57 protein-coding genes and 2 pseudogenes (1 of these 59 running past the window's edge) are annotated in these 54,776 nt (G+C 71.7%); 37 read left to right on the top strand and 22 right to left on the bottom strand.

Annotated elements, in window-relative coordinates; translation table 11 throughout:
* Positions 1-348: arsenic resistance protein (locus ABFX46_RS38820; RefSeq protein WP_428831362.1), on the top strand; the 348-nt coding region annotated here is incomplete at its 5' end.
* Between the two features lie 71 nt (positions 349-419).
* The gene (locus ABFX46_RS38825; protein WP_346048999.1) at positions 420-842 is read left to right on the top strand and encodes an arsenate reductase ArsC; all 423 of its coding nucleotides are present in this window, start codon (positions 420-422) and stop codon (positions 840-842) included.
* A gap of 157 nt (positions 843-999) precedes the next feature.
* Here the strand turns inward: ABFX46_RS38825 and ABFX46_RS38830 are convergent.
* Together ABFX46_RS38830 and ABFX46_RS38835 are read right to left on the bottom strand one after the other, a co-directional pair.
* Positions 1,000-1,122: pseudogene (locus ABFX46_RS38830) on the bottom strand (ArsR/SmtB family transcription factor); the annotation flags it as partial.
* Between the two features lie 57 nt (positions 1,123-1,179).
* Positions 1,180-1,674, bottom strand: a complete 495-nt coding sequence (locus ABFX46_RS38835) for an ArsI/CadI family heavy metal resistance metalloenzyme (RefSeq protein ID WP_346049000.1) — start codon at positions 1,672-1,674, stop codon at positions 1,180-1,182.
* A 302-nt stretch (positions 1,675-1,976) separates the two neighbouring features.
* Here ABFX46_RS38835 and ABFX46_RS38840 point away from each other — a divergent pair, with 302 nt between their 5' ends.
* Positions 1,977-2,333 carry a hypothetical protein gene (locus ABFX46_RS38840; protein WP_346049001.1) on the top strand — a complete coding sequence of 119 codons (357 nt, stop codon included), beginning with the start codon at positions 1,977-1,979 and terminating at the stop codon, positions 2,331-2,333.
* A 108-nt stretch (positions 2,334-2,441) separates the two neighbouring features.
* On the opposite strand, the gene ABFX46_RS38845 is transcribed toward ABFX46_RS38840, so the two are convergent.
* The gene (locus tag ABFX46_RS38845; RefSeq protein ID WP_346049002.1) at positions 2,442-3,524 is read right to left on the bottom strand and encodes a hypothetical protein; all 1,083 of its coding nucleotides are present in this window, start codon (positions 3,522-3,524) and stop codon (positions 2,442-2,444) included.
* Positions 3,525-3,688: 164 nt separating this feature from the next.
* On the bottom strand, positions 3,689-4,762 hold the full coding sequence (locus tag ABFX46_RS38850; protein ID WP_346049003.1) for a GNAT family N-acetyltransferase: 1,074 nt from the start codon (positions 4,760-4,762) through the stop codon (positions 3,689-3,691).
* Positions 4,763-4,792: 30 nt separating this feature from the next.
* Between ABFX46_RS38850 and ABFX46_RS38855 the strand changes: the two genes are divergently transcribed.
* Positions 4,793-5,281 (top strand): MarR family winged helix-turn-helix transcriptional regulator, encoded by a 489-nt coding sequence (locus tag ABFX46_RS38855; RefSeq protein ID WP_346049004.1) that lies wholly within the window; start codon positions 4,793-4,795, stop codon positions 5,279-5,281.
* A gap of 295 nt (positions 5,282-5,576) precedes the next feature.
* On the top strand, positions 5,577-8,075 hold the full coding sequence (locus ABFX46_RS38860; RefSeq protein WP_346049005.1) for a collagenase: 2,499 nt from the start codon (positions 5,577-5,579) through the stop codon (positions 8,073-8,075).
* Positions 8,076-8,136: 61 nt separating this feature from the next.
* Here the strand turns inward: ABFX46_RS38860 and ABFX46_RS38865 are convergent, their stop codons facing one another.
* The 5 genes from ABFX46_RS38865 to ABFX46_RS38885 are packed head-to-tail and all read right to left on the bottom strand — an operon-like array spanning position 8,137 to position 13,634.
* Complete coding sequence (locus tag ABFX46_RS38865) at positions 8,137-9,081, bottom strand: ABC transporter ATP-binding protein (RefSeq protein WP_346049006.1); 945 nt, start codon at positions 9,079-9,081, stop codon at positions 8,137-8,139.
* On the bottom strand, positions 9,078-10,043 hold the full coding sequence (locus tag ABFX46_RS38870) for an ABC transporter ATP-binding protein (protein WP_346049007.1): 966 nt from the start codon (positions 10,041-10,043) through the stop codon (positions 9,078-9,080). The genes ABFX46_RS38865 and ABFX46_RS38870 overlap by 4 nt, the downstream gene beginning before the upstream one ends.
* Positions 10,040-11,029, bottom strand: a complete 990-nt coding sequence (locus ABFX46_RS38875) for an ABC transporter permease (RefSeq protein ID WP_346049008.1) — start codon at positions 11,027-11,029, stop codon at positions 10,040-10,042. The genes ABFX46_RS38870 and ABFX46_RS38875 overlap by 4 nt, the downstream gene beginning before the upstream one ends.
* Positions 11,026-11,973, bottom strand: coding sequence for an ABC transporter permease (locus ABFX46_RS38880; RefSeq protein ID WP_346049009.1), 948 nt, complete (start codon positions 11,971-11,973; stop codon positions 11,026-11,028). The genes ABFX46_RS38875 and ABFX46_RS38880 overlap by 4 nt, the downstream gene beginning before the upstream one ends.
* Positions 11,970-13,634: an ABC transporter substrate-binding protein gene (locus ABFX46_RS38885; RefSeq protein WP_346049010.1), complete on the bottom strand. Its 1,665-nt coding sequence runs from the start codon at positions 13,632-13,634 to the stop codon at positions 11,970-11,972. The genes ABFX46_RS38880 and ABFX46_RS38885 overlap by 4 nt, the downstream gene beginning before the upstream one ends.
* A gap of 100 nt (positions 13,635-13,734) precedes the next feature.
* On the opposite strand from ABFX46_RS38885, the gene ABFX46_RS38890 reads away from it, so the two are divergent.
* Positions 13,735-15,165, top strand: a complete 1,431-nt coding sequence (locus ABFX46_RS38890; protein ID WP_346049011.1) for an aminopeptidase P family protein — start codon at positions 13,735-13,737, stop codon at positions 15,163-15,165.
* Positions 15,166-15,227: 62 nt separating this feature from the next.
* Here the strand turns inward: ABFX46_RS38890 and ABFX46_RS38895 are convergent, their stop codons facing one another.
* Together ABFX46_RS38895 and ABFX46_RS38900 are read right to left on the bottom strand one after the other, a co-directional pair.
* The gene (locus ABFX46_RS38895) at positions 15,228-15,896 is read right to left on the bottom strand and encodes a GntR family transcriptional regulator (protein WP_346049012.1); all 669 of its coding nucleotides are present in this window, start codon (positions 15,894-15,896) and stop codon (positions 15,228-15,230) included.
* Positions 15,897-15,984: 88 nt separating this feature from the next.
* The gene (locus ABFX46_RS38900; RefSeq protein ID WP_346049013.1) at positions 15,985-16,941 is read right to left on the bottom strand and encodes a LysR family transcriptional regulator; all 957 of its coding nucleotides are present in this window, start codon (positions 16,939-16,941) and stop codon (positions 15,985-15,987) included.
* Between the two features lie 165 nt (positions 16,942-17,106).
* On the opposite strand from ABFX46_RS38900, the gene ABFX46_RS38905 reads away from it, so the two are divergent.
* Both ABFX46_RS38905 and ABFX46_RS38910 read left to right on the top strand, forming a co-directional pair.
* Positions 17,107-17,325, top strand: a complete 219-nt coding sequence (locus tag ABFX46_RS38905; protein ID WP_346049014.1) for a hypothetical protein — start codon at positions 17,107-17,109, stop codon at positions 17,323-17,325.
* Between the two features lie 246 nt (positions 17,326-17,571).
* Positions 17,572-17,730, top strand: coding sequence for a hypothetical protein (locus tag ABFX46_RS38910; RefSeq protein WP_346049015.1), 159 nt, complete (start codon positions 17,572-17,574; stop codon positions 17,728-17,730).
* A gap of 34 nt (positions 17,731-17,764) precedes the next feature.
* Here ABFX46_RS38910 and ABFX46_RS38915 read toward each other — a convergent pair whose 3' ends face one another.
* The gene (locus ABFX46_RS38915) at positions 17,765-18,430 is read right to left on the bottom strand and encodes a GntR family transcriptional regulator (RefSeq protein WP_346049016.1); all 666 of its coding nucleotides are present in this window, start codon (positions 18,428-18,430) and stop codon (positions 17,765-17,767) included.
* Positions 18,431-18,596: 166 nt separating this feature from the next.
* Between ABFX46_RS38915 and ABFX46_RS38920 the strand changes: the two genes are divergently transcribed.
* From ABFX46_RS38920 to ABFX46_RS38945, 6 genes are all read left to right on the top strand, one after another.
* Positions 18,597-19,208: a helix-turn-helix domain-containing protein gene (locus tag ABFX46_RS38920; protein WP_346049017.1), complete on the top strand. Its 612-nt coding sequence runs from the start codon at positions 18,597-18,599 to the stop codon at positions 19,206-19,208.
* A gap of 90 nt (positions 19,209-19,298) precedes the next feature.
* Positions 19,299-20,459 (top strand): NAD(P)/FAD-dependent oxidoreductase, encoded by a 1,161-nt coding sequence (locus tag ABFX46_RS38925; protein WP_346049018.1) that lies wholly within the window; start codon positions 19,299-19,301, stop codon positions 20,457-20,459.
* On the top strand, positions 20,456-20,770 hold the full coding sequence (locus ABFX46_RS38930; RefSeq protein WP_346049019.1) for a (2Fe-2S)-binding protein: 315 nt from the start codon (positions 20,456-20,458) through the stop codon (positions 20,768-20,770). Before ABFX46_RS38925 ends, ABFX46_RS38930 begins: the two co-directional genes overlap by 4 nt.
* Complete coding sequence (locus ABFX46_RS38935; protein WP_346049020.1) at positions 20,767-22,179, top strand: FAD/NAD(P)-dependent oxidoreductase; 1,413 nt, start codon at positions 20,767-20,769, stop codon at positions 22,177-22,179. Before ABFX46_RS38930 ends, ABFX46_RS38935 begins: the two co-directional genes overlap by 4 nt.
* Positions 22,176-23,102 (top strand): dihydrodipicolinate synthase family protein, encoded by a 927-nt coding sequence (locus ABFX46_RS38940; RefSeq protein WP_346049021.1) that lies wholly within the window; start codon positions 22,176-22,178, stop codon positions 23,100-23,102. The genes ABFX46_RS38935 and ABFX46_RS38940 overlap by 4 nt, the downstream gene beginning before the upstream one ends.
* Complete coding sequence (locus ABFX46_RS38945; RefSeq protein WP_346049022.1) at positions 23,102-24,103, top strand: proline racemase family protein; 1,002 nt, start codon at positions 23,102-23,104, stop codon at positions 24,101-24,103. The genes ABFX46_RS38940 and ABFX46_RS38945 overlap by 1 nt, the downstream gene beginning before the upstream one ends.
* 31 nt (positions 24,104-24,134) lie before the next feature.
* On the opposite strand, the gene ABFX46_RS38950 is transcribed toward ABFX46_RS38945, so the two are convergent.
* The gene (locus ABFX46_RS38950) at positions 24,135-26,465 is read right to left on the bottom strand and encodes a transketolase-like TK C-terminal-containing protein (protein ID WP_346049023.1); all 2,331 of its coding nucleotides are present in this window, start codon (positions 26,463-26,465) and stop codon (positions 24,135-24,137) included.
* A 129-nt stretch (positions 26,466-26,594) separates the two neighbouring features.
* Here ABFX46_RS38950 and ABFX46_RS38955 point away from each other — a divergent pair, with 129 nt between their 5' ends.
* A complete protein-coding gene (locus ABFX46_RS38955) occupies positions 26,595-27,110 on the top strand; it encodes an Lrp/AsnC family transcriptional regulator (RefSeq protein WP_346049024.1) in 516 nt (171 codons plus the stop codon).
* Between the two features lie 20 nt (positions 27,111-27,130).
* Here the strand turns inward: ABFX46_RS38955 and ABFX46_RS43660 are convergent.
* A pseudogene (locus ABFX46_RS43660) lies at positions 27,131-27,250 on the bottom strand (hypothetical protein); the annotation flags it as partial.
* Between the two features lie 168 nt (positions 27,251-27,418).
* On the opposite strand from ABFX46_RS43660, the gene ABFX46_RS38960 reads away from it, so the two are divergent.
* From ABFX46_RS38960 to ABFX46_RS38990, 7 genes are all read left to right on the top strand, one after another.
* Positions 27,419-28,630, top strand: coding sequence for an FAD-dependent monooxygenase (locus ABFX46_RS38960; protein WP_346049025.1), 1,212 nt, complete (start codon positions 27,419-27,421; stop codon positions 28,628-28,630).
* Between the two features lie 102 nt (positions 28,631-28,732).
* The gene (locus tag ABFX46_RS38965) at positions 28,733-29,311 is read left to right on the top strand and encodes a dehydroquinate synthase/iron-containing alcohol dehydrogenase family protein (RefSeq protein WP_346049026.1); all 579 of its coding nucleotides are present in this window, start codon (positions 28,733-28,735) and stop codon (positions 29,309-29,311) included.
* Positions 29,308-30,273 carry a dioxygenase gene (locus ABFX46_RS38970; protein WP_346049027.1) on the top strand — a complete coding sequence of 322 codons (966 nt, stop codon included), beginning with the start codon at positions 29,308-29,310 and terminating at the stop codon, positions 30,271-30,273. Before ABFX46_RS38965 ends, ABFX46_RS38970 begins: the two co-directional genes overlap by 4 nt.
* 195 nt (positions 30,274-30,468) lie before the next feature.
* The gene (locus ABFX46_RS38975; protein WP_346049028.1) at positions 30,469-30,822 is read left to right on the top strand and encodes a hypothetical protein; all 354 of its coding nucleotides are present in this window, start codon (positions 30,469-30,471) and stop codon (positions 30,820-30,822) included.
* A 168-nt stretch (positions 30,823-30,990) separates the two neighbouring features.
* Positions 30,991-31,374: a nitroreductase family deazaflavin-dependent oxidoreductase gene (locus tag ABFX46_RS38980; protein WP_346049029.1), complete on the top strand. Its 384-nt coding sequence runs from the start codon at positions 30,991-30,993 to the stop codon at positions 31,372-31,374.
* 196 nt (positions 31,375-31,570) lie between these two features.
* Entirely contained in the window at positions 31,571-33,160 is a 1,590-nt protein-coding gene (locus tag ABFX46_RS38985; RefSeq protein ID WP_346049030.1) for a serine/threonine-protein kinase, read from the top strand.
* Between the two features lie 71 nt (positions 33,161-33,231).
* Positions 33,232-33,687, top strand: a complete 456-nt coding sequence (locus ABFX46_RS38990; protein WP_346049031.1) for a hypothetical protein — start codon at positions 33,232-33,234, stop codon at positions 33,685-33,687.
* A 187-nt stretch (positions 33,688-33,874) separates the two neighbouring features.
* Here ABFX46_RS38990 and ABFX46_RS38995 read toward each other — a convergent pair whose 3' ends face one another.
* Both ABFX46_RS38995 and ABFX46_RS39000 read right to left on the bottom strand, forming a co-directional pair.
* Positions 33,875-34,201, bottom strand: coding sequence for a hypothetical protein (locus ABFX46_RS38995; protein ID WP_346049032.1), 327 nt, complete (start codon positions 34,199-34,201; stop codon positions 33,875-33,877).
* Positions 34,202-34,223: 22 nt separating this feature from the next.
* Positions 34,224-34,667: a VOC family protein gene (locus ABFX46_RS39000; protein ID WP_346049033.1), complete on the bottom strand. Its 444-nt coding sequence runs from the start codon at positions 34,665-34,667 to the stop codon at positions 34,224-34,226.
* Positions 34,668-35,136: 469 nt separating this feature from the next.
* On the opposite strand from ABFX46_RS39000, the gene ABFX46_RS39005 reads away from it, so the two are divergent.
* A complete protein-coding gene (locus ABFX46_RS39005; RefSeq protein WP_346049034.1) occupies positions 35,137-36,276 on the top strand; it encodes an L-type lectin family protein in 1,140 nt (379 codons plus the stop codon).
* A 58-nt stretch (positions 36,277-36,334) separates the two neighbouring features.
* Here ABFX46_RS39005 and ABFX46_RS39010 read toward each other — a convergent pair whose 3' ends face one another.
* Positions 36,335-36,769: a MarR family winged helix-turn-helix transcriptional regulator gene (locus ABFX46_RS39010; protein WP_346049035.1), complete on the bottom strand. Its 435-nt coding sequence runs from the start codon at positions 36,767-36,769 to the stop codon at positions 36,335-36,337.
* Between the two features lie 54 nt (positions 36,770-36,823).
* On the opposite strand from ABFX46_RS39010, the gene ABFX46_RS39015 reads away from it, so the two are divergent.
* From ABFX46_RS39015 to ABFX46_RS39025, 3 genes are all read left to right on the top strand, one after another.
* Positions 36,824-37,690 (top strand): alpha/beta fold hydrolase, encoded by an 867-nt coding sequence (locus ABFX46_RS39015; RefSeq protein WP_346049036.1) that lies wholly within the window; start codon positions 36,824-36,826, stop codon positions 37,688-37,690.
* Positions 37,691-38,161: 471 nt separating this feature from the next.
* On the top strand, positions 38,162-38,569 hold the full coding sequence (locus ABFX46_RS39020; RefSeq protein WP_346049037.1) for a hypothetical protein: 408 nt from the start codon (positions 38,162-38,164) through the stop codon (positions 38,567-38,569).
* 14 nt (positions 38,570-38,583) lie between these two features.
* Entirely contained in the window at positions 38,584-39,441 is an 858-nt protein-coding gene (locus ABFX46_RS39025; protein ID WP_346049038.1) for an alpha/beta fold hydrolase, read from the top strand.
* 393 nt (positions 39,442-39,834) lie between these two features.
* Here ABFX46_RS39025 and ABFX46_RS39030 read toward each other — a convergent pair whose 3' ends face one another.
* On the bottom strand, positions 39,835-41,589 hold the full coding sequence (locus ABFX46_RS39030) for a DUF3556 domain-containing protein (protein WP_346049039.1): 1,755 nt from the start codon (positions 41,587-41,589) through the stop codon (positions 39,835-39,837).
* Positions 41,590-42,279: 690 nt separating this feature from the next.
* Here ABFX46_RS39030 and ABFX46_RS39035 point away from each other — a divergent pair.
* From ABFX46_RS39035 to ABFX46_RS39060, 6 genes are all read left to right on the top strand, one after another.
* On the top strand, positions 42,280-43,038 hold the full coding sequence (locus tag ABFX46_RS39035; protein ID WP_346049040.1) for a DUF4386 domain-containing protein: 759 nt from the start codon (positions 42,280-42,282) through the stop codon (positions 43,036-43,038).
* A 104-nt stretch (positions 43,039-43,142) separates the two neighbouring features.
* Positions 43,143-43,706, top strand: a complete 564-nt coding sequence (locus tag ABFX46_RS39040) for a helix-turn-helix domain-containing protein (RefSeq protein WP_346049041.1) — start codon at positions 43,143-43,145, stop codon at positions 43,704-43,706.
* Between the two features lie 30 nt (positions 43,707-43,736).
* A complete protein-coding gene (locus ABFX46_RS39045) occupies positions 43,737-44,108 on the top strand; it encodes a hypothetical protein (protein ID WP_346049042.1) in 372 nt (123 codons plus the stop codon).
* Complete coding sequence (locus ABFX46_RS39050; RefSeq protein ID WP_346049043.1) at positions 44,105-45,013, top strand: ABC transporter ATP-binding protein; 909 nt, start codon at positions 44,105-44,107, stop codon at positions 45,011-45,013. Before ABFX46_RS39045 ends, ABFX46_RS39050 begins: the two co-directional genes overlap by 4 nt.
* The gene (locus ABFX46_RS39055) at positions 45,013-45,810 is read left to right on the top strand and encodes an ABC transporter permease (RefSeq protein ID WP_346049044.1); all 798 of its coding nucleotides are present in this window, start codon (positions 45,013-45,015) and stop codon (positions 45,808-45,810) included. The genes ABFX46_RS39050 and ABFX46_RS39055 overlap by 1 nt, the downstream gene beginning before the upstream one ends.
* Before the next feature lie 139 nt (positions 45,811-45,949).
* A complete protein-coding gene (locus ABFX46_RS39060; protein ID WP_346049045.1) occupies positions 45,950-46,783 on the top strand; it encodes a tyrosine-protein phosphatase in 834 nt (277 codons plus the stop codon).
* A 25-nt stretch (positions 46,784-46,808) separates the two neighbouring features.
* Here ABFX46_RS39060 and ABFX46_RS39065 read toward each other — a convergent pair whose 3' ends face one another.
* From ABFX46_RS39065 to ABFX46_RS39075, 3 genes are read right to left on the bottom strand one after another with little or no spacing between them, the layout of a single operon-like run.
* Positions 46,809-47,102: an STAS domain-containing protein gene (locus tag ABFX46_RS39065; protein ID WP_346049046.1), complete on the bottom strand. Its 294-nt coding sequence runs from the start codon at positions 47,100-47,102 to the stop codon at positions 46,809-46,811.
* A gap of 41 nt (positions 47,103-47,143) precedes the next feature.
* Positions 47,144-47,374 carry a hypothetical protein gene (locus tag ABFX46_RS39070; protein ID WP_346049047.1) on the bottom strand — a complete coding sequence of 77 codons (231 nt, stop codon included), beginning with the start codon at positions 47,372-47,374 and terminating at the stop codon, positions 47,144-47,146.
* A 49-nt stretch (positions 47,375-47,423) separates the two neighbouring features.
* A complete protein-coding gene (locus tag ABFX46_RS39075) occupies positions 47,424-47,966 on the bottom strand; it encodes a GAF domain-containing protein (RefSeq protein WP_346049048.1) in 543 nt (180 codons plus the stop codon).
* Positions 47,967-48,516: 550 nt separating this feature from the next.
* On the opposite strand from ABFX46_RS39075, the gene ABFX46_RS39080 reads away from it, so the two are divergent.
* Both ABFX46_RS39080 and ABFX46_RS39085 read left to right on the top strand, forming a co-directional pair.
* Positions 48,517-50,196, top strand: a complete 1,680-nt coding sequence (locus tag ABFX46_RS39080) for a SpoIIE family protein phosphatase (protein WP_346049049.1) — start codon at positions 48,517-48,519, stop codon at positions 50,194-50,196.
* Entirely contained in the window at positions 50,193-51,344 is a 1,152-nt protein-coding gene (locus ABFX46_RS39085) for a cobalamin B12-binding domain-containing protein (protein ID WP_346049050.1), read from the top strand. The genes ABFX46_RS39080 and ABFX46_RS39085 overlap by 4 nt, the downstream gene beginning before the upstream one ends.
* A 37-nt stretch (positions 51,345-51,381) precedes the next feature.
* Here the strand turns inward: ABFX46_RS39085 and ABFX46_RS39090 are convergent, their stop codons facing one another.
* Entirely contained in the window at positions 51,382-52,944 is a 1,563-nt protein-coding gene (locus tag ABFX46_RS39090; RefSeq protein WP_346049051.1) for an SDR family oxidoreductase, read from the bottom strand.
* 180 nt (positions 52,945-53,124) lie between these two features.
* Here ABFX46_RS39090 and ABFX46_RS39095 point away from each other — a divergent pair, with 180 nt between their 5' ends.
* The 3 genes from ABFX46_RS39095 to ABFX46_RS39105 form a co-directional block, all read left to right on the top strand.
* Entirely contained in the window at positions 53,125-53,361 is a 237-nt protein-coding gene (locus ABFX46_RS39095; protein ID WP_346049052.1) for a hypervirulence associated TUDOR domain-containing protein, read from the top strand.
* Positions 53,362-53,373: 12 nt separating this feature from the next.
* Positions 53,374-53,508, top strand: a complete 135-nt coding sequence (locus tag ABFX46_RS39100) for a DUF3140 domain-containing protein (protein WP_346049070.1) — start codon at positions 53,374-53,376, stop codon at positions 53,506-53,508.
* Positions 53,509-53,783: 275 nt separating this feature from the next.
* Positions 53,784-54,776, top strand: the 5' portion of a protein-coding gene (locus ABFX46_RS39105) for a zinc-dependent alcohol dehydrogenase family protein (RefSeq protein ID WP_346049053.1). It continues 48 nt past the right edge of the window; the window shows 993 of its 1,041 coding nt (coding positions 1-993); its start codon is at positions 53,784-53,786; its stop codon lies off the right edge, out of view.

The raw sequence follows: 54,776 nt of genomic DNA on the forward strand, positions 1-54,776 counted from the left end.
ACCATCGTCATCCTGTTCGCCCTCCAAGGCGACACCATCACCGGCCGGCCCACCGACGTCGCCCGCATCGCCCTGCCACTGCTGGCCTACTTCGCGCTCATGTGGGGCGGGTCCTTCGCTGTTGGACATGCCGTCCGGCTGCCCTACCCGCGCACCGCGACGCTCGCCTTCACCGCTGCGGGGAACAACTTCGAACTGGCCATCGCCGTCGCCATCGGCACCTTCGGCGTCACCTCCGGGCAGGCCCTGTCGGGCGTGGTCGGGCCGCTGATCGAGGTCCCGGTCCTGGTCGGGCTGGTGTACGTGTCGCTGTGGCTGCGTCGCCGATTCCAACCCGCCGGGCGGTGACCCGACGATGACCGTCACCGGCCTGCTCACCGCCGCCGACCGGCCCGGCCTCGAACAGCGAAGGAACGCCGATGCCTGATGAGGCTCGCTCTGCCAAGCCCAGTGTCCTGTTCGTCTGCGTGCACAATGCCGGACGCTCCCAGATGGCCGCCGCCTACCTCACCCACCTGGCAGGTGACCGGATCGACGTGCGCTCCGCCGGGTCCGCGCCCGCCGAGCAGGTCAACCCGGCGGTGGTCGAGGCGATGGCGGAGGAGGGCATCGACATCTCCGCCGAGACCCCCAAGATCCTCACCATCGACGCCGTCCAAGCCTCCGACGTGGTCATCACCATGGGATGCGGCGACACCTGCCCGGTCTTCCCCGGCAAGCGCTACCTGGACTGGACCCTCGACGACCCCGCCGGACAGGGCGTCGGCGCCGTCCGCCCGATCCGCGACGAAATCCGCAAGCGCATCGAAAACCTGGTCGGCGAGCTTCTAGCGGAGAAGTGAAGGGAAGGCGCACAGCCGGGCGCCGAGGAGCGGTGACGTCCCCGCAACGTGTCCTCTGCCCGGTCTGGCTGTCGCAGAGCGGGTCGTCACAACCCCGGCGGAGGCCGGGACGAGAGGCGGCAAGGCGAAGAGACCCGGGAGGTGGGTCAACCCTCCCTTCCGACACCAACCGGCAGTACACCCACGTGCCGCGCCGTTCACCCTCGATCAACCCGGCTTGGCGCAGCACGTTCAGGTGATGGGAGACGGTCGGCGCGGTGAGATCGAACGCGCCGGTCAGATGGTGCGCAGCAGGCGGGGCGGGTCACGTCTGCAAGCCGCCGCAGGGCTGGGTGGGCTAGCAGCAGGTGCTGTCCGTTGTGCCCTTCTCAGGGGCTTCGACGCCGATCGTGACCGGGACGGCGCTGGTGGTCGAGGCGGTTTGAGGAGTGCAGCAGGCCGATGCCTCGGCCTTCTCCAGGGTGTCGGCGTCGGCCTTGACCACGTAGACCTCCCACGGCTCGTTGCCGGGGCCGGTGACCCAGACCTTGTCCTGGAGCGCGTAGCAACAGGAGGTGTCGTTCTCCTCAAAGGTGGCCAGTCCTGCGGCCGCCAGGCGCTCGGCCGCGTCGGTGACCAGGGCGGAGTCCTCCACCTCCACTCCCAGGTGGTCCATGCGAGTGGCCTCCTCGTCCTTGCCCTCGGTCAGGACGAGCTTGAGCGGGGGCTCGGCGACGGCGAAGTTGGCGTAGCCGGGACGACGCTTGGCCGGCTCGGTGCCGAACAGCTTGGAGTAGAAGGCGATCGAGCCCTCCAGATCGGGGACGCGGAGCGCGAGCTGGACACGGGACATGAGCTTCCTCCTGGAGACTGAGCGGCTTCAGGGCCGGTCAGAAGCGAGGTACTCCGCCGCCGCGAGCGCAGCGGCGAGGTGACACCCCATCACGATCTCTTGATTAGATGCCTGTCTAATCACTCACCCTCAGCATGCCCCTGAACATAGATAGGTGTCAACTTAGAGAGTCATCTAATCAGGATTCCTGGCGAGAGCCACGGGAACTGCCCTCAGTCCTTAAAAGTGCTGTCAGAGGTCCGGTTCGTCCTGGGACGCCCCGCGCCGTCCGCCCCGACCTGCCCGCCCGAAGGAGACACCTGATGCCCGACTCCAGCACCGGCGATCCCGTCGAGGCCATCGTCGCGCGGTACTGCGGCCTGGCCCGGCTCCCCCTGGCGGGCGGCGTCTCACATGACGGTGCTACCTGCGGCGATGCCGACGGGTACCCGAGCGAGGACGGCATGCCCGAGGCCGCCCTGCGCGCCAGCCTGGGACTCTCGCCGTCGCCCGCGCCAACGCCGCCCAGGCCGGAGCCGCCAACGCGCACTTCCTCCACGGCCGCATCGAAGACATCCCGCTCCCTGATGCCAGCGTCCGACGTGGTCATCTCCAACTGCGTCATCAACCTTGCCGCGGACAAGCCCCGCGTCCTCGCCGAGCCTTCCGCGTCCTGCTGAACGCGGCCATCGTCCACGCCATCAACCCCGCCGACTAGGTCAGCCCAGGTTCAGCCCGAGCACGGGGAGAGGCTCGGCGGCGTTGAGCGCCGGGCCTGGGTTGTTGGGTCATGCCCGGTGTGGGAGGTCCCACAGGTGGAGGGTGGTCTGATCTTTGGAGACCGTGCACCAGGCGTCTTTTCCTGCTGACAGGGGAGGCCCCGAGACAGGGAAGGGGTAGACGACTGATCCTCGCAGGGCCATTGTGCGGGGGTTGATGAGCCAGTGGCGGGGGGCCTCGGCGTGGTGCTCGGTGCCGGCCACGGCGGTGTCGTCGTAGGGGAATGCCGCTTCGAAGTCCCAGCGGGCACGGTCGTCGCCCGGTGGAGGGGGTACGGCGTCCTGGGCGTTGAGTCGCCGTAGTTCCGTGCCGTCTTCGGCTTGGTGGAGGTAGAGGGCCCACTGGCCCGTGTCCGTCGTCAGGAAGTGCTCCCCGGACGGGCTCACCGCGAGGAAGACCTCCTCGACGAATCGCTGGACGGTGAGCTGCGTACCGTCCCAGCGTCCCCACAGCACGGGCGAAGTCTCCTCGCCCTCCGCGATGGACAGCCCCATGTACGCCGGATCGGGGTGAGGGAAGTGGAAGGAGCCCGACCCCACGGTCATCGTCGCGGCCCGGGCCAGCAGCGAGCCGTCGGCGGCGTCGAGGATCAGCCATTCCTCCTCGGTGTCGTGCCCGGTGTGGCTGCGGACGTGGGCCCACAGGACCTTGCCGTCGGCGGAGAAGGCCGCCGAGCCGCTGTCGGCGTGGCCGTGGTGGTAGTCGTCGGCGTACTCGGAGAACGAGGCATGGGCCGCCGTGCATACGGCGGCGGACCAGCAGCCGTGGCGGATCTCCCACAGCACGGCGCCGGTCGCATCCACGGCACGCAAGGCGTGCACGCCGGTGAACACGGCGACATCACCGGCGGGAGAGACCGCCACTGAGCCGTACCGGCGGGGCCACGGCGCGGGGAAGCGGGTCTCCGTCCCCGCCTCGTCCAGGTCGCGGACGGCCAGTTCGGTGTCCCCGCGCTGCACCAGCAGCCTGCGCCCCGGCCAGTGCAGGACCCGTGGGCCGTCCGCCGAGGCGGGGTCGAGCGGAGCGGCGGCGGTGGCCAGGAGACGGGCGCTGAACTGGGCGGCTCCCTCACGGGTGGCATCGGGCGTCACAGCCGCATGCTTTCACACCTGCCGGACGGTGCCTCCGGCCGGAACCCGCCCGCTGGCCGGTACGGATGTCGAGGTTCTGGTCGACTGTCGTCCGCGCCCCGAAGACCGGCCTGGCGTGGAGTCGGGGCGGGTCGGTATCGGCGGGCAAGCCCTCGGCCCGCGGCTCAGCCAATGGCGAGGGGTGTCTTGGTGAGGCGGATGGTGCCGTCGTCGCCGGGGCGGGGGGCCGGGCGGTATCCCTCGCTTTGGTAGAGCGCGATGTTGTTGCGGCTGCCTGCTCCCGTGGACAGCACGATGTGGCGGCAGGCCGGGTCGGCGGCGGCCTCGGCCTCGTGGAGCAGCCAGCGTCCCAGGCCGCGTCCTCGCAGGTCGGGGACGACGCCGAGGCGTCCCACGTGCCATTCGGTGTCGTCGCGGCGGGTCCGCACCATGCCGAGGAGGCGGCCGTCGCGCCAGAGACCGATCGCGTGCCAGTCCGCGAGCCATTCACGTACCTGCTCTACGGACTCGTGCAGTGCGGGGACGGTCAGGGGGTCGTTGGCGAGGGCCTCGTCGACCCAGCAGCACCGCTGCAGGACGGTCACTTCGGGAGCGTCGTCCGGCGTCAGCCGCCGCAGGTAGGAGCCGGGTTCGGGGCCGGCCTGCGAGGTGGGCCGCGCCCGTTCTCGCATCGGCCTCAGCGCGTGCGCGACCCGGACCAGTTCGTCCAGGACGCCGATCGCGGCCTGCCCGGCAGCGGCGGCGGGGCGCACGTGCCCGTCGCGCACGACGTCGGCGATGCGGAGCGCGACCGTGGCTCCCAGCGGTACCAGGCGCAGTGTGGTCACCACTTGCTTGGCGTGCTGCACCGCCCGCGTGCCCGCCGAGGTGTTGCCGTAGCTGATGAAACCGACCGGTTTCCACGCCCACTCGCTGGAGAGGTAGTCCAGCGCGTTCTTCAGCGACGCCGGCATCCCGTAGTTGTACTCCGGTGTCACGACGATGAGGCCGTCGACGGCGTCCACGATCGCGCTCCACCTGCGCGTGTGCTCGTGGCGGTACACGCCCGCGGACGGATGCTCCTCCTCGTCCAGGAACGGCAGGTCGAGGTCGGCCAGGGACAGCGGTACCAGTTCGGCGCCGAGTTCGGCGGCGCGGGGGGTGATCGTCTGGGTCAGCCATGTTCCCACCGCGGGGCCGAGGGCGCCGGGGCGGGTGCTGCACACCAGCACGAGGATGCGAACCTGTTTCGTTGACATGTAAATGAATCTAGGCGATAGGTTGTTTACATGTCAATGAACTCGTCGCAGGAATCCGTGCGCTGGCTGACCCCGGACGAGGAGCGGGCGTGGCGGGCCTTCCGCCGCATGATGATCGCCGTCCAGACCGGCACCGCGCGCGACCTGGCCCGGGTCGGTCTCTCCGAGCCCGACTACGAGGTCCTCAGCACGCTGTCGGAACGGCCGGACCACGCCGGCACCCTGCACGGCCAGGCCGCGAAGATGGGCTGGTCGCGCAGCCGCCTGTCCCGGCACGCCTCCCGCATGGAGACGCGCGGCCTCATCCGCCGCGTCCCCGACCCGGCCGACGGAAGAGGCTGCCTCCTCGTCCTCACCGAACACGGCCTGGACACCCTCACCGACGCCGCCCCCGCACACGTCGAATCAGTGCGCCACCACTTCATCGACCTTCTGACACCCGACGACCTCGCCGCCCTGGAACACATCGCCGCCAAGGTGAAGGCCCTGGACGAACTGCACCAGCCACCCCAGTCCTGACGCTGTCTGCTCGACCGTTCCGAAATCGGAACGGTGGGCACGGCGGCGGTCGGAACGGCTCCGTCCGCGGTGATCGCCGCACGCCGGCGTCTCCGTGCTCGGACGGTCCATAACCGAGATCGATGGAGCCGTGTATGACCACGGCGCGGATCCGGATCGCACACTGCGGGCGCAAGTTTCCCCTCGACCTCCGGGCCTGGGACCCCGGAGCCCCCGAATCCATCCGCTCCGAACGCGGATGTCTCCGAAGGAAACCCCCGTGAGAAACAGACGCAGATCTGTCAGATGCCTGCGGGTGCCGGCCGCCCTCCTCCTCGGTATCGGCCTCCTGGCCTCGCCCGCGAGCCCCGCGAACGCCGCCCCGAAACCGCCCCCCGCCAGTACTCGCGCCGATCAGGCGCCGCACGTACGGAAGTCCCCGCTCCCGGCCAAGGACCGTCCGCCGCTGTCGGCGGAGAAGGACGCGCTGAAGAGCAACTCGGAACAGCCGAAGAAGCCGCCCGAGCACGAGCGGCCGTCCATGAAGAGCGCGCCGAAGGCCAAGGCGGCGGCCGCCGCATGCAGCCCCGGTGATTTCACGAGCCGTTCCGGAAGCGCGCTGGTCCAGCAGGTCACGTCCTCGACGACCGACTGCATCAACACGCTGTTCAGCCTGACCGGCGGGGACGCCTACTACGCGTTCCGCGAGTCGCAGATGGTGACGATCGCCTACGCGCTCCGCGACAACGCGGTCTACTATCCGGGCGACAACAGCACGGGCACGGCCCAACTCGTGCTTTATCTGCGCGCCGGGTACTACGTCCAGTGGTACAACCCGTCGACCGTGGGGGCCTACGGGCAGTCGCTGAAGACGGCGATCCAATCCGGCCTGGACGCCTACTTCGGCAACTCGAAGTCCTCGGTGGTCAGCGACGCCAACGGCGAGGTCCTCGCCGAGGCGGTCACGCTGATCGACAGCGCCCAGGAGAACGCACGCTACCTCTATGTCGTCAAGCGGCTGCTGAACGGCTACACCAGTTCCTACGACGCCTACTGGTGGATGCTCAACGCGGTCAACAACGTCTACACGGTATTGTTCCGCGGCCACCAGGTGCCGGCGTTCGTCTCCGCGGTCCAGGCGGACCCGAGCGTCCTCGACACGCTCAACTCGTTCGCCGCGAACCACCTCGGCCTGCTCGGCACCGACCGCAGCTACCTGGCGTCCAACGCCGGACGCGAAATGGCCCGGTTCCTCCAGCACGCCCCACTCCAGGCCAAGGTCCGGCCCATGGCCAAGGGGCTGCTCGGCCAGAGCAGCATGACCGGCAAGACCGCGCCGCTGTGGGTCGGCATCGCCGAGATGACCGACTCCTACGACAAGGCCAACTGCTCGTACTACAACACGTGCGATCTGCAGCAGCGGCTGGCGCAGAACGTGCTGACCGTCAACCACACGTGCAGTTCCAGCATCAAGATCCGTGCGCAGGACATGACCGCGGGCCAGCTGTCGGACACCTGCGCCAGCCTGATGAACCAGGACGCCTACTTCCACGGCCTGGTGAAGGACGGCGGCAAGCCCGTCGCCAACGACAACAACACGACGATCGAGGTCTGCGTCTTCGATTCCAGCACCGACTACCAGACCTATGCCGGCGCCATGTTCGGAATCGACACCAACAACGGCGGCATGTACCTGGAGGGCGACCCGGCCGCTGCGGGGAACCAGCCGCGGTTCATCGCCTACGAGGCCGAATGGGTCCGCCCCGCGTTCCAGATCTGGAACCTCAACCACGAGTACACGCACTACCTCGACGGCCGGTTCGACATGTACGGCGACTTCAATTCCAACGTCGCCACGCCGACCATCTGGTGGATCGAGGGATTCGCCGAGTACGTCTCCTACTCCTACCGGAAGGTGACCAATGACTCGGCGATAGCCGAGGCCGCGAAGAACACCTACGCGCTCAGCACCCTGTGGGACACCACCTACAGCAACGACACGACCCGCATCTACTACTGGGGCTACCTGGCGGTGCGGTACATGTTCGAGAAACACCCCGGCGACATCGCCACTGTTCTCGGCTACTACCGGGCCGGCGACTGGAACGCCGCACGCACGTTCCTGACCGGCACGATCGGCGGCCGTTACGACGCCGACTGGTGGACGTGGCTCGCCGCGTGCGCGTCCGGCGCCTGCGCAGGGGGCGGTGGCGGCGGCAACCAGGCACCGACTGCGAAGTTCTCGGCAGCGGCGAACGGCCTGGCGGTGACCTTCACCGACCAGTCCACCGACGCCGACGGCACCATCGCGTCCCGCAGGTGGGACTTCGGCGACGGCACCGCCTCGACGTCGGCCGACCCGTCGCACACCTACGGCGCCGACGGCACCTACACCGTCTCGCTCACCGTCACCGACGACGCCGGCGCGACCGGCACCACGTCCCAGCGGATCGCCGTGTCCGCCGGGGGAGGCGGCGGGACGGCACCGGAATGCACCGGTTCCGACACGCGGCAGCTCGGCCGGAACTGCCAGCGCGGCAACCTGTCGGCGGCCAAGGGCGATCTCGCCTACCTGTACATCTACATCCCGTCCGGCACCCGGTCGATCACCATCACCTCGTCCGGCGGAACCGGTGACGCCGACCTCTACTACAACGCGAGCACGTGGGCCACATCGACGTCCTACACCCGGCGTTCCGCCAATGCCGGAAACGGTGAATCCCTGACCGTCTCCAACCCGCCGGCCGGCTACAACTACATCAGCCTCTACGGGAAGGAGGCGTTCAACGGCGCGGCCGTGAAGGTCGAGTACTGATCCGCCACCGCACCACAAAAGAGCCGGGGCCGGACCGCGTGGTCCGGCCCCGGCTCCGTTCCTAAGGCAATTCCGGGAAATGGCAGGCGACCTGGCGGCCGTTCACCTGGGCGAGCCGCGGCCGCTCGGTGCGGCACCGGTCCGCGGCCTTGAAGCACCGCGGGTGGAAGGGGCACCCGGCGGGCGGGTCGGCGGGGCTCGGCGGATCCCCGTGCAGGACGATCCGCTCCCGGGACCGCTCCGCCGCCGGGTCGGGGAGCGGGATCGCCGACAGCAGCGCCCTCGTGTAGGGATGCGCGGGCGAACCGTAGATCACGTCGCGCGCCCCGATCTCGACGATCCGGCCGAGGTACATCACCGCGACCCGGCGGCACACGTGCCGCACCACCGCCAGGTCGTGCGCGATGAACACGTACGCCACGTCGAGCTGCCGCTGCAGCCGGGCGAGCAGGTTGACGATCTGCGCCTGGATCGACACGTCGAGCGCCGACACCGGCTCGTCGGCGACGACGAGCCGGGGCCGGGTGATCAGCGCCCGCGCGATCCCGACCCGCTGCGCCTGGCCGCCGGAGAACTCGTGCGGGTACCGGTCGATGTGCTCGGCGCCGAGCCCGACGAGCTCCAGCATCTCCCGGACGCGGGGCCGCGGGTCCTCCGCTCCCCGCGCCCGCAGCGGCGCGGCCACGATCGAGCCGACCGTGTGCCGCGGGTTCAGCGAGGAGAACGGGTCCTGGAAGATGATCTGCAGGTCGCCGCGCAGCGGGCGCATCCGCCGCTGCGACAGCCCGGTGATGTCGCGCCCGTCGAACGTGATCCGCCCGGCGGTGGGGTCGAGCAGCCGGACGAGCATCCGCCCGGTGGTCGACTTCCCGCAGCCGGACTCGCCGACCAGGCCGAGCGTCTCCCCGGCCCGCACCTCCAGGTCGAGGCCGTCCACGGCCCGGACGGCGCCGCGCCGGGTGTGGAACGTCTTCGTCAGCCCGTCCAGGGTCAGCAGGGGCGTCACGAGGTCACCTTCTTCGTCGCCGTGAGGTGGCAGGCCGCCTGGTGGGACGTGCCCTCCAGGTCCGGGCGGACGGTCGCGCACACCGCGATCCGGTCGGGGCAGCGCGGCTGGAACGGGCACCCCGCCGCCGGAGTCAGCGGAGACGGCGGGGTGCCCGCGATCGGGGTCAGCTCACCGGCCGGGCCGGTGAGCCGGGGCAGCGAGCCGAGGAGCCCGCGCGTGTACGGATGCCGCGGCTCGGCGAACAGCGTGTCGGCGTCCGCCCGCTCCACGGCCCGTCCCGCGTACATGACCAGGACGTCGTCGGCGACCCGCGCGACCACCCCCAGATCATGGGTGATCATCAGCACGGCCAGGCCGCGCTCGCGCTGGACGCCGGCGATCAGCTCCAGGATCTGGGCCTGGACGGTCACGTCCAGCGCGGTGGTCGGCTCGTCGGCGATCAGCAGGTCCGGCTCGCACGCCAGCGCCATGGCGATCATGACGCGCTGCCGCATGCCGCCGGAGAACTGGTGCGGGTAGTCCCCGGCGCGCTCGCCCGGATCGGGGATCCCGACGTCGGCGAGCAGCCGCACGGCGTGCTCGTGCGCCGCCCGCCGGGACGCGCCGAAGTGCAGCCGCCGCGCCTCGGCGATCTGCTCGCCCACCCGGTAATGGGGGTGCAGCGACGACAGCGGGTCCTGGAAGACCATCGCGACGCGCCGGCCGCGCAGCGCGCGGATCTCCTCGCGGCGGGCGCCGACGACCTCGGTGCCGGCGACGTCGATCGACCCGGTCACCCGCGCCCCGTCGTGCAGCCCCATGATCGCGAGGCTGGTCACGGACTTGCCGGAGCCCGACTCGCCGACGATGCCGAGGGTGCGGCCCTCCTCCACGGTGAACGACAGCCCGTCCACCGCGCGCGCCGGCCCCCTCCGGGTGGTGAACTCGACGGTCAGGTCCTGGACGGTCAGCACGCTCATAGGTATCTCACCTGCGGGTCGAGCACGGCGTAGAGGAGGTCGACGAGGAGATTGGCGAACGTGATGAAGAACGCGGCCAGCAGCGCGACGCCCATCACGACCGGCTGGTCGGACTTCTCGATCGAGTCGATCGTGAGGCGGCCGAGCCCGGGCAGCCCGAACACGCTCTCGGTGATGACGGCGCCGCCGAGCAGCGCGCCGAGGTCCATGCCGAAGACGGTCAGGACGGGGGTGAGCCCTGCCCGGAGCCCGTGCTTGGTGACGACCGTCCGCTCGGGCAGGCCCTTGGCGCGGGCCGTCCGGATGTACGGCTCGGCCATGGTCTCCACCATCGACGCCCGCGACAGGCGTGCGTACATCGCTGCATAGAGCAGAGCGAGGGCGACCCAGGGCAGGATGAGGTTCTTCACCCAGCCGATGGGGTCCTCGCCGATCGGCACGTAGCTGGAGTAAGGCAGCAGGCCGCCGATCTGGACGACGAGGACCGTCAGCGCCATGGCCGTGAAGTAGATCGGCAAGGACGCGGACGTGAGCGTGCCGACCATCATCGCCCGGTCGAGGAGCGAGTCCTTGCGCAGTGCCGAGACGACCCCGACCGTGACTCCGCCCACGAGCCACAGGACGGCCGCGCCGATCCCGATCGACACGGTGGTGGGGAGCCGCTGCATCATCAGATCCCAGACCGGGATGTTGTTCTGGTACGAGAACCCGAGGCACGGGAAGTGGCACTGGACGGCCAGTCCCCCCGACCCGTAGGTGCGCCCGGCGAAGATGCCGGCCAGGTACTCGGTGAACTGCCGCCAGAGCGGCCGGTCCAGCCCCATCTGGTGGTGGAGCATGGCGAGCCGTTCCGGGGTGCACGACTTCCCGCACGCCTGGAGCGCCGGATCGGCCGGGAACACGTAGAAGATCACGAACGTGACCGCGCAGATGACGAGCAGGACGCCGGCGACCCCGGCGAGGCGCAGCGCGATGTACCGGATCACCGGCCGCCTCCGCGCGGGTCGAGGGCGTCGCGGAACGCGTCGCCGAGCAGCGTGAACGCCAGCACGGTCAGCAGCAGGCAGACGCCGGGCACCACGAAGAACGTCGGGTCGACCTGGTACCAGTCGATCGCCTTGGCCATCATCTGCCCCCAGGACGAATCGGGCGGACGGACGCCGATGCCGAGGAACGACAGCGCCGCCTCCGTGCCGATGTTGACCGGGACGGTGAGCGTCGCGAAGACCAGCACCGGGGCGAGCAGGTTGGGCAGCACCTCGCGGAACACGATCCGGCCGCGCGGCATCCCGGCCGCCCGCGCGGCCTCCACGAACTCCCGGTTGCGCAGCGACAGCGTCTGCCCGCGCACGATCCGGCCTATGTAGGGCCAGCCGAAGAACCCCATGACGGACACCAGTTCGAGCTTCCGGTTGGCGTCCGGCAGCACCGACACCAGCGCGATCATGAAGATGAGGTGCGGGAAGGACAGGACGAGGTCCATGACGCGGCTGATGAGCGCGTCCACCCTGCCGCCGGCGAAGCCCGCGGTGAGCCCGAGCACGGTGCCGACCGCGGTGGACACCAGGGTCGCCGCGACCGAGATCAGCAGCGAGACGCGGGCGCCGTAGACCATGCGGCTGAACACGTCCCGTCCGGTGCCGGGCTCGGCGCCCAGCCAGAAGTCGCCGTCGATGCCGCCGAACGCGCCCTTGGGCGCACCCGCGAGCGCCGTGTCGATCTTCTCGGGGTGGAACTCGTTCGGGCCGTGCCCGCTGAGCGCGGTGAGCAGCGGGGCGGCGAGCGCCATCAGCACGAACAGCGCGATGATCGCCAGCCCGGCGAGGGCAGCCGGGTCGCGGCGCAGGCGCCCGCCGGCCGGCCGCCACGGCGGCCGGCCGGCGGGTGCCGGGACGCTGCCCGCCGCCTCGGTGAGGGGCGGGGCGCTCACCCCTTGACCCCGATGGCGGCGAAGTCGAACTCGCCCTCCCAGATGGGGTGGCCGAACGCGCCGGTGACCTTCGAGCCGTGCAGCAGCGGCAGCTTGTCGTGGATCAGCGGGACCATCGGCGACAGCTGCATCAGCTCCCGGTCGAGGGCCTGCCACCGCGCCGGGTCGTTCGCCTTCACCGCCGCGCGGATCTTCTCGTTGATCCCCTTGTCGTCCATCTGGGAGACGACGGTGTTGCCCTTCGGCGCGATGTTGCCCCCGTCGAAGAGCGGCGGGATGAACGAGGCGGCGGACGGGTAGTCGGCGCACCACCCGTAGAAGACCATCTCGTCCTCCTTCTGGATGTCGCCGATCGTGTCGTAGTAGACGCTCTTGGCGACCGAGTTGATCTTCGCCTTCACGCCGACCCGGGCCAGCGCCTGCTGCACCGCCTCGGCCTCGGCCTTGCCCTGCTCGGTGCTGGTGGTGGTCAGGTCGATCGAGAAGCCGCCGCCCTTGCCCGCGGCCGCGAGCAGCTGCCTCGCCTTGGCCGGGTCGCCGTTCGGCGGCACCTGGAGGACGTCCTGCGGCCGCCCGCCGGTCATCGCCGGCGGGAGGTAGGAGCCGGCCGGCTCGCCGACGCCGCTGCCGCCGTGCGCGGTGCGGTACGCCTCCTTGTCGATCGCGTACTGCATCGCCCGGCGGACCTCCGGGTCGTCGAACGGCGGCTTGGCCGTGTTCAGCCCGAGGAACCGCGTGCACAGGCTGGTCGCGCCGACGAACCGCTTCCTGACGTCCGGCCGGGTGAGGATGCGCGGCATGCTCGCCGGCGCGACGCCGTAGAGGGTGACGGCCCGCTGGTCCTTGCCCTGGTCGGCGATCAGGCGCTGGTCGATGCTCGTCTGCGCCAGCCCCTCCTCGACGACGATCTCGTCCGGTCTCGCCTGGCGCACGCCGTCGGTGGCCTTGCTCCAGTGGGGGTTCCTGACCAGCGACAGCCTCTTGCCGCGGTCATAGGACTCCACCTTGTAGGGACCGGACGAGAAGGGCCGGTTGTCGTAGTTGACGCCCGTGTCCTCGGCTTTCGGGACGGGCGCGAACGTCGGCAGCGTCGTGATCTTAGGCCAGTCCATGGACGGTTCCCTGAGGTGGAACACGATGGTCCGGTCGTCCGGCGTGTCGATGGAGTCGAGACCGTCCTCGTCCTTGTAGGGGCCCTTGTACTCGTCTCCGCCCATCAGCATCGTCCGGGCGTATCCGGGGCCTTCCGGCAGATCCGGGGCGAAGGAGCGCTCCACGCCGTACTTGACGTCGGCGCTGGTCACGGGGGAGCCGTCCTCGAACTTCAGGCCCGGCTTGAGGTGGAAAGTCCATGTCCTGCCGTTGTCGGATGTGCTCCCGGTGTCCGTCGCCATGTCCGGGACGACCTCGGTGCCCGCCTGGCCGGGCGCGGCGGCGTACGTCGTCAGCGTCCGGTAGAGCAGCCGGGTGCCGAAGTCCATCGCGAACATCACGTAGTTGCGCTGCGGGTCCAGGTGGGCGAAGTCCTGCGTGTAGAGGACGGTGAGGGTGCCCCCGGACGTGCCGGCGGGCGCGTCGTCCCCCGATCCGCAGGCGGACGGCCCGCCCGCGGCGGCGAGCGACAGGGCGAGGGCGAAGAAGGTCCGTACCGGACGTCTCATGGCATCTCCGTGCATTGTCAGGCGGAGTGCAATATAAAATAGTACTGTGCAATTGCACTGCAACCGCCGTTACCGAATCTCCACATCCGGGAACTCGCACATGGACGACCGCTTCACCACGGGCAGCCACGACCTGCCCGTGTCCGAGACCCTCGCCGCCTTCATGACCCGGGACTGGGCCGCCTCCGGCACGCCGCCCCCCGCCCGCGCGACCGTGGCGCCGTACGCGCGCAAGCGCCGCGCCGCCCTGTCCGCGCTCTTCCCCGGCGTGCGTCTGGTCCTGCCCGCCGGGCCGCCCAAAGTCCGCAGCAACGACTGCGACCACCGGTACCGCCCGCACACCGCCTACGCCCACCTCACCGGGGACACCGCCGCCGACACCGGGACCGGCGCCGTCCTCGTGATGGAGCCGACCGCCGGCGGGCACGACGCCGTCCTCTACCACCGCCCCCGGTCCTCGCGCGATGACGGCGGCTTCTACCGCGACCGCCGGAACGGGGAGTTCTGGGTCGGCCCCCGGGCCTCCCTCCGCGAGACGGAGGAGAGGCTGGAGATCACCTGCGCGCCCCTCGACGACCTCGGCGAGGCGCTGCGCGGGCACGGCCCGACCCGCGCGATCCGCGCCGTGGACCCGGAGGTGGACCGGGCCGTTCCGGTGACGGACCCGCGGCTCGACCAGGAGCTCGCCGCCTGCGCCGCGGAGCTGCGCCTGGTCAAGGACGACTGGGAGGTCGCCCAGATCCAGGCCGCCGTCGACCACACCGTGGCCGCGTTCACGCAGGTCGCCGCGGGACTGCCGCAGGTCACCGGGGTGCCGCGCGGGGAGCGCTGGGTGGAGGGCACGTTCGAGCGGGTCGCGCGGATCGAGGGCAACGGCGTCGGCTACGAGACCATCGCCGCGTCCGGCGCGCATGCCTGCGTGCTGCACTGGACGCGCAACGACGGCACGCTGCGCCTCGGCGAGCTGCTCCTGCTCGACGCCGGGGTGGAGACCGACACGCTCTACACCGCCGACATCACCCGCACCCTTCCGATCAGCGGCTGGTTCACGCCGCGCCAGCGCCAGGTGTACGACCTCGTCTACCACGCGCAGGAGGCCGGCCTGGCCGCCGTCCGCCCCGGTGCCCGCTTCCGCGACTTCCACATGGCCGCGATGCGCGTCATCGCGGAGGGCCTGGCGGAGTGGGGCGTGCTGCGGAGCGCGGACGAGGCGCTCGACCCCGCGTCGGGCGTCTACCGGCGCTACACCCTCTGCAGTAGCGGGCACATGCTCGGCATGGACGTCCACGACTGCGCGGCCGCGCGCGCGTCGCAGTACCTCGACGGGGTGCTGCGGCCCGGCCACGTCCTCACCGTCGAACCGGGCCTCTACCTCCAGCCGGACGACCTGACGCTCCCGCCGGAGCTGCGGGGCATCGGCGTCCGGCTGGAGGACGACGTGCTCGTGACCGGGGAGGGGGCGCGCCTGATGTCGGCGGGCCTCCCGCGCCACCCGGAGGAGCTCGAGTTCTGGATGCGGTCGCTCGGCTAGGAGCGCCGCCCACGGGAGCGGCACTCAGCGCCCTTGTTGGGGCCGGGGCAGCAGGGTAGGGCTCAGTCCCGGGAGCGTCTCATGTGCTCCAGGTGCCGCGTCATGATCTCCTGTGCGCGGTCGGCGTCCCCGGCGACCAGGGCGTCCAGGAGGAATGCGTGCTCCTCGGCCGACGCCGCCAGGTCGCCGGCCGCGGCGGGCGCGGCCAGCCCGTACATGCGGGACCGGGCGCGCAGATCCAGGACCGTGCGGACGAGCATCCGGTTGCCGGTCAGTTCGAGCAGCGCGGTATGGAACCGGCGGTCGGCGTCCAGGAACCGGATCAGGTCGCCGTCGGCGGCGGCCGCGGCGGCCTCCTCGATCAGGGTCCGCAGCGACGGCCGGACCGCCTCCGGCACGTTCCCGGCCAGCCGCGTGATCGCGGGAACCTCGACCAGTTCCCTGATCTCGGTCAGCTCGGCGAGATCCCGGTCCGACAGCGGTACGACCCGGAAACCGCGATTGCGGACGGCCTCGAAGAGCCCGTCCCGGACGAGGTCGATCATCGCCTCGCGGACGGGGGTGGGGGAGATCCCGAACTCGTCCGCCAGCGCGGGGGCCGAGTAGACCACCCCCGGCGTCAGCTTGCCGCCGGCCAGCGCGCCGCGCAGCGCATCGGCGACCTGCCCGCGCAGACTGCTGTGACCGCCCAGGTCCGGCAGCCCGACCACGGCATCGGCCACCGCATCCATACACCCTCCTCAACCACGATCAGGATACCGGTCCGCGTCACGGGCCCGGCCGGGTGTGCGGAGCGGCGGGGGCGGCTTCACCCCCGGGTCACAGCAGCGGGTGCACGTGGGGGTGGGCGTGCCACCACGTCCCGAAGGCCGGGTGGCTGTCGGCGTGCTCCACGAAGGCGGCCGCGAGCCCGCGGTAGAGGGCCGCCGCGTCGTCGTCGCCCAGGCGGTCCCGGCGCCAGGCCACGACCAGCCTCGCGACCTGCGGCTCTCCCGTGAGCGGCCGGACGACCGTGCCGGGCTGCGGCGGCCAGGACGGGTCCACCAAGCGTATCCCGTGCCCGGCCGCGACCAGCGGGCAGGCCGCTCCGCTCGGCGCCTCGTAGCGCACGATCGGCTCGAAGCCGGCGGCGCGGCAGGACGCCCGCAGCGAGGCGAGGGAGCCGTCGTCGGCACCGGGCGGCGCCACCCAGGACTCCTCCTTCAGGTCGACCAGGTCGATCTCCTCCCGCCCGGCGAGCGGATGGTCCGCCGAGAGGGCGACGAAGATCGGGAACCTGGGCACCAGCGTTCGGCTGACCACCGGGGCGCGCAGCGGGACGTCGAAGCCCTCCATGATCCCGAGCAGGGCGGCGTCCAGCTGCCCCCTGGCAAGGGCGTCGCCGAGCAGCGCCGAGGACGGCTCGATGCGCAGCGAGACCTCGCGGCCGGGGAGCGCGTCGCCCACCCGGGCGACGATGCTCCCCACGCAGGCGAGATGGACGGAGCCGAGCGCGAGGGCCGCGTCCTCGGCCGCGGACGGCCGCAGATCGCCGAACAGGGTGTCGAGTTCCGCCAGGACCGTCCGCGCCCGGCTGATGACCTGCCGGCCCAGCGGCGTCGGTTCCAGGCCGGACCGGCTGCGCGTGAACAGATCACCGCCGACGATGCCCTCGACCCTGCGGAGCTGGTTGGACATCGCGGGCTGCGACATTCCCATCCGGGCCGCGGCCCGGGTCACACTTCCCGTTTCGGCCATCGCGCACACCATGCGCAGATGACTGATATCGAGGTCCATAGCCGGAAATTATGCATCAGCTGATGACGCCCGGCGGAGGTTCGCGGCCATACTTCCGGTACTCCTTCGACGAAGCGAGCGACGCCGCCGGGAGAGGTCCTCCTCACCGCCCCTCTCCCGGCGGCCGAGGGTGCGCGTCCGGTGATTCCCCTGGGAGCGATCGATATGGACCGACCGCGGACGGCCGCGAAGGAGTGCTCCCCGCCGGACGGCCGCTTGCGCGAGGGCGCCTTCCCCGCCTGGCCGCTACCGCCCGGCCCGAGGGCCGCGGGCACGGCGCGGGCGATCGTCCGCTCGGTCTTCGCCGAGCTGGGCGTGGCTCCGGCCGCGATCGGCAGCCCGACGCATGCGGAGGGCGCGGCCTCCTCATCGTGGACACGCTGACGGCGGAGGCCGGCGGACGCTGGGGCGTCCACCCGAGCAGGTCCAGGCTCGGGCCCGAGCCGGTGCCCGGCAAGGCCGTCTACGTCACCGTCCCGATTCCGGGGACGAGCACGGCGCCGCCGGATCCGCCGCCGCGGCCCGTGCACGAGCGCGTCCGCGCGCTCGCGTGCGCGCGGGCTGCGGCCCTGCGTCTCACTCGGTACCGAGGCGACGGTCGTCCACTTCCCCGCCGGCCTCTGGGTCTGGGTGAAGGGCGAGTCGCTGCTGTACGAGCGGCCGGGACACGGCGTCGTCCGGCACCCGGTGTCGGACGTGGTCGAGGTGGTCGAGCAGATCGTCCGGCACACCGAGGAACTCGCCCCGCGGGCGTCGCCGCATCCCGCACCGTCGTGGGACCTGCACTGAACGCGCGCTCGCGCGGGGGCCGCGGCGCGAGCGCCTAGCGGTGTTCGGGGCGGTCGGCCCAGATGCCGCGGATATGGCGCAGGTGGTGGTGCATGAGGGCCTCGGTGCCCGCCGCGTCGCCGTCGGCCATGGCGTCCAGCAGCTGCTCGTGCTCCCGGGCGGACGGCTCGAGTTCGCCGCGCTCCGCCAGCCGCGGCACCCCGTAGAGCCGGGACCTGTAGCGCAGCTCGCTCACCAGCCGGACCATGTGGGCGTTGCCGCTCAGTTCGAGGATCGCGAGATGGAAACGGTGGTCGGCGTCGATGTAGGCGAGGACGTCCCGCCGCCCGGCCGCCGCCACGATCGCCTCGGCGAGGGGCCGCAGCGCGTCGACGTCCTCGCTGCGGCAGGTCTCCGCGACCCGCACGACGGTGGGGATCTCGATGAGGGCCCGCACCTCGGTGATCTCGTCCAGGTCCCGGTCGGACAGCTCGGTGACGCGGAACCCCTTGTTGCGGACGGCCTCGACCAGCCCTTCCCGGGCCAGATCGATCATCGCCTCCCGGACCGGGGTGGCCGACACCCCGAACCGCTCGGCGAGCGCGGGGGCGGAGTACACCACGCCCGGCCTCATCTCGCCGCTCACGATCGCCGCCCGGAGCGCGTGGGCGACCTGGACCCGCACGCTCCTCCGCGGGCCGGGGGACGGCAGGTTCAGCATCGGTCCCGTGGCTCCCTCCGTGAGGAGAATCCCCGTCGGCGAGACGGCCGATTCACCGGTGCCATGTAGTATTGCATCGATCGAGGCCACGCGGTCGACCTCTTCCGCCCGGCCGCCGGTACACTGTGCGTTCGAGTTATCGAACGGCTGGCGCAGGGGCGGGATCGTGGAGGCATCAGCGGAGTCGGTGCGGGACGTCCTGGCCGGCAATCTGCGCCGCGCGCGTGCGGAACTCGGCCTGTCGCTCTCGGAGCTGTCCCGCCGGTCGCGGATCGGCAAGGCCACGCTGTCCCACCTGGAGGCCGGGACCGGCAACCCCACGATCGAGACGGTGTTCAGCCTGTCGCGCGCGCTGCGCGTCCCGATCTCCGACCTGCTCGACCGGCCCCCCGCCGCCGGGTTCACCGTGGTCCGGGCGGCCGAGGTCGAGGTGCTGCGCGGCGCGGGCGTCGACCTGCGGCCGCTGCGCGGCATCGCCTCCGGCGGCGCCATGTTCGAGGTCTACGACCAGCAGGTCAGGGCCGGCTCCCGGCAGGACTCGCTGGGCCATGTCGGAACCGAGCACACGATCGTCCAGGCCGGGCGGCTCGGCGTCCGGGTGGACGGCCGGGACGTGGAACTCGGTCCGGGCGACTACGTCTCCTTCGACGCCGGGCTGCCGCACCGCTACACGGCGTTGGAGGGGACGGTGCGGTCGGTCCTGCTCCTGCAGTACGACGCCGGCCAGCGGCTCCACTCCGCGGCGGCCGAGCCGCCGCATCGCGACGGCGGACCCTGAGCCGAGCCCGCCGGACGTGCGCGTTGACACCTGGCATACGGCGGATTTACGCTCCGAAGCGTTCGGTTTATCGAACGTTTGGGGCTGCCGATGACGCGGGTCGTGGTGCTGGGCGCCGGCATGGTCGGCGCCGCCTGCGCCCGGGAGCTGGCTCTCGCCGGGTTCGAGGTGGCGGTCGTGGACCGGGGCGGCCCCGCCGCCGCGACCACCGCGCACGGCGAGGGCAACGTCCTGGTCTCCGACAAGCCGCCCGGCCCCGAACTGGAGCTGGCGCTGCTGTCGCGGCGGCTCTGGCCGCGGATCCTGGCGGCGCTCCCGGACGCCCGCGCGGCGGAGTGGGAGCCCAAGGGCGGCATCGTCGTCGCGACCACCGGTGAGTCCGCGGACGCCCTGCGCGCGTTCGCCGCGTCCCAGCGCGCCGCCGGGGTCGCCGCCGAGGACCTGGACGCCGCCGCCCTCGCCGCCGCGGAGCCGCACCTCACCCGCGACTGCGCCGCCGCCGTCCACTACCCCGGGGACGCACAGGTGCAGCCCGCCGGAGCGGCCACCGCCCTGCTCGCCGACGCGGTCCGCGCCGGGGCCGTCCTGCACTGCGGCAGGGAGGTCACCGGCGCCGTCGCGCGCGGCGGCCGCCTCACCGGCGTCCGCACGGCGGAGGGGGTCGTCGGGGGCGACGCCTTCGTCAACGCCGCCGGGCCGTGGTCCGGCGAGGTCGCGGGGCGGCTCGGCGTCCGGCTGGCCGTCCGTCCCCGGCGCGGTGAGGTGCTCGTGACCGCGCCGCTGCCGCCGACCGTGTTCCACAAGGTCTACGACGCCGACTACGTCGGCGCCGTCGGCGCCGACGCGGGGGACCTGCGGGCGTCCGCGGTGGTCGAGTCGACCCGCGCCGGCACGCTGCTGCTCGGCTCCTCGCGGCGCCGCGTCGGATTCGACGCGCGGATCCGCCCCGAGGTCCTGTCGGTCATCGCGGGCCGGGCGCTCCGCCTGTTCCCGTCGCTGGCCGGCGTGCCGGTGATGCGCGCCTACGGCGGATTCCGCCCCTACGTCGCCGACCACCTGCCCGTGATCGGCGCGGACCCGCGGCTGGACGGCCTCTGGCACGCCACCGGCCACGAGGGCGCGGGCATCGGTCTCTCGGCCGGGACGGCGGCGGTACTGCGCGACCTGATGCTCGGACGCGAACCGGACATCGACGCGGCGCCGTTCCGTGTCGACCGGCCCGCCGTCCGCTCCGGAGGGGAGACCGGATGAGCCCGAGACTCGTGCGCGCGGCCGACGACGCGGTCGGCCGGCGGGACGCGCCGCTGCGGATCACCCTGGACGGCGAGCCGCTCGCCGGCATCGCGGGGCAGACGATCGCCGGGGTCCTGCTGGCGTCCGGGCGGACGGCCTGGCGCGAGGGCCCGTCCGGTGCCCCGCGCGGCGTGTTCTGCGGCATCGGCGCGTGCTTCGACTGCCTCGTCACCGTCAACGGCGTCCGCGACGTGCGGGCCTGCCGCCGCCGCGCCCGCGACGGGGACGCCGTGACCACCCAGTCGCGGACGCGGGAGGACGTCCGATGACCCGGCACGTGGTGGTCGTCGGCGCGGGCCCGGCGGGCCTCGGCGCGGCGGCGGGCGCGCTGCGCGCCGGCGCGCGGGTGACGCTGGTCGACGCCGCCGAGAACCCCGGCGGCCAGTACCACCGCATGCTGCCGGACGCCTACGCCGCCGCGCGGCCCGGCCGGCTGCACCACGGCCGGCGCGGCTTCGAGCGGCTCCGCGGACGGGTGCTCGGGCATCCGCGCTGCGACTGGTGGCCGGAGAGCACCGTCTGGGCGATCGACCGCCCGGACCGGGGCGCGCCGCACGTGCACGTGCTGCGCGGGGAGGCCGACGCGCCGGAACGCGAACGGCGCGTCCTGCGGCCCGACGCGCTCGTCCTCGCGCCCGGCGCCCATGACCGCGCCCTGCCGTTCCCCGGCTGGGAACTGCCCGGTGTCTGCACGGCCGGAGCGGCGCAGGCGCTGGCCAAGGGAGAACGCCTCGTCATCGGCGACCGCGTGGTGATCGCCGGTTCCGGACCGTTCCTGCTGCCGGTCACCGCCACGCTGCTGGAGGCGGGCTCGGCCGTCCGGGAGGTGCTGGAGGCCGGCACTGCCGCGACCCTGGCGCGGGGCTGGACCCGGCGTCCCTGGGAACTGGCGGCGCAGGCCGGCAAGGGCGCCGAGCTCGCCGGGTACGCGGGGCTGCTCGCCCGGCACGGCGTCCCCTACCGGACGGGCCGCGCCGTGATCGAGGCCCGGGGCGAGGGGCGGGTGGAGGAGGCGGTCACCGCGCGGCTCCGCCCCGACTGGTCGGTGGTCCCCGGCACCGAACGGACCGTCGCGGTGGACGCCCTGTGCGTCACCCACGGCTTCAGCCCGCAGCTCGAACTGCCCGTCGCCGCCGGCTGCGAACTGCGGGACGGCGCGTTCGTCACCGTGGACGGCGACCAGCGCACCACCGTCCCCGCCGTCTACGCCGCGGGCGAGGCCACCGGGATCGCCGGCGCCCAGGCCGCCCGGACCGAGGGCCTGCTCGCCGGCTGGATCGCCGGCGGCGGCTCCGCCGAGGCCGGCGCGCTGCGCTCCCTGCGGCGCCGCCGCGACCGGGGCCGCGCGTTCGCCGCGCGCCTCGCCGCCGCGCACCCGGTCGGCGCCGCCTGGCCCGGCTGGCTGCGGGACGGGACGATCGTCTGCCGCTGCGAGGAGACCGCCTACGGCGACCTCCGCCGCGCGGCCGGCGATCCCGCGCGGAACTCGCCCGCCGCGGTCAGGCTCGCGACCCGCGCGGGGCTCGGCCCCTGCCAGGCCCGCATCTGCGGCCCCGCGGTCGCGGAACTGCTGGGCGGCCCCGCTCCGCACCACCGGCCCATCGCCCAGCCCATCCGGCTCGGCGATCTGGCACGTCCCCCCATCGAAGACACCGCGTCCAAGGAGAGTGCCCGATGAGCGGTCCCGATTCCCCGAGCCTCGGCGGCCTCGTGGTGGCCACCGCCCTGCCCTACCGCGAGGACGCCGCCGCCCCCGCCGGGCTCGCCGTCGACTACGACGCCTTCGCCGAGCACTGCCGCTGGCTGGTCGGCAGCGGCTGCCGCGGCGTCGGCCCCAACGGCTCGCTCGGCGAGTACTCGGCCCTGACCGATGACGAGCGCCGCCGCGTCGCGCGCACCGCCGTGGAGGCCGTCGGCGGGGACGGCGTCGTCATCGCCGGCGTGCACGGCCCCGGCTCCCACCAGGCGGTGCGGTGGACGGAGGCCGCCGCCGAGGACGGCGCCGACGGCGTGCTGTGCCTGCCGCCGACCCTGTACCGGGCCGCCCCGGGCGAGGTCATCGCGCACTACGAGGCCGTCGCGTCGGTCGGGCTGCCCGTCATGGTCTACAACAACCCGCTCGACACCAGGGTGGACCTGACACCGGACCTGCTCGCCGAGATCGCGCGGATCGACGGCGTGGTCGCGGTCAAGGAGTTCTCCGGCGACGTCCGCCGAGTCTTGGAGATCCGGGACAAGGCGCCCGGCCTGGAGGTCGTCATCGGCGCCGACGACCTCGCCCTCGAAGCCCTGCTGATGGGCGCGACCGGGTGGTTCGCCGGGTTCCCGAACGTGTTCCCCGCCGAGTCGGCGCGGCTGTACGAGCTGGCCCTCGCCGGGAGGCTGGAGGAGGCCCGAGCCCTGTACGAGCCGCTGATCGCGGCGTTCCGGTGGGACTCGCGGACCGAGTTCGTCCAGGCCGTCAAGCTCGGCATGGACCAGGCCGGGCGGTACGGCGGCCCGTGCCGCCCGCCGCGCGGCCCGCTCGACCCAGGCCTGCGCGCCGCCGTCGCCGCCGACATGGCCCGCGCCATCGCGAGCCTCGAAGGGCGGCGGGTCTGATGCGGTCCGTTCGCTCGATCAGCGCCGTCGACTCCCACACCGAGGGGATGCCGACCCGTGTCGTCACGGGCGGCGTCCCGCCCATCCCGGGCGCGACGATGGCCGAGCGCCGCCGCCACGCGGTCCGGCACCTGGACGGCCTGCGCCGCTTCCTGGTGGACGAGCCCCGCGGCCATCCGGCGATGAGCGGTGCCCTGCTGCAGCCCCCGGCCCGCCCGGACGCCGACTGGGGCGTCGTCTACATCGAGGCCAGCGGCTTCCTGCCGATGTGCGGGCATGGCACCATCGGGGTGGCGACGGTGCTGGTCGAGACCGGCATGGTCGAGGTGACCGAACCGGAGACGACCGTCCGGCTGGACACCCCGGCCGGGCTCGTCGAGGCCCGCGTCGCCGTCCGCGACGGCGTCGCGGAGGACGTCACGCTGCGCAACGTCGCCTCGTTCGCCCTCCGGCGGGACGCCGTCGTGGCCGTGCCCGGCTTCGGCGACGTCCGCTACGACCTGGCCTACGGCGGCAACTTCTACGCCATCACCGACCTCGCCCCGCTCGGGCTGCCCTTCGACCGGAGTCGCAAGGACGACCTCCTCGGCGCCGGCCTCGCGATCATGGCGGCGATCGACGACACCGACCCGCCCGTCCACCCGGCCGATCCGCTGATCGCCGGCTGCAAGCACGTCCAGCTCCTCGCGCCCGGCTCGGACGCGGCGCACTCGCGCAACGCCATGGTGATCCATCCCGGCTGGTTCGACCGGTCACCCTGCGGCACCGGCACGTCCGCCCGGATGGCCCAGCTGCACGCGCGCGGCGAGCTGCCGCTGCGCACCGAGTTCGTGAACGAGTCGCTCCTCGGCACCCGCTTCACCGGCCGGCTCGTCGCCGGCGCCGACGTCGCGGGGCTGCCCGCGGTGATCCCCGAGTTCACCGGACGCGCCTGGATCACCGGGACCGCGACCTACCTGCTGGACCCCGCCGACCCCTTCCCCGAGGGGTTCGCCTTCTGACCCACGCCGGCCCGGCCGCACCGGCCCGGCGTCAGCTCTCGGCCAGGTCGAGCGCGGCGCGGACGATGGCGTCGGCGTCGAGGCCGTGATGGCGGTACACGTCCTCGATGGACCCGGACTGGCCGAACCGGGTCACGCCGAGCGAGGTGGTCGGCACCCGGTTGATCGTCGCCAGGAAGGCGAGCGTGTGGGGATGGCCGTCCAGCACGGTGACCAGCGGGGCGGCGCGGTGGGCGGGGAAGAGGCGGTCGAGGATCCAGCTCGGGGCGTCCTCGTGGCCCTGGCGGGCGCGCACCGCGCTCATGAGCAGGCCGGGGCTGGTCACGCACACCACGTCGGCGTCGACGCCCTGTCCGGCCAGCCGGTCCGCCGCGCTCAGGGCCTCGGGGACCACCGCGCCCATCGCCGCGATGGTGACCGCGGGGGACTCGGTGCGCCTCAGGAGGTAGCCGCCCGCGACCGCCTGCGCGCGGCGCCGCTCGCGGGCCGCCGGATCCCGGGGGACGCCGGCGAGCGACTGGTCCACCGGCCGGGTGGACAGGCGCAGGTAGGCCGAGCAGCCGTCCGGCCGCCCCAGCCGGGCCATGGACGCCAGCAGCGTCCATTCGACGTCGATGGCGAACGCCGGCTCGTAGGAGACGCAGCCGGGCTGCTCGATGCCCAGCGAGGGGGTCGTGATCGACTGGTGCGCGCCGCCCTCCGGTGCCAGGCTCACCCCGGACGGCGTCCCCACGAGGATGGACTGGCCGCCCGCGTAGATGCCGAACGACCACGGCTCCGCCGCCCGCAGCACGAACGGGTCGTACAGCACGCCGATCGGCAGCAGCGGCTCGCCCCACCGGCTCCAGGTGGTGCCGAGCTCCCCGAGCAGCCCGACCAGGTTGGTCTCCGCGATGCCCAGCTCGATGTGCTGGCCGGTGGGCCGCTCGCGCCAGTGCAGGATCGTCTCGGAGTCGTCGGCGAACCAGTTGGGACGTTCCCGCGCCGACCAGACGCCCACCTTGTTGACCCAGCCGCCCAGGTTGGTGCTGGAGCTGACGTCCGGGCTCACCGTCACCACCCGGCGGGCGATCCCGGGTGCCGAGCGGGTGAGGTCCATCAGCACGCGGCCCAGTGCCGCCTGGGTCGTCGCCGTCCCGGTCGGGGTGCGGCCGAAGTCGCGGGGGAGGTCCGGAACCTCGGGTGCCCGGACGGCGGGGCGGCGCAGCCGGCGCGCGGTCTCGGCGCACAGCAGCCCCGCCGCGCTGCCGGGGCCGAACCGCGCCCAGGGACGGGCCGGGTCGGCGCCGACCTCGGCCGCCAGCTCTTCCATCTGGGCGGTGGTCAGCAGCGAGGAATGGTTCTGCGGGTGGCCGTGGGTGGGCAGCCCGTACCCCTTCACGGTGTACGCGAAGATGACCGTGGGACGGTCGTCCTCGATGGCGGAGTAGGCGCGGTCCAGGGCCGCGAGGTCGTGCCCGCCCAGGTCGGCGATGGCGGCCGCGAGGGTGGCGTCGTCCAGCGCGGTGATCAGCGAGGCGATCCGCTCGCGTCCGGGACCGGTTCCCGGGAGGCGCTCGCGCAGCTCGCCGGGCGCGCAGCGCAGCAGCCGCTGGTACTCCGGGTTGGGCATCCGGTCGATGCGCTCGCGCAGCGCGTCCCCGCCGGGCCGGGCGAACAGGCCCTCCAGCAGGTCGCCGTACTTCACCGTCAGCACCTGCCATCCGGCGGCGGCGAACATCCCGCGCAACCGGTCGGCGGCGATGTCGGGGATCACCCGGTCCAGCGACTGGCGGTTCAGGTCGACGATCCAGACGACCTCCCCGAGCTCGCGCACGCCGGGTTCCAGGATCGCCTCCCAGACCGCGCCCTCGTCCAGCTCCGCGTCGCCCACCAGCGAGTACTGCCGGCCGGTCCCGGTGCCGCCGAACGCGTGCTCGACATAGCGGCGGGCGAGCGCGCCCCAGATCGGGGCGGTGGCGCCGATCCCGACCGAGCCGGTCGAGTAGTCCACCGGATCGGGGTCCTTGGTGCGGCTCGGGTAGCTCTGCAGCCCGCCGAACGCCCGCAGCGTCGGCAGGTGGGACTCGTCCAGCTCGCCGAGCAGGTAGTTGATGGCGTGCAGCACGGGGGAGGCGTGCGGCTTCACCGACACCCGGTCCCGCGGCCCCAGGTGGCCGAACCACAGCGCGGTCATGATCGACACGATGGACGCCGACGAGGCCTGGTGGCCGCCGACCTTGAGGCCGGACGGGTTCGGGCGCACCCGGTTGGCCTCGTGGACCATCGAGCTCGCCAGCCACAGCACCCGGCGTTCGATCTCCCGCAGCGCGTCCCCGGCGGGCCGCCGCGCGGCGACCGGCGCGCTCGTCATCTGTTCCATCGAGGTTCTCCTGACCGTGCACACGACTGCCAAGAGCAGAGCATGAAGGCCAGTGGTGCACAATATGCGGCGAGAATCTTGAGCAGAATGCACGCTGTCACGGCATTCTCCGTGCAGAAAGTGAGCATCATGCGAAGCGACGACCGCATCGACCAGACCGACGCGCGGTTGCTCATGGCCCTGAACGACGCGCCGCGCGCCACCATGATCGCGCTGGCGGAGCGGACCGGGCTGTCGCGCAACACGGTGCAGGCCAGGCTCGCGCGCCTGGAGGAGGGCGCGGCGCTGCGGCCGTTCGAGCACCGGATCTCCGCGGCGGCCCTCGGCTACCCGCTGACCGCGTTCATCACGGTCCAGGTCGCCCAGCGCAGGCTGGACGAGGTGGCCTCCTCGCTGGCCGACATCCCGGAGATCCTCCAGGTGCAGGGCGTCAGCGGCTCCACCGACCTGTTCGTCCAGAGCGTCGCGGTCGACGCCGACGACCTCTACCGGATCGCCGGGGAGATCCTCGCGGTCCCGGGCGTCGAGCGCACCAACACCTCGCTGGTCATGCGCGAACTGGTGGAGTACCGCATCACCCCGTTGCTCCGCCGAGCGATGGAGGAGGCGGGCCCCGCGGGCGGCACCACGGCGGAACTCCCGTGACCGTCGCCGTCGGCGGCGCGTTGGCCGGCCCGCAGGGCGCCCTCGATATGCCCGGCGTACCGGTCGGCGGTCTCGGCCGAGGCCCAGTGCAGTCGGCCGTCCAGGGCGGGCTTATGGCGTTGTGACTCCGGCTCCTTTATCGGCCGCCATCTGGATTCGCGCGTCCCGGGCCAGTGCGCCGGAGCTCGGCACTTTCATGTTCGTTCAATGACAGATGATGCCCATCGCGCCTGCGACCGGGGCACCATGGGGCCGCCGGACGCCACCACCGGACGCCACCGCCGGACCAGGATGCGAGGAGTTCGAGGATGACCGCACGTACGACCGCCGCGCCGAGGATCGGGATCCTGGGCGGAGGCATCGGGGGTCTGGCCGCCGCGGCCTTCCTGCGGCGCGAGGGACTGGGCGTCACCGTCTACGAGCAGGCGTCCGAGATCTCCGAGGTCGGGGCCGGCCTGGTCGTGGCGCCGAACGCGGCGCGTCTGCTGCGCAGGCTGGGCGTGCTGGACGAGTTCCGTGAGCGCGCCGTCGTGCTTGAGACCGGCTGGGAGTTCCGGCGCTGGGAGGACGGCGCCGTCCTGTCCGCCGAGGACCTCGCCTCCTCCTGCGAACGGCTCTACGGGGAAAAGACCTACACGGCCCACCGTGCCGACCTGCTCGCCGCCCTGCACACCCAGGTGCCGGCCGAGAGCGTCGAGCTCGGCCGCAAGTGTGTCGACGTGACCAGGAGCGGTGACGTGTTTCAGCTCCGATTCGCCGACGGGCGGTCGGCCGAGGCCGACGTGGTCATCGGCGCCGACGGAGTGCACTCGGTCGTCCGCAACACCCTGTTCGGCGTCTCGCCCGCCACGTACTCGGGCATCTGCGCCTTCCGTGCGCTCGTTCCTGAGGCTCGCGCACCCGAATTCGCCCGTCGGCCCGTCCAGTCGCTCTGGATCGGACCCGGGCACCACCTGGTGCACTATCCCGTGTCGGGTGGCGAGTACATCAACCTGGTGGCCTTCGCGCCCGCCGGCGACTACACCGTGGAGTCGTGGACGGCGACGGCGACCGTGGAGGAGTTCCTGGCGGAGTTCGAGGGCTGGGATCCGCGCCTGACCGACCTGATCCGCGCGGCCGGGACCCCCGGACGCTGGGCGCTGCTGGACCGGGCGCCGCTCACCCGCTGGAGCGACGGCGGAGCGACCCTGCTCGGCGACGCGGCCCACCCGATGTTCCCCTTCTTCGCCCAAGGCGCCGCCCAGGCGATCGAGGACGCCGCGGTCCTGGCCCGCTGCCTGGCGGAGGGGGCGGACGACCAGGCGGCCGCGCTGCGTCGGTACGAGGGGATCAGGATCCCGCGCACCACGCGCCTGCAGAATGTCAGCCACGGCCGGGCCCACATCAACCACCTCCCGGACGGCCCCGAGCAGCAGGCCCGAGACGAGCTCTACGCCCGGGAAGACCCCCTTGTGGTCAACGGCTGGATCTACGGTTACGACACCGATGCCGTCCTCCAGGAGGCGGTGGCCGCCCAGTGAGGTTCGTCCACGGGACCCTCCCGCAGCGTGTCGTCTTCTCCGCCGGCGAGGCCGCCGCGGCGGTCGAGGCCGTGGTCGGGGTGCTCGGCGCCTTCGAGGGCCATGGTGATCGCCTCCGACCGGGCTCGCGCGGCGGCTGGGGCGCAGGAGGACGGCGTCCTGGTCGGTATCGGTGGCGGCTCCACGACCGGCCCGGCCAAGGCGGTCGCGATGACCACGGGGCTGCCGATCGATGCGGTGCCCACGACCTACGCCGGATCCGAGGGCATCGAGCAGACGCTGTACGGCGCCTACCTGGCCGCCGTCGCCTTCGCCTCGGTCGGCTCCGGGATGCACCACAAGATCTGCCACGTCCTCGGCGGGATGGTCGGCCTTCCCCACGCCCAGACCCACGCCGTCGTGCTGCCGCACGTGCCAGCCTTCAACGCGCCGAACTCCCCGGAGGTCGAACGGCGCATCGCCGCCGCGTTCGGCTCGGCGACCGCCACCGGGGGCCTGCGCGCGCTGCGGGACGAACTGGACGCCCCGCGCGCCCCCAAGGATTTCGGGATGCCCGAGGAGGGCATCGCCAAGGCGGTCGCCCCAGTGCTGGCCGCCGTACCTGCGAACAACCCGACGCCCGTCAACGCCGACAGCCTGGCCGCGCTGCTGCGCGCGGCCTGGAAAGGAGACCTGCCATGACGACCGCCGACCGTCCCGAGAACCCCCTCGACGCCGAAGACCCGGGGTCGGTCGAGGCCGAACCGCGCGGGCGGGCCGTCCGCGAGGCCGGTCCGGAGCAGCAGGCGGTCGAGCAGGCGCTCGTCGAGCAGGTGGTGGCCAGCTTCGACGCATGCGCGGACCCGCGCCTGAAGGAGTTGATGGTCGCGCTGGTCACGCATGTGCACGCCTTCATCCGGGAGACCCGGCTGACCGAGGAGGAGTGGGGCGCCGCGATCGAGTTCCTCACCCGGGCGGGGCACATCACCGACGACGTCCGCCAGGAGTTCATCCTGCTCTCGGACACGCTGGGCGCCTCGATGCAGACGATCAACGTCAACAACCGGACCTACGCCGACGCCACCGAGGCCACCGTGTTCGGGCCGTTCTTCGTCGAGGACTCACCCGGGATCGCGGTCGGCGGGGACATGGCCTTCGGCGCAGGGGGAGAGCCGTGCTGGGTCGAGGGCACCGTCACCGCCTCCGACGGCACCCCGCTCGCCGGGGCCCGGATCGAGGTGTGGGAGGCCGACGAGAACGGCCGCTACGACGTCCAGTACGACCCCGGCCGGCGTGCCGCACGGGCGCACCTGTTCAGCGAGCCCGACGGGTCCTACCGGTTCTGGGGGCTGACCCCGACGCCGTACCCGATCCCGGACGACGGCCCCGTGGGGACGATGCTCGAAGCCGTCGGCCGCTCCCCGCTGCGCGCCAGTCACCTGCACTTCATGGTCTCCCACGACAGCGCCCGGACGCTCGTCACCCACATCTTCCCCGAGGGCGACCCGATCGGCTGGAAGGACACCGTCTTCGGGGTCAAGCAGTCGCTCATCAAACCGTTCGTCCAGCAGCCCGCCGGCACCCCGACCCCGGACGGGCGGCCCATCGAAGGAACCTGGAGCCGGGTCCGGTTCGACATCGTCCTCGCCCCCGCAGGCACCTGAAACCAGGGCCGTTCCCGCCTCAGGGCGCGGCGACACCGGCCCACCAGAGGTGGTGCCGCTTCTCGTTCACCGAGATCCCCGACTGGGGCGTGGAGGTCGGCGAGGGGGGTGTGAGCGGTGTTGGCGGGCTGCTTGCGGATCCGCTGGCCGGCGCGGGCATACTAGAACACATGTTCGGTTTGCTGGTGGGGTGACGTGCGGATTCCGCCTGTCGTCACCTATCGGGCCATCGGTGGTCCTGCGTATCTGCTGGCGTGGGAGCAGCATCCCGACCGCACGTGGTGGGCGCGTCTTCTGTGGCTGGAGATCCGTCGGGACGGCCAGGCGGGCCGTCATGCGCGTGTCGCGGCCGGTGAGGTCGCTCCCATCGCCGGGCAGGACTACCGCGGTGTCCCGCGTGAGCGGGTGCAGCCGCGGCATCGTCCGCCGAGTGATCTCACCGACCCTCGTGATCCGGTCAACCGGGCGATCAGCCGCAATCGCGGGCAGGAGCGGTATCGGCGGGCGGTGGAGCGGGGTCGTCAACGGCGGCCGGAACCGGATTTCTGACGCGCTGCGCGTGTTGGAGGAGTGCGGCGGACCGGCCGAACCACGTGGCTTTCAAGGGTCCATGGGTAGGCCGATAGCCTCGACATCCTGAACCTCGAACAGAGCCGATCGAGGGTGACGGTTCGGGGTCGTCGCCAGATCCGACCAGGCTCGATGGGAGAGTGGCCGATGCCGATTCCCGACGCCGTGGCCCGCTTCAACCGGACTGTGACCAACCGCGTGACCAAGCCGTTCGCGGGACGCCTCCCCGGGTTCGCGGTCGTTCACCACAGAGGTCGCAAGTCCGGCCACCACTACCGGACTCCGGTCAATATCTTCCCGCGGCCCGGCGGGTACGTCGCCGCACTCACCTATGGTCCCGACCGCGACTGGGTCAGGAACGTCATCGCGGCCGGGGGCTGCGAGCTGGAGATCCGCGGAAAGATCCACCGGGTCGATGAGCCGGAGATTGTCCATGATCCGGCCCGGAGCGACATGCCGCCTGGGGTTCGGCAGTTCCTCGGCCTCATTGGGGTCACCGACTTCCTTCACTTGTCCAAGGTGACGCGGTAAGGGGGAGGGGGTCGGTCTTGATACGGCGTATGGCCGACAAGGCGATCCGGGACGAGCGGCAGTGAGATCGGTAGACGGGCCTTAGGCGCAACGCCGATCGCGGCGGTGGCCCGATCGGCCGGCCACCGGCGCGCGGCCCTCCGGCAGTTGCCTGGTTCGTCTTCTTCCCGAAGCTCCGCATCGATAGGTTCTGATCATGACCTGGGACGGTGACGGGATGCTGGCGGGCCGGTACCGCAGGCTCGGCCGGATCGGCCAGGGCGGGATGGGGTCGGTGTGGCGGGCGCATGACGTCGACCTCGACCGTGCGGTCGCCGTCAAGGAGCTTCTGGTGCCCGAGCAGGTCACCGACCGAGAACGCCTTGGCTGGTACGCGCGGATGGAGCGGGAGGCCCGCGCCGCCGCGCGACTGCGGCACCCCGGCATCGTCACCGTCCATGACAGGGTGACGGGCGAGGACGGCCGTCCCTGGATCGTGATGGAGCTCATCGAGGGCCGGTCCCTCGCGGACGTGCTGGCCGAGCAGGGGGCACTGCCGCCGCGCCGGGTCGCGATGATCGGGCTGGCGATGCTGGACGCCTTGTCGGCCGCGCACGCCCAGGGGGTCGTCCACCGGGACGTCAAGCCCGCCAACGTGCTGCTGGAGGGCGACCGGGTACTGCTGACCGACTTCGGCATCGCCGCGCTGGAGGGCGATGCCACCATCACCCGTTCGGGCATGGTGCTGGGAACTCCCGCCTACATGTCGCCCGAACAGGTGGAGGGCGAGCCGGTCACCCCGGCCTCGGACCTGTGGTCCCTGGCCGCCACCCTGTACGCAGCGGTCGAGGGCCGCCGCCCCTTCGAGGGCCCCGGCCACGGCGCGGTCTTCGTCGCGATCGCCACCCGGCAACCGCCCGCCCCCCGATGCGGCGGCCCACTCGCCCAAGCCCTCAACGGCCTCCTGCGCAAGAATCCCGACGAGCGGCTCCACCCCGCACAGGTCCGCGACCTGTTCAACGCCGCCCTCGTCCCCGCCACCGGCCCCAGCACCGTCGTGGATCCCACCGCCGCCACCGGCACCGGCGAGAACGCGACCGACGCCGGACCGAGCACCCCTCGGGGGCCGCTTCGCACCCTGCTGCTCCGCGCGTCGTCCGGCCACGTCCCACTCCAGCGCAGTCAGCTCCTGCTCGTCAGAGCCGCACTCGTGTGCACGGCGCTGTCCATGCTGACCTACCTGGTCGGGCCGTGGCCCGGACCCGGTAATACGCGCACGCTGCACTTCTATTCGCCAGAGACGCTGATAGTTCTGCCGCTGCCGTGGATCACGGCGTTCATCCTCTTGTGCGTCATGTGGTTCCGTCCCGGCCGGCCGGCGCTCGTCGTCGGACTCGTCTTCGCGATCCTCAACGGAATCCATCTGGAAGCCCTCGTCGTGTACGGCTACCAGCACAACAGAACCGCCGAGGCCATCGACCCCAACGACGCATTCGAGCTCTCCTGGATCCTGGGCACGCTCGCACTGATGCTCGCCTTCACCGCGGTGAACCCTTCGCTCGCCGGAAAGGTGACGTCCCCGCCGGCCCGCCACGCCCTGATCATCGTGGCCGTGCTGATCGAGGGCATGGTGGCCCTACTGTGGCCCGGGCCCGTGTACGAACTCGCAGGATCGGGCCTGGACGTCCTGAACGACTCCTTCTTGGACGACTCCCTCTTCCACTCATTCATATTCCTCGCCGTCATCTGGATCGGCGTCCAGCCGTTCCTCTGGTCGCGGGGGAGCAGGCAAGCCCGGCAGCACTGAACACCCCCATGCATATTGATCGGCTTGCCGTCCCTTATCACGAGGGCTGGGACCCGACTACACGGACGGCGGTGGGCGCGCTGTCGACGGCCGCCGCCCGCGAGCGCGACCGTGCGGGCGAGCAGTACGCGGTTGTGCTGTCGTCCGACGACCGACCGCTGGTGCTCGTCGAGATCGCCCGGGCAAGCCACTACTGCTCGATCTGGCTGATCGATGAGGAAGACCGACGCCACGTCCACATCGACACGCGCCTGCTGGACGAAACCCACATCACTCTGCGGGAGATGCGCAGCTGGACGTACTCCGCCGCCGACCGGCCTGAGTTCGACGCTCGCGCGGCACGGAAGAGGTGGGAGATCCGCCAGAACGGATACATGTGGATCTGGGACGAACCGGGCGGTGACGGGGAAGGCAGCCGGAGCACCGGCCACGAGATCGACCCCGAGCAGGTCCGGACGGAGGTTCCCAGGTTCGGCTCCTGCCGAGTCTTCGGCAACGGTCACTGTGAAATCACGCCGCAGCCGTAAGGACCGGGCGATCCCCTCGGTGAGCGGATCGCCCCCGATCATGTTGTCATCGCTCGGCATGCCGACACGGTAGCGATCACGCCGACGCCACCACGGCCGAAGGACGGACCGTGATCCCCACTGGGACACTGGAACGAGGTCGGCTCAAATCCCTTGGTGAAAGTGCACTTCGACCCGACTGGATCGTTCAGGTGGGGAGAGCATCACCGGGGAAGCCGTGGCAGGTATGGACATCGCAGCGCATCATCCCGGCCTGCACGCAAGGGTCCTCAGCCATGATCTCGGCGGCTTCCTCAGCCGGCACGGTCATGATCGCGACGCCTGCCACAGTGTCGGAGGCGACCGGGCAGAGGACGGCGATCACCCCCTCGGCGCGAAGTGACACCATGCGCCGTTGGTGCTCGAGCTCTACAGCATCCGCGCCGTTCATGGTTCGCTGCGGAGTCCACTGAAGGAGCGCCAGGCTGAAAGGTTTCGCGGTCGAAGCCAGGGCCTGGATCTGTTCGTCGGTCACCCTTGTGCTCACCATTGTCTCCTTACTCGCGGATGCGCTCGGCCAGCGACACGATGATTCCCTCAGGCCCGCGGACATAGGCCATCCGCCACAGGCCCTCATATTCGCCGATGCCTCCTACCAGGCCGTAGCCGTCGGCCGCAGCCCGGTCGACGGCAGCCCGCAGGTCCCCTACCTCGAAAGCGACGTTGCGCAGGCCCAGTTCGTTGGCCGGTGCGGCCGGGGAACCCGCGAGGTGGTCCGGCCGGACGAAGCTCGAAAGCTCCAACGTCGTTCCGCCTCCCGGTGGACGCAGCATGACGATCTCGGTGGCAGCGCCGGTCATGCCGATCACCGTGTCCAGGAACTCGCCTTCCACGGCCATCTTCTGATCGGCCTCCAGCCCGAGGCTGACGAAGAACGCCGTCACGGCGTCGAGGTCGGCAACGGTGATACCAACGTGGTCGAAGCGCTGGATAAAGCCCATCGGTCGCCTTCCCATGCATCGTGAAGACCCTTGGAGCCTTCGAGCGCCTCGTTACCTGATGGCGGCCGGCCACACGACCCCGAACACGAACGGTACGCCACGTCCCCACCGACCGGTGGATGTTCCACTGGTCGCGATCAGCGCCGGACGTTCCCCCGTCACCGGAAAGCCGACACGAACACCCTGGACATGACACGAGGGCGGCATTCGGCCCCTGAGACAGGGCTTAAAGGTCGCTGCCGGTCACCCGACTGCGGCACGTGAGGTCGCCTTGACGGCATCACCGTCGGTGGTGACCCGGTCTCGTACAGCGTTTATCGCGTTGATCAGGGCAAATGTCCGTGTTGCTTTGAATATTCAGAGTCTTGATCGATGACTCGGTTATGACGACAACGTGGCCGATTGAAAAGATGACACGCTTTCTCGTCAAGAGTCGTCGGTACTGGCGACTTGATTGAGGCAACCCGGCGTGCTGGTCGTGACCTCGTGGTCAGATGAATGCGGCAGGAGGAGGCTCCTCGAACTTGTGGAGAAGGTTGGCGACATGGGGCATGGGGTGATCCGCGTCTCCGCGGCGATCGGAATGGTCGCGCTGGCCGCGGTGGCCGGACGTTCTGCGGCGGCGGAGCGGCGTCCTGAATCGGTAGTGGTCGGTGAGTCGTTCACCGCGGCCACCGCGGACGCCCGCTTCCTGGGGTACGGAGCTGCCTGCCTGACGGGTGCTCCGCGAGGCGGGAAGGTCGCGGAAGCCACGAACCATCCGCTCGGCGGCTGTCACCCGAATCCGGCCGGCCCTGTTCCACCGGCGGGTGCGGCGCCGCGCGGCTATCTCCAGCTCACGGATGCACATGTCGAAGAGACCGGCGCCGTGCTGTTCGACTCGCCGATCCCGGTACGGGACGGTCTCGAGGTGACCTTCGAGCAGTGGCAGTACGGCAGCACCACGGGGACGCCCGCCGACGGGATCTCCTTCTTCATCACCGACGGCGCCGTACGGCTCACCACGCCGGGCGCGTTCGGTGGAAGCCTCGGTTACGCCCAGAAACTGCCGGACGACAGCCCGGACGCCCATTTCGTTCCCGGCGTCGCCGGCGGATACCTCGGCATCGGACTCGATGTGCTGGGCGACTACGTCGGCGACGGAGAAAGGCGCGGAAACGGCTGCCAGCGGCGTTCCCCGGCCGGGACCTCGTTTCAGCCCCCACCTCCCGGACCCAACATCGTGACCGCCCGCGGTCCGGGGAACGGCGTCGACGGATACTGCGTCCTGGCCGCCACGATAAGCAAGAAGCCCTCTCTCGGGCTCTGGCGCTCGACACTACCCGGGCGACTCCACGGCGAGTTGGAGACCATGCCCGCCGGCGTCACACCGAGGCGAGCCGAAACCCTGCTTGAACCAGTCAAACGGATCGTCCGCGTCGCGATATCGCCCGCGCCGGACCCGATAGTGACGGTCGGTGTCGATTTTCAGGACGGAGACGGCTTCCGTCAGGTCCTGCGCTTCCCCGCGCCCGAGCCCGTCCCGAACACCGTGAAGTTCGGATTCGCCGCATCCACAGGCCCGCTCACCGACGTGCACCTTATACGCCAGGTCACCGTGCGCTCCTGATCTCTCCCGTCACCTTGCACTGAAAAACGGCCCCGCACGCCAGAAGGCGTCGGTGGGGTCAGGCGTGGACGTGGGCGTTGTAGAGGCGCTGGAGCAGGTCGTTGAGGCGGTCGCGTTCGGTGGGGGACAGGGAGCGGAGGAACGCGTTCTGGCCTTCGGCGGCGGCCTGGGCGGCGGTGTCGATGAGGCGGGTCCCGGACGGGGTGAGGGTGACGACGCGGCGGCGCCGGTCGGTGGCGTGGGGGCGGCGTTCGGCCAGGCCCGCCTCGGTCAGTGAGTCGAGGACGGCGACGATGTTGCGGGCGTCCATGGCGGCGAGTTCGGCGAGGCGGCGCTGGCCGAGCGGGCCCTGCTCCCGGAGCACGACCATGACCGCGTACTGGTTCTGGGTGATCCCGCGGTCGGCCAGGAAGGCCGTCCAGGAGCGGGCGGCGAGGGAGCCGAGGCGCGCCAGCAGGAAGGGGGTTCCGCGTTCGTAGGCGATACCGCTCATGGACACCAGGCTAGTACATCGACATGGTCCATGTTCATCTGGTAGACATGATTCATGACCACCACATTCAGTCACGATCAGATCGCCGTCGGGGACGTCGTGCTGCACGTCGTCGAAGCGGGCGATCCGGCGGGGCGGCCCTTTCTGTTCCTGCACGGCTGGCCGGAGTCGTGGCGCACCTGGACGGGCGTCATGGGCGCCGCGCGGGACAGAGAGCGGCTGATCGCCATCGACCTGCCCGGCATCGGTGCGTCAGCAGGGCGCGTGGCCGGGGGAGCGAAGCTGCGCATCGCGGAGGTCGTCCACGGGCTGGTCGAGAAGCTCGGGCTCGAAGACCTGACGCTCGTCGGGCACGATGCCGGCGGGATGGTGGCCTACGCCTACCTGCGGCGGTACGGGGCCGGCCGCGTCGTCATCATGAACACCGTGATCCCGGGGGTGGCCCCGTGGTGGGACGTGGTGGGCGATCCCCGCATCTGGCATTTCGGCCTGCACTCCGTGGCGGCGCTCCCCGAGACCTTGGTCCGGGGGCGCCAGGCGGAGTACTTCGACTACTTCTACGACGTGCTTTCGGCGGATCCGGCGCGCATCACCGGCGGGTCCAGGGACGCGCACGTCGCGGCCTACCGGGACGACGCCGCCTTGACCGCCGGATTCGATTTGTACCGGGGCTTCGACCAGGACGTCCGGGACAATGCCGCATTCGCCGAAGGGCCGCCGGCGGACACTCCGCTGCTCTACCTGCGGGCCGCCCATGAGGGCGGCGACATCGCGGCCTATGAGCGGGGGCTGCGGGACGCGGGAGTCCGGAACGTGGTCGTCGAGGTATTGCCGGAAGCCGGTCACTTCGCCCAGGAGGAAACTCCCGCGCAGGTGTGGCGGGCGATCCGCGATTTCAGTGTCAGAAGCGCGGCGGAGTGACCATCGGCGGCAGCATTTCGCCAGGTCGGCCTGGTGTGCCCATCGGCGGTGGCGGGCCCGAACGGCCCGCCGACCGCGCCGATCGGAGCCTTCACGAGTGAAGGTCCGAGCATGCCGCCCGATTCCTGGGGCCCTCCTGCGTTCTGAGGACGGACGCGGCCCGGCTCTGGCGGGACGCGAACCGGGCTCGACGCGGCCGCCCTGCCCTCCACCGCGCGGTCGTCGTGGACCCCGCCTTCACCGCCGAGCCGTTCGACCTCCATGCGGCCTGGATCGAGTCCGACCGCACGCCCACTCGATCCCACCCAACCGACCCGGCCGCTGACCGCCCACGCGCTCGGCACCCTGTCATGTCGACGACGTCAGGTATCAGCTGATTTGACCGGATGTTGGCCGTCGTGGGCGGTGGGTTCCCCGACGCCGGGTAGAGCGGCCGGTATCGCCGAAGCGCCCAGTGCGGGGAGGAAGATCATGACTGCACCGACCGAGGCCGCGCCGGCCCGGGAATGGGCCGACGCCTTCGCGGCGGCCAGCAACGACGATCCCGAGATCCAGGCCCACGGCACGTACTTCACCTGCACTTACCTGCTCGACGCCGCCGACCGCACCTACGCGATCAAGGTGGAGTCGGGGCGGGTCACCGAGGTCGTGGTGGATCCGGGCCCGCTCGACGTCCCGTACGAGTTCGCGATCCGGGCGAGCCCCGAGACGTGGCGGGGGTTCGGCCGGCCGGTGCCGCCGCCGATGCACCACGGGATCTGGGCGGCCACGTTCCAGCGCGACATGCGGCTGGACGGGAACGTCCTGATCCTCATGCAGAACCTGCGCTGCATCACCCGGCAGATCGAGCTGCTCCGGACCGTCGGCTCGCCCGTCTGAAGGAGGAGAGAACCGTGAGCGCCGTATCCCCGGTCACCGGACACTATGTGAGCATCGAGGTCGACGGCCTGGAGTACAAGGTCTTCTACCTGGAGAACGGCACCGGGCAGCCCCTGGTCTGCCAGCACACCGCCGGATGCCACAACCACCAGTGGCGCGGCCTCCTGGAGGACGAGGAGATCACCGCGAACTACCGGGTCATCGCCTACGACCTGCCCCGCCACGGCAAGTCCGACCCGCCCGAGAACGCCGAATGGTGGAAGGAGGAGTACAGGCTCACCGCGGACCACTTCGTCAACTTCATCGTCGCCCTGTGCGACGCCCTCGGACTCGAAGACCCGATCTTCATGGGCTCCTCGTTCGGCGGGAACGTCGCGCTCCAGCTCGCCCTGCGCCGGCCCGACCGGTTCGCGGGCGTCCTGGCGGTCGAGGGCGCCGACTACTCGCCCGGGTTCTACCTCGACTGGTGGCAGCACCCGCACGCCAACGCCGCCCAGGTCTGCGCGAGCGGCGTATGGGACCTGATGGCGCCCCAGTCGCCCGACGCCGACCGCTGGAAGACCTGGTTCTACTACTCCCAGGGCTCCGAGGCGTTCAAGGGCGACCTGTACTTCTACTCCGTCGACCACGATCTGCGGGACCGCCTCCGGGAGATCGACGGCGACCGGTGCCCCGTCGTGATGCTCACCGGCGAGTACGACTACCTGACGACCCCGGAGGACAGCGCCCGCACCGCGAACGCGATCCAGAACGGCACCTTCATCAAGATGGAGGAGATCGGGCACTTCCCGATGAGCGAGAACCACTCCGCGTTCCGCGGCTACCTCCTGGAAGCCCTCAGAATCCTGGAGAGAAGTAAGACCTCCACCTGACCGGACGGGAGCCGCCGTCGCCAAACCATGATCTACCTCATGCGGTGTTTGGCCTGGTCGGGAGGGGCGATGCCCGTTGTCGGGGTGCTTATGTAGTGCGAACACACCAGATGCAGAGGATCTCCGCCTCGCCGTCGGGGACGGAGGAGTGGGCGTGTCCCGACTGCGGCCGGCGCGTGCTGCTGGACTGGGCTCCGCATTACCGGAAGTCGGTTGTGGAACCCGGTGACGTGCGGGTGAGTCATGTGTGCGGCGCCGAACCCGGCCATGGTCCCGACGCGGACGCAGGCGGGGAAGCGATGCCGGCCGGCGGCGAGCGCCGATGGATGCGCGAGACGGGCAGAGGACGCGTGGCCGGCTGAACGGCGCAGAGGCGCGCCGGGCGACGGCGCCTCATGAGACCGCCTGGGCGGCCGTGGTGACCGGGAGGCTGTCGTCCCCCGGCTGCCGCGCGATCATGTCCTTGACGGCCACCGTGCCGCGTTCGAACTCTCCGGTGGCGGCGTCGACGAGCCGGTAGGCCTGAGTCCGCCTGTGGACCGGCTGGGCGTCCAGGATGATCACCCGCAGCTCGCCGGGTTCGAAATGGCAGCGCTTCTGGAGTGCGGCGATCAGACGCTCATCGTGCAGATGCCCGTCGCCGAAGTTCCAGCCGAGGAGCACGCCCGCGACCATTTCACCGTCCAAGACCAGATAGTCGGTGTCATGGGCGGGCCCGCACGCCCTGGGAATGAGTGCGAAGTGCGCTCGTCCGTGAGGGTGCAGCGCCCGGAACGCATAGCCGCTGTAAAGCGGTATCTCGGCCTCGGCGGCACTGCCGTAGACCTTCTCCAATTGATGGTGCGGCAACATCGCGGCCCGCTTGGTGCCGGCATCGAGTTTGTCCACGGCCGATTCGGTGAGGCACCACACTGACGTATCCCAGTTTCCGGCGTAGTAGCGCATCCCCGGCAGGAACGAGATCTTTTCGGGGAACAAATTCCCCAACACGACGAACGTCGCGCTCACCGCTGGAACGGCCAGTACCCACGGCTGCGTCAGGTCGCCGACACCGTAGGAGGCGTTGTCGACGAACAAGACCCCGATTCCGAGGATCATGAACACGTTCCACTCCAGCGGTACCCCCATGGGGATGCTGGCGATGATGTTGAGATGGAACGCGATCATCACGACGGCGGCGACCGCGGTCACCGGGCCGCCGTCGGAGGTGATCAGCACGAGCGGAGCGCCGAACTCGACCGCGGTGCTCACATGCGCCGTCGTCCGCGACAGCCGCGAGGGCAGCAGGTCGTCGGGGAACGAGCGGTGGAACCGGTGCTTGAACCGGCCGAACCGCAGGACGGGGCTGTTGCTCAGCATCGCCTGGATCACGAACGGGAAGTGGCCGTTGAGCTTGGAGGTGGCCGCACCCCACCAGATCACCAGCATCACCAGCTTGGCGCCGACGATCGCGTCGACCCCGGAGAACAGGAAGGGTACGGCGATCGCCGCGTACACCTCCGAACGGGCGGCCAGGAACACGGTGCGGTCCCGCAGCCCCAGGACACCGAGCACGCCCAGGACCAAGGCCACCTTCCAGTCCGCCAGAAGACCGTCGGCGGCGGCGTCCGACAGCAACGCCAGCAGGAGCGCGGCCACCAGCACCCCGTACAGCAGCACGTCCACCGGCGTGCGCGCGTCACCGCGGGTGAGAGGGACGCGGCCGGGCCAGGGAGGCAGGCGGATGGTGCCGGGCCGCAGCCAGTACAGGAATGACCCAAGCGGAGGAAGAATACGCGAATTCAACGGCCCGAAGCCGCAGCCCAACCCGAGCACCTCGAACAGCATCGACCACAGCACGAGCTTTTCGAACACGACCGGCTCAGCCCACCACTGGCCGACCGAGGTGAACCCGTCGATCCCATCGGTCGCCAGCGCGAACCCCATCGCACCGAGCACGTACAGCCCGATCTTGACCGCGTACAGGAGGTACACCACATCAGGCGTACCGAATCCGACCTCGCACAGATGCCGGATCAGCGGCCGCATCCGCTCGATGCGCGTACCGCCCTGCCATTCGACCCGATCGAACTGCGGAAAGTTCGGTTGAAGAAACCCCATGCTCGTGGGCCAACGGCAGCGCATGCCGCCATCGACCGCTACCTCCATCCCGGTTGATGGACGATCGATAGAACAACATTCACGCCGCGGGCATGGCGACCTTTCAAGACCCGCCCACCGCCGCGTGGAATCCTCAACGTCCTCCGCCTGCTCGGCATCAATGCCGCGACCCTGAGATCGCGTTCACTCCAGCAGCCGAGCGTCGACCAAGCAGAGACTCGTCTCTACGGAAAATCCCCGGGCCCTATTGCCCGGCCGACCAAGTCAATCGAACGTCCACGACACCGCGGAGCCGAGGTTCGCATAAGCCGAAAATAGACGATTAGACGGACCTGGACAAGTGTCTAGTCGAGCCCTCCCGGCACCCCGGGAGGCCGTCACGCGCGAGAGCGGTACCGATGCCTGCCGCACAGCGGGCTCGACCGACGTCCCTCCGCGCCCCGCCCATCGCCCACCGACCCACCCCCGTAAGGGTGACCTGCAGGAATAGACCCCTGCCGCCGCGCCCACCGCCAACGGGCTGGCGTGTCCGGTCCGTGGACCAGCAAGCCGGACGGGCCGTGTCCACACGAAGCGCGGGCGCCGACCCCTATCCGGACGTCGGGAACCCATCGCGGCGGGTTGTTCTTTGGGCGGCTTGATCCGGCCACCAGGGGTGGGGGACAGCGTTCGGTGAGCGTGGTTGGCTACGACTATCCCGGCAACCGGGCGGGGCCGATCAGAGCCTTGGGGAGTGACGTGGACGCGACCGAACCTCGGATGCCCGCGACCTCGGTGGAGGTGGACGCCGTTCAGCGGACCGCCAGGATCGCCGGTGTCTGGTTCATCCTCACCTTCGTCTTCTCGATCCCGGCGGTGCTGCTGTACGACCCGGTCCTCAACGACGCGAACTACATCCTGGGGACGGGCGCGGACACACAGGTGCGGGTGGGAGCTCTGCTCGAGATTCTGACCGCCGTTGCGAACATCGCCACCGCGGTCGTGCTCTTCCCGATCCTGAAACGGCAGAGCGAGAGCATCGCCCTGGGGTACATCGGCGTGCGGGTCGTGGAATCGACCGTCATCGTGATGGGGATTGCCACCGTGCTCGCCGTGGTGGCGTTGCGGCAGGACGTGGCGGGCGGGGGCGGCGCCGATGCCGTTGGGCTCGGCCGGTCACTGGTGACGCTGAAGGATCAGACGTTCCTGCTCGGTCCTGCGTTCTGCGCGGGCTTGGGGAACGGACTGCTGCTGGGTTACCTGATGTACCGGTCGGGCCTGGTGCCGCGCCCCATGGCGCTCATCGGGCTCGTTGGAGGGCCCATCGCGTGCGTCACCGCGACCGCTGTGCTTTTCGGCGCCTATGACCAGCAGTCCCCGGTGAATTTCCTGTTCACGGCGCCAGAGATCGTCTGGGAAGCGTCGTTGGGCATCTGGCTCCTCGTCAAGGGCTTCCGTCCCGTCGCCCTCATCACTGCGGCGGCCATGGAGGGCGACCAAGGCCCCCGCACGGCGTGACAGGCGCTCACTGTCCGCATTGAACTCTTGGCGTGGGGTGGTCGGGCCGGCGGTGTAGCTCGCGTCCGGGCTGTTCTCATTATCGAGAATGATAACGTGAGGGTGTGAGCATATCCAAGGAGCGCTGGGCGGAGCTGGCGCTGCATCCGGTGCGGATCCGGATCCTGCGGTCGGTCGCGGGCGGGCGCCGCACCACGCGTGACGTCGCGAACCTGCTGCCGGACGTCCCGCAGGCGACGCTGTACCGGCACCTCGCCGCCCTGGTCAGAGGCGGTCTGCTGGACGTGGTGGAGGAGCGCAGGGTCGGCGGCGTCGCCGAGCGCGTCTTCGCCCTGCCCCCGGGCGGCGCGTCGCTCGAAGGGGACGCGCTGGCCGCGGCGACGCCCGGCGACCACGAGCGCTACTTCACCGTGTTCGTCTCCAGCCTGCTCGCCGAGTTCGCCCGCTACCTGGCCCGCGAGCGGGTCGACCTGGTCGCGGACGGGGTCGGCTACCAGCAGGTCGTGCTGCACCTGGACGACGCCGAGTTCGCCGAGTTCGCCCGCGGCTTCGGCGAACTCGTCCGGCCCCTGCTCGGCAACGAGCCGCGGGAGGGGCGGGTGCCGCGGCTCCTCGCGACCGTGCTCATGCCCATTGACCCGACGCCGAACGACGGCGCCGGCCCCTGAGACGGGCCGGCCGTAGAGAAAGGCCATGCCATGGCGGAAGTGACGATCGCCGAGAACAGCGTCGACATCGAGTTCGACGCCTGGGAGCGCCTCTGGACCGGGCGCGGGCGGGTGACCGTCCCGCTCGCCGCCATCACCCGGGCCGCTCGCGTCGACGCGCCGCTGCGGGCGGCGCGCGGGTCCCGGCGGGGGCTGGCCGTCTCGGGCTTCGCCAAGATCGGCATCTGGGGACTGCTGCGCGGCCCGCGGCTGCTCGTCTCGGCGCGCCGCGGACGCCCCGGCCTGCACCTGACGCTGAACCGCGCGATCAGCGGGGACGAGTTCGACGGCATCGTGCTGTCCCACCCGGACGCGTCCCGGCTCGCCGGCCGCATCCGCGCCGCCGCGGGGGTGCGGACGTGACGGGCGGGCTCCGCGTCGAGGCCACCGGCCTGACCAAGCGGTTCGGTGACGTCACCGCCGTGGACGGGGTCGGCTTCACCGTCGAACCCGGCCGGATCACCGGATTCCTCGGCCCGAACGGCGCCGGGAAGACCACGACGATGCGCATGATGGTCGACCACGTCGCCCCCACGTCCGGCTCGGTGACCATCGGCGGCAGGCGCTACCGGGACCTTCCGCGTCCCACGTCGACGGTCGGGGCCGCGTTCGGCGCGGGCCCGTCCCACCCCGGTCACTCGGCCCGCGCGCACCTGCGGGTGTACGCGGCGATGGGCGGCCACCCCGACTCCCGCGTCGACGAACTCCTCGCGCTCGTGGACCTGGCCGGAGCGGCGCACCGCAGGACGGGCGGCTTCTCGACCGGCATGCGCCAGCGGCTCAACCTGGCGACCGCGCTGCTCGGCGACCCCCGGGTGCTGCTGCTGGACGAGCCGGGCAACGGCCTCGACCCCGCCGGGACGGCCTGGCTGCGGTCGTTCCTCCGGCACCTGGCCGGCGAGGGCCGGACGATCCTGGTCTCCAGCCACGTGCTCGGCGAGGTCCGGCGGCTGGTCGACGACGTCGTGATGATCAGCGCGGGGCGCGTGGTCGCGTCCGGTCCGCCGGCGGACGTGGCCGGCGCGGCGCCGGCCGTGCTCGTCGCCTCTCCGGACGCCGACGCGCTTGCCGGCGTGCTGGCCCGCGAGCCCGCCGGCGGGCCCGCGCCGCGCGTCGAGGCCGCCGGGCCGGGACGGCTGCGGGTGCACGGGCTCGACGCGGCACAGGTCGCCGATGTGGCCGCCGCGCACGGGGTCCGCGTCCACGGGCTCGCCACCGAGGAACCCGACCTGGAACGGCTCTTCTTCGAGTTGACCGGAGGCGCGTGATGGCAAGGCTGCTCAAGGGAGAGTTCCGCAAGCTCCTGGCGACCCGAGCGTGGCTGCTCGTCCTGCTGGCGGGCGGCCTTCTCGGCGGCGGGCTCGTCGGGATGATGACCCTCGTCGGCCCCGAGAACTTCGACCCCCCGATGCCGGGACTGGACACCGAGGAAGGCGTGCGGGGCGTTCTCGGCATCCTCGGATACACCGCGTTCGTCCCGGCGGCGATCGGGACGCTGGCCATGACGTCGGAGTACCGGCACCGGACGGCCGACGTCACCTTCCTCTTCGAGCCCCGCCGGTGGCGGGTGCTCGCCGCGAAACTACTGGCCCACGGCGTGGCCGGCGCCGCTTACGGGCTCGTCCTCGCCGGCACCGCCGCCGCGGGCTTCTTCGGTGCCTCCGCCGTGCGCGGCGTGACGCTGGGAATGCCCGCCGCCGACATCGCCGGAGTCCTCGCCCGAATCGCGCTGGCGATGGCGGCCTACATGCTGCTCGGCACCGGCATGGGCGCGCTGATCCGCAACCAGGCCGCCGCGCTCGTCGTGGTGATCGGCTACCTGTACGCGGGGGAGATGGCGCTGCTGGTCATCCCGGGCGTCCGGGAGGTGTACCCGTGGCTGCCCGGCGGCGCGACCGCCGCGCTGACCGACTTCACGGCCGTCACCGACGCGATGTCCGAGCAGCTGTCCGCCGACCCGGTCCACCTGCTCTCGCCCGCCTCGGGCGCGCTGCTGCTGCTCGCGTACACCGCGCTGGCCGCCACGGCCGCGATCGTCCGCCCGATGCGCCGCGACATCACCTGAGCGGCGCGGCCGTTGTCGCCCCGCACAATGATCGCCGGGAAGATTTGAGGGCCTGCCAGTTCATCCCCGTCCGCTCGGACATCATCATGACGGGCGTCACGTCCATCCCCCCCGCCGGGGCCATCCGACAAGGATCGTCATGCGCACCCCCCGTACGTCCGCAGTCCTGCTCGGCGCCGCCCTGCTGGCCGGCGCGCTGACCGCACCGCCCGCCCTCGCCGACGCCCCGGACCGTGCGCCGGTCGCGGCGCGCCCGGCACTCGCGCCGCGGCTGGACACGGCCTCCAACTTCCGCGATCTCGGCGGCTACGCGACCGCCGACGGCCGCCGCGTCCGCCCCGGCGTCGTCTACCGCTCCAACTCCCTGGCCCACCTGTCGGCCGCCGACCAGCAGACGCTGCTCGGCCTCGGCATCACCTTGGACGTGGACTTGCGGAACTACCGGGAGCGCTCGGACGACCCCGACCTGCTGCCCGCCGGGATCGCCTACAAGGTCGCCGACGTCGAAGACCTGACGCATGGGATCTCCTTCGCCAACCCGGCGCTGGGCAGCCTGCTGTACGGGTTCCTGATCGGGCTGGTGACCGGGTCGTCCAACCTCGGCCAGTCGATCGCCTACCCGTTCATGGTGGACTTCAGCGGCGCGAGCCGCGCCTACCACGACCTGCTCACCTCCATCGCCGCCAACCCCGGCGCGACGGTGTTCCACTGCACCGCGGGCAAGGACCGGACCGGCTGGGGCGCGGCGGTGCTGCTGACGATCCTGGGCGTCCCGAAGGCGACGGTCTACCAGGACTACATGGCCAGCAACACCTACCTCGGCCGGACGGACGCCGTGGAGTCCGCCTGGCTGGACGAGGCGTTCCACGAGGTCGACCGGGCCTACGGGAGCTTCGACGGCTACGTCCGCGACGGCCTGAAGCTGAGCGACGCCACCGTCGCGGCGCTGCGCGCCCGGCTGCTGACCGCCTGACCCGCCCGGAGCCGTCGCGCCTCCGTCAGGCGTGCGGCCGGCGCGAACCGGGGGGACGCCGGCGGACGGCCGCCTCGGAGAGGTCGAGCAGCAGCCGGTCCGGGTCGTGCCGGTCGATCACCGCGCCGATGTGGCGGCGCAGGTCCTCGGAGGCGGCCGCGTCGAGTTCGCCGCGCAGGCGCAGCTCGGCCGTGGAGTCGTGCGGACGGACGTCGACCGCCACCAGCAACGCGCCCCCGGCGTAGGAGACGGTTGTCGACGCCGCCGGCCCGCCGGGCCGCGATGCCGAGGTGGACGGGTGATCGTTTGCCGGGGTCACAGAGCCTCCAAGAGCGCGGGGATCTCCGGGACCGGGCAGGGTCAGGGGCCGGACCGAGGTGGAGCGAACGCGGCGCGCCCGTCCGCAAAGGGGACGATCGAGAGCAGCTGCTCCTTCTGGTCGATGAGCATGATGCCGGCCCCGTCGTAGCCGAACAGCCGGTCCACCGAGCTGACCACGCGCTGCAGGGCCCGCGCGACGTCGGTCTCGTGCGGGGTTCCGCGCAGCCGCTCAAGGCTGGCGCCCAGCGCTTCGACGTCGATATGCATCATGATCCACATCCTTGGACGGCCGGCCCGGGGTCACTGGGGTACGGACGCACTACGGCCGACCGTGATCGTGCGCTTCTGGGTGCGCCGCGAGCCTGGCGACCAGGTCGGCGGCCGTGTCGGCCAGGTGCTCGCCGAGCGCGATCTGCCCGCCCGTCCATGTGCCGGGCCTGCGCCGGTAGAAGTCCAGCGCACCGATGACGGTGCCGTCGAGCCGGACGGGAACCGACAGCACGGCGCGCACCGGCGCCGCTCGGCGGGCCGGCTGCGCGTACGCCGGGCCGGCCCCGTCCGCGAGATCGTCCACCGCCACGGGATGATCGGCGGCCACGGACTCCCGGGTGGGGCCGGCCCGTTCGAACTCCTGGGCGTACTCCAGCTCCAGTCCGTCGGCCGTGGACCCGCCCACGGCGTGCAGCCCGTTCGCCTCGCCGGCCAGCATCAGGGCCGCGCCGTCCGCCGCCGAGAGCGCCGCCATCGAGCACAGCGCGCGGGACAGCCTGCCGGCCGCCGAGGCCAGCCGCCGGCTTGTCTCGGCGGTGGTGGGGTGGTCCGGCATCCGGCCGTCTCCGGGGTCGCCGCCGTCAATCGCCACGAGGGTCCTCTCGCAGATCATTTGCGCCGATCCGCGGACACAGGGCGGAACCTGGACTCACCCTACCCGGCTCTCCGCCGGTCAAGGGACGCGCCGAGAACTGCCGCAGTGGCAGATCACGCGGTCGCGGAACACGTGCGCCGTGAGATGGTCGATTTCGCGGGCCACCTTGATGAGAAGGCATGAGTTCCGGCGCTCGACCTGGAGCCGAATGCGGCCATAATGGTCGTGTCACGATTCTTCAAGAGTCGTATTCTCGCCTCGTGCCGCGTCCATCGCCGTAATCGGCCTCCCGTTTCATCAACTCTACCCGCAGACCATGCGAACAATCTTATGTGACGTCGACATGGCCTCTGGCCTGGGCGAACCCGTGTCCAGACCCGGTGAACCCGCGAGATTGCGGCGGGGCGCGAGCCCCGCGTGCGGCGTCGGACGGTTCCTTGCCTTCCGGCAAGTGTCCTTTTGCGGTTAAGGTGGAGTGAGAGGGTTGGCTCCTCGTTTGGCGGCTTTGCTCAGGAAGGGACGTGGTCCGCCGCTGCCTCTCACAGTGATGGAAATCACCCAAAGCACAGATGGTCCTCAGGACGTTCTCGACCCGGCGCTGGGCCGCGCCCCTTATCCGGTGCTCGTCGTGGACGCGACCGGATCCGTGGCACGACTCAACGGCGCGGCCCGCTCACTGCTCGGCATGATCCCCGGTGGGATGCCGACCGACCGGGCGCCGGGATGGCTGGCCGAGGCGCACCGCGCGCTGGCCGCCGCTCCCGCCCCCGTCCGCGCTGGGGCCGCCCCCTCCCTGCCGGAGCCGGCCGCGCACGGCTCGATCGGCGACCGCTTCTTCGCCGCCCATGCGGTGCCGGACGGAGACCCCGCCGGGACGGTCTGGTGGCTGTTCGACGTCACCGAGAACCGGCGCCTCGAACGGGAGCTGGCCGCCGAACGCGAGCGGACGTCGTTCCTGGCCGACGCGTCCGGCCAGTTGCTCACGTCGCTGAACCTGGAACGGTGCATGGAGGTGACCGTGCGGCTGGCCGCGCGGCATCTCGCCGATGCCGCGTTGGTGATCGCCCCCGGATCCGGGCGGTCCCATCCCGTCTCCTACTGCGGCCCGGACGGTGAGGTCCGGCACCAGGAACTGCTCGTGGACCCGGCGGACGTGCCGGGGCTCGCGGAGGCGATGCAGGGGTTCCCGCCGGTGCCGTCGCGCTGGATCGATCCAGCCGCCGCACCGTCCTGGGTCGCCCGCGAGGACCTGGGCGAGCTCACCGCCATGGTGGTGACCGCGCTGCCCGGGCACGGCGTCCCGGCCGGGGCCCTGGTACTGCTCCGGCGGGGCGGAGGCTGCGCGTTCTCCGACGGCGAGGAGACGGTGGCGCGCCTGTTCGCGGCGCGAGCCGGTGCGGCCATGTCGGCCGCCCGCGTGTACGCCGAGCAGGCGTCCATCACCGACACGCTGATGCGCGAGCTGCTGCCGCCGCGCACCATGCGGCTGCCCGAGGCGGAACTGGCGGCCCGGTACCGGCCCTCGGGCGACGGCGAGCTGGTCGGAGGCGACTTCTACGACCTGCATCCGGCGGCCGGCGGTCCCGGCGCGGCGCCGGAGTCGCTGGTGGTCCTCGGGGACGTGTGCGGCAAGGGGCTGGAGGCCGCGGTCCTCACCGGCAAGATCCGGAACACGCTGCGCGCCCTGGTCCCGCTGGCCGGAGACCACCAGCGCGTGCTGGAACTGCTGAACGGGACGCTCCTGAACAGCGGCTCGACCCGGTTCGTCACCCTCGTGCTGGCCTCGCTCCGGCAGGAGGGCGGGCGCGTGCGGCTGCGGCTGACCAGCGCCGGCCACGGCGCTCCGCTGATCGTCCGCGCCGGCGGCGAGGTCGAGTCCGCCGACACGCGCGGCTCGCTGATCGGGGTGCTGGAGGAGATCACGTCCACGACCGCGACGGTGCTGCTGGAGCCGGGCGACACCTGCCTGCTGTACACCGACGGCATCACCGAGGCGGTCGGCGGCCCGCTGGGCGACGAGATGTTCGGCGACGAGCGCCTGCGCGCCGAACTGCGAGGCTGCGGCGGAATGCCCCCGGAGGCGCTGGTCGAACGGGTGCACATGCTCGCCGCCGAATGGGTGGGCGCCGGGAGGCACGACGACATGGCCGTGATCGCCATCACCGCGCCGCGGCGCCACCACCTCAGTGCGGTCGGGGGCCAGGGGCCGGGGAGGTTCACCGCGTGACCCCCGCCGCGGAACAGCCGCCCGCCGGGCTCGACGCGCGGACGAGAGAGCTCTGGGACGCGGCCGTCGGCGGCGACGAGTACGCCGCCGCCGACGCGGCGACGGCCGCCCTGGACGAGGGGACCGACCCGGAGGCCCTGCTGCTGGACGTCATCGCACCGATCCAGGCCGGGGTGGGACGCGAGTGGGCGGCGAACCGGCTCACCGTCGTCCAGGAGCACACCGCCACCGCGATCAACGAGCGGGTGATCGGGACGCTGGCGCACCATCCGGCCGTCCGCGGTGCCATGGAGCGCCATCGCGCGGCACCCCGCGGACGGGTGGCGGTGGCGTGCATCGACGGCGAGTGGCACGCGCTGCCCGCCCGGATCCTCGCCGAGGTGCTGCGGCTGCGCGGCTGGCAGGTCGACTACCTCGGCGCCCAGGTGCCGACGCCGCACCTGATCTCGCACGTGCACCGCACGAACCCGGCGGTGGTGGCGCTGTCGTCCTCGATCGCCACCCGCCTCCCGGCCGCGCACGCCGCCATCACCGCCTGCCAGGCGACCGGGACCCCGGTCATGGTCGGCGGCGCCGCGTACGGGCCGGGCGGCCGGTACGCCGCCCTGCTCGGCGCGGACGCCTGGGCCCCCGACGCCCGCGCCGCCGCCGGCCGGCTGGCCGGGGGGCCGCTCCCCAAGCCGCCGCCCGTCCACCAGGCCGTCGACGACCTTCCGCACCTCGCCGACCAGGAGTACGCGCACATCACGCGGACGGCGCCGGGGCTGGTGCGCCACGTGCTGGCCGGACTGGAGTCCCGCTTCCCGGCGATGGCGGACTACACCGACCGGCAGCGGCGCCACACCGCCGAGGACATCGCCCACATCGTCGACTTCCTCGGTGCCGCCCTCTACGTGGACGACCCGGAGCTGTTCACCGGATTCGCCGGCTGGATCGCAGGCATCCTGACCGCCCGCGACGTGCCCGCTCACAGCCTGCGGCCCGCCCTGGACCTGCTGGCGGAGCAGCTCGCCGACTATCCCCGCACCACGGATCTGCTGTCCCGTGCGCTCGATCGGCTTCTGAACCTGACGGGGACGATGCACCATCTGACCGGCGAGGCGGCGGCGGTGCGCGAAGGGCGCGACCAGGAGCTTCCGCAGCAGTGACGCGCGGCGCGCGTGAGGCGCTGACCGGCTCGCAGCGTCATCTCTCCGCGCCCGTTTCGGAGGCGGGGCGCGGGCTCGCTCGATCCGTCCGGCCGGCCTCGGCGGCGCGGGTGATGCCCCGGCACATGCCTCCGAAGACGCGGTCGTGGAAGGGCCGGAACGCCCACCAGTAGGCATGGCCCGCCAGCCCGCGCGGATGGAAGAGCGCCCGCTGCTCCAGCAGGCTGCGGCCGTCCTCGCCGCTCACCCTCAGTTCGAGCCAGGCCAGGCCGGGCAGCCGCATCTCGGCCCGCAGCCGCAGCAGCCGGCCCGGTTCGATCTCCTCGACGCGCCAGAAGTCCACCGCTTCCCCGATGCGCAGACGGCGCGGGTCCCGGCGTCCGCGCCGCAGCCCGACGCCGCCCACGAGCCGGTCGATGACGCCGCGCGCCCGCCAGGCGATCGGGAAGGAGTACCAGCCGCGCTCCCCGCCGATCCCTTCGACGACGTCCCACAGCCGCCCCGGCGGAGCGTCCGCCCGGCACGATCGTTCGTCGGTGTAGAGGCTGCCGCCGGCCCAGTCCGGGTCCGTCGGCAGCGGGTCGCTCGGGGCCCCGGGGGTGCCGGCCGACGACCAGCGCGTGGCGACCTCCGCATCGCGGACGCGGCGCAGTGCGAGCTGGACCGAGCGGTCGAAGCCGGTCGGCCCGTCCGGCGGTGCCGGGACGTACCGGCTGATGTCGTTCTCGGTGCACACGACCTCGTTGCGCAGCGACTCCACCAGCGGGCGCGCGAGGCCGCTGGGCACCGGGGTGATGGCCCCCACCCACAGGCTCGACAGGGACGGGCTCAGCAGCGGGACCGGGATGATGACGCGCCGGTTGAGCCCGGCCACGGCGGCGTACCGGCGCATCATGCCGGCGTAGGTGAGCACGTCCGGCCCGCCGATGTCGAAGCCGCGGCTCACCTCGGCGGGCAGGTCCGCGGACGCCACCAGGTAGTGCAGGACGTCCCGGATCGCGATGGGCTGGATCCGTGTGCGCACCCACCGCGGCGTGACCATCACCGGGAGCCGCTCGGTGAGGTGGCGGAGCATCTCGAACGACGCCGAACCCGAGCCGATGATCACCGCGGCGCGCAGCCACACCGCCGGCACCCCGCTGCCGAGCATGATCCTGCCGACCTCGGCGCGGGACTGGAGATGCGGGGACAGTTCCTCCTCGGGGTCCATGCCGCCGAGGTAGACCAGCCGCCGCACTCCCGCATCCCGCGCCGCCTCGGCGAACGTGAGGGCCGCCCGGCGGTCGTTCTCGGCGAAGCCGCCCGCGCCGCCGATCGCGTGGATCAGGTAGTAGGCGACGTCGACGCCGTCCAGTGCGCGCCGGGTGGCCTCCGGATCGGCGGCATCGGCCTCCGCGATCTCCACTCGTCCGGCCCAGGGGTGATCGCGCAGCCGCCGCGCCGAACGGGCCATGCACCGCACCCGGTGGCCGGCGTCCAGGAGTTCGGGGACCAGCCGCCCTCCGATGTAGCCGCCGGCTCCCGTCACCAGGCACGACTTCCGATCGTCCGCGGCCCGCGCGCGTCCCGGCACGGCCGGCGCGTCGCCGCCGTTGGTCATGCTCCCCCCTCGGTCGGACGCTGCCTACCCGGGCTCCGGCGGACACAAGCGCACGCTGACCTGGACTTTGCCGTGGTCGATGTCCGCGATGCGCCATCAGTTGCCGAAGACCTGGCAACCCCTCGTCCACCCTGTGCTCTGCGGGGACTGCCCGGCCGCGCGGCGGGTACCGCCAGGCGCATGAACGGCAAGCGTGACGACGATCCCGACGTCGGTGACAAGGTCACGTGGCGCAGCCACGGCTCCACGGCCGAGGGAGAGGTGGAGAAGAAGATCACCGATCGGCGCGAGGAGGCGGGCCGTACCGTGGCGGCTTCGCCCGAGGAACCGCAGTACGCCGTCCGCAGCGAGAAGAGCGGAAAGAAGGCGGTGCATAAAGGCTCGGCGCTGCACAAGAGACGGAAGGGGCCGAAATGAGCGCCGACGACCATCGAGGACTACGCGCACATGAACAAGGTGGTCGGCTACGTCCACCGCCACCTGGCCCAGCGCCCGTCCGGCGACGTCCGGGACAGCAAGTGGCGCTACTCACTGATGAACTGGGGCCACGACCCGCTCAAGTAGTCGCCGCAGGAGGAGGGACCGAACTGCCGGACCTGCTCCGCGGTCCTTGATCGGTCCCATGGCCGTTCGGCCGCGCAGCTCTCGTTTCGTCGGAGGACGGGGTTCACTCATGCGTCAGTTTTGAAGCAGTTCGTCTCGGGGGAGTCCCGTTCGCCCAGTTGCGATGGCCGGGCAGGGACGTTAGCGCCGGTGTCGCGGGACGTTGGGCTCTGCTGGTGCCGTGCGGGCGGGTTCGACTCTGAAGACCTCAGCCGAATCGATGGAGGAGGTGCGTCATGCGAGCGTTGGTGTACCACGGTCCTGGGAGCAAGGCGTGGGAGGAAGTGCCCGAGCCGCGGATCGTCGAGGACGGCGATGCGATCGTGCGCGTCGACGCGGTGACCATCTGCGGGACGGATCTGCACATTCTCAAGGGCGATGTCCCGGCGGTGACCGACGGCCGGATCCTGGGGCATGAGGCGGTCGGGACGGTCGAGGCGGTCGGCGCGGGTGTGCGGACGGTCAAGGCGGGCGATCAGGTGCTGGTGTCGTGCATCACCGCGTGCGGGACCTGCCGGTTCTGCCGGGAGGGCCGCTACGGGCTGTGCGTGGGCGGTGGCGGGTGGATCCTCGGGCACACGATCGACGGGACGCAGGCGGAGTACGTGCGGGTGCCGTTCGCCGACACCTCCGTGCACCCGCTGCCGGACGGTGTGCCCGCTCAGGACGTGCTGATGCTGGCCGACATCCTGCCGACCGGGTACGAGGTCGGTGTCCTCAACGGCGCGGTCCGTCCGGGCGATGTCGTCGCGGTCGTGGGCGCGGGCCCGATCGGGTTGGCGGCGATCATGGGGGCGCGGCTGTTCAGCCCCAGCCGGGTCATCGCGATCGATCTGGCCGACAGCCGTCTGGAGGCGGCCGAGCGGTTCGGCGCCGATGTGACGGTCGACAACTCCCGGCAGGATCCGCTCGCGGCCGTCCGGGAGCTGACGGGCGGGCTGGGCGCGGACGTGGCGATCGAGGCCGTCGGGGTGCCCGCGACCTTCGAGGCGGCGGTGGCGCTGGCCCGGCCGGGCGGGCGGATCGCCAACATCGGCGTGCACGGCGGCCCGGCCACGCTGCATCTGGAAGAGCAGTGGATCCGCGGCATCACGATCACCACGGGGCTGGTGGACACCTCCTCAACGCCCACCCTGCTGCGGCTGGTCGCCGGCGGGCAGCTCGACGCCGGGCGGTTCATCACCCACCGCTTCCCGATGGAGGAGTTCAGCAAGGCCTACGACGTCTTC

This window comes from Actinomadura chokoriensis, assembly GCF_039529475.1.
GTDB lineage: Bacteria > Actinomycetota > Actinomycetes > Streptosporangiales > Streptosporangiaceae > Spirillospora > Spirillospora bangladeshensis.

What these genes read in the sequence shown, in the direction of transcription:
- ABFX46_RS38825 (WP_346048999.1), top strand. Translation starts at nt 420, where the DNA reads ATGCCTGATGAGGCTCGCTCTGCCAAGCCCAGTGTCCTGTTCGTCTGC.
- ABFX46_RS38835 (WP_346049000.1), bottom strand. Translation starts at nt 1,674, where the DNA reads ATGTCCCGTGTCCAGCTCGCGCTCCGCGTCCCCGATCTGGAGGGCTCG.
- ABFX46_RS38840 (WP_346049001.1), top strand. Translation starts at nt 1,977, where the DNA reads ATGCCCGACTCCAGCACCGGCGATCCCGTCGAGGCCATCGTCGCGCGG.
- ABFX46_RS38850 (WP_346049003.1), bottom strand. Translation starts at nt 4,762, where the DNA reads ATGTCAACGAAACAGGTTCGCATCCTCGTGCTGGTGTGCAGCACCCGC.
- ABFX46_RS38855 (WP_346049004.1), top strand. Translation starts at nt 4,793, where the DNA reads ATGTCAATGAACTCGTCGCAGGAATCCGTGCGCTGGCTGACCCCGGAC.
- ABFX46_RS38870 (WP_346049007.1), bottom strand. Translation starts at nt 10,043, where the DNA reads ATGAGCGTGCTGACCGTCCAGGACCTGACCGTCGAGTTCACCACCCGG.
- ABFX46_RS38885 (WP_346049010.1), bottom strand. Translation starts at nt 13,634, where the DNA reads ATGAGACGTCCGGTACGGACCTTCTTCGCCCTCGCCCTGTCGCTCGCC.
- ABFX46_RS38890 (WP_346049011.1), top strand. Translation starts at nt 13,735, where the DNA reads ATGGACGACCGCTTCACCACGGGCAGCCACGACCTGCCCGTGTCCGAG.
- ABFX46_RS38895 (WP_346049012.1), bottom strand. Translation starts at nt 15,896, where the DNA reads ATGGATGCGGTGGCCGATGCCGTGGTCGGGCTGCCGGACCTGGGCGGT.
- ABFX46_RS38900 (WP_346049013.1), bottom strand. Translation starts at nt 16,941, where the DNA reads ATGGACCTCGATATCAGTCATCTGCGCATGGTGTGCGCGATGGCCGAA.
- ABFX46_RS38905 (WP_346049014.1), top strand. Translation starts at nt 17,107, where the DNA reads ATGGACCGACCGCGGACGGCCGCGAAGGAGTGCTCCCCGCCGGACGGC.
- ABFX46_RS38915 (WP_346049016.1), bottom strand. Translation starts at nt 18,430, where the DNA reads ATGCTGAACCTGCCGTCCCCCGGCCCGCGGAGGAGCGTGCGGGTCCAG.
- ABFX46_RS38925 (WP_346049018.1), top strand. Translation starts at nt 19,299, where the DNA reads ATGACGCGGGTCGTGGTGCTGGGCGCCGGCATGGTCGGCGCCGCCTGC.
- ABFX46_RS38930 (WP_346049019.1), top strand. Translation starts at nt 20,456, where the DNA reads ATGAGCCCGAGACTCGTGCGCGCGGCCGACGACGCGGTCGGCCGGCGG.
- ABFX46_RS38935 (WP_346049020.1), top strand. Translation starts at nt 20,767, where the DNA reads ATGACCCGGCACGTGGTGGTCGTCGGCGCGGGCCCGGCGGGCCTCGGC.
- ABFX46_RS38940 (WP_346049021.1), top strand. Translation starts at nt 22,176, where the DNA reads ATGAGCGGTCCCGATTCCCCGAGCCTCGGCGGCCTCGTGGTGGCCACC.
- ABFX46_RS38945 (WP_346049022.1), top strand. Translation starts at nt 23,102, where the DNA reads ATGCGGTCCGTTCGCTCGATCAGCGCCGTCGACTCCCACACCGAGGGG.
- ABFX46_RS38950 (WP_346049023.1), bottom strand. Translation starts at nt 26,465, where the DNA reads ATGGAACAGATGACGAGCGCGCCGGTCGCCGCGCGGCGGCCCGCCGGG.
- ABFX46_RS38955 (WP_346049024.1), top strand. Translation starts at nt 26,595, where the DNA reads ATGCGAAGCGACGACCGCATCGACCAGACCGACGCGCGGTTGCTCATG.
- ABFX46_RS38960 (WP_346049025.1), top strand. Translation starts at nt 27,419, where the DNA reads ATGACCGCACGTACGACCGCCGCGCCGAGGATCGGGATCCTGGGCGGA.
- ABFX46_RS38965 (WP_346049026.1), top strand. Translation starts at nt 28,733, where the DNA reads ATGGTGATCGCCTCCGACCGGGCTCGCGCGGCGGCTGGGGCGCAGGAG.
- ABFX46_RS38970 (WP_346049027.1), top strand. Translation starts at nt 29,308, where the DNA reads ATGACGACCGCCGACCGTCCCGAGAACCCCCTCGACGCCGAAGACCCG.
- ABFX46_RS38980 (WP_346049029.1), top strand. Translation starts at nt 30,991, where the DNA reads ATGCCGATTCCCGACGCCGTGGCCCGCTTCAACCGGACTGTGACCAAC.
- ABFX46_RS38985 (WP_346049030.1), top strand. Translation starts at nt 31,571, where the DNA reads ATGACCTGGGACGGTGACGGGATGCTGGCGGGCCGGTACCGCAGGCTC.
- ABFX46_RS39000 (WP_346049033.1), bottom strand. Translation starts at nt 34,667, where the DNA reads ATGGGCTTTATCCAGCGCTTCGACCACGTTGGTATCACCGTTGCCGAC.
- ABFX46_RS39010 (WP_346049035.1), bottom strand. Translation starts at nt 36,769, where the DNA reads ATGAGCGGTATCGCCTACGAACGCGGAACCCCCTTCCTGCTGGCGCGC.
- ABFX46_RS39015 (WP_346049036.1), top strand. Translation starts at nt 36,824, where the DNA reads ATGACCACCACATTCAGTCACGATCAGATCGCCGTCGGGGACGTCGTG.
- ABFX46_RS39020 (WP_346049037.1), top strand. Translation starts at nt 38,162, where the DNA reads ATGACTGCACCGACCGAGGCCGCGCCGGCCCGGGAATGGGCCGACGCC.
- ABFX46_RS39030 (WP_346049039.1), bottom strand. Translation starts at nt 41,589, where the DNA reads ATGGAGGTAGCGGTCGATGGCGGCATGCGCTGCCGTTGGCCCACGAGC.
- ABFX46_RS39045 (WP_346049042.1), top strand. Translation starts at nt 43,737, where the DNA reads ATGGCGGAAGTGACGATCGCCGAGAACAGCGTCGACATCGAGTTCGAC.
- ABFX46_RS39055 (WP_346049044.1), top strand. Translation starts at nt 45,013, where the DNA reads ATGGCAAGGCTGCTCAAGGGAGAGTTCCGCAAGCTCCTGGCGACCCGA.
- ABFX46_RS39060 (WP_346049045.1), top strand. Translation starts at nt 45,950, where the DNA reads ATGCGCACCCCCCGTACGTCCGCAGTCCTGCTCGGCGCCGCCCTGCTG.
- ABFX46_RS39070 (WP_346049047.1), bottom strand. Translation starts at nt 47,374, where the DNA reads ATGATGCATATCGACGTCGAAGCGCTGGGCGCCAGCCTTGAGCGGCTG.
- ABFX46_RS39080 (WP_346049049.1), top strand. Translation starts at nt 48,517, where the DNA reads ATGGAAATCACCCAAAGCACAGATGGTCCTCAGGACGTTCTCGACCCG.
- ABFX46_RS39090 (WP_346049051.1), bottom strand. Translation starts at nt 52,944, where the DNA reads ATGACCAACGGCGGCGACGCGCCGGCCGTGCCGGGACGCGCGCGGGCC.
- ABFX46_RS39095 (WP_346049052.1), top strand. Translation starts at nt 53,125, where the DNA reads ATGAACGGCAAGCGTGACGACGATCCCGACGTCGGTGACAAGGTCACG.